The following is a 56299-nucleotide window of genomic DNA, read 5'->3' on the forward strand; positions in this document are numbered from 1 at the left end:
CAAGGTCGACACCGAGATCCCGTCGCCGGTTGCCGGTGTGGTTCAGGAGATCGTGGCCGGCGAGGACGAGACGGTCGCAGTCGGCGCCGTGCTCGCACGCGTCGGCTCCGGCGCTGCCCCCGCCGCTGAGACCCCGGCTCCCGCGCCCGCAGCCGAGGCACCCGCTGCGCCTGCGGCTCCCGCGCCCGCCCCCGCAGCCGAAGCGCCCGCTGCTCCGGCTCCTTCCGCCGCTGCGGCTGCTGCGGCTGCTCCGGCTCCTGCGGCTGCTCCGGCTCCCGCCGCTGCGACGCCAGCCGAGGCGAAGCTCGCGCTCCCGACCGAGAGCGACAACCTCTACGTCACACCGCTCGTGCGTCGTCTGGCCTCCCAGCAGGGAGTGGACCTGGCTTCCGTCACCGGAACCGGTGTCGGCGGTCGCATCCGCAAGGAAGATGTCCTGAAGGCTGCGGAGACGGCGACGGCAGCGCCCGCCGCCGCGGCTCCTGCTGCTCCCGCGCCGCTCGAGGTCTCGCCGTTGCGCGGCACGACACAGCCGATGTCGCGGCTTCGCAAGGTCCTCGCGAAGCGTGCCGTCGAGTCGATGCAGCAGACGGCCCAGCTGACCACGGTCGTCGAGGTCGATGTCACCGCACTCGCCGACTACCGCGACAGCGTGAAGGCTTCTTTCCTCGAGAAGACGGGTGACAAGCTCTCCTTCCTGCCGTTCTTCGCGCTCGCAACCGCAGAAGCGCTGCAGGCGTTCCCGATCGTGAACGCGACGGTCGACGGCGAGAACATCGTCTACCCGGCCAGCGAGAACGTCTCGATCGCCGTCGACACCGAGCGTGGACTGCTCACGCCGGTGCTGCGCGACGCCGCCTCGAAGAACATCGCGCAGATCGCGCACGAGATCGCCGATCTGGCTGCTCGCACCCGCGACAACAAGCTGAAGCCCGACGAGCTGGCCGGCGGAACTTTCACGCTGACCAACACGGGCTCCCGCGGCGCGCTGTTCGACACGCCTGTGGTCTTCCTCCCGCAGTCGGCGATCCTGGGCACCGGTACCGTCGTCAAGCGCCCCGGACTCGTCAAGGTGGGCGGCGCGGATGCGATCGCCGTCCGGTCCTACGTGTACCTCGCGCTGTCCTACGACCACCGGATCATCGACGGCGCAGACGCGGCACGCTTCCTCGGTGCCGTGAAGGCCCGCCTCGAGGCTGCGCAGTTCGCCGCTCAGCTCGGAGCCTGACCGACACGAGTCACCCTGGCTGATCCGCGACGTCATAGACGTCGCGGATCAGCCATTTCTCGTCTGTGCGGAAAAGGACGACGATGGTCTCGTCCGAGGACGCGGCGTCGGCCATCCCCGCATCGCTCTCGGGGATCGCACGCAATCGCATGACCGCCACGTCGCCATAGGCATCGACCAGCTCGGGTGCCGTCGGAACGCGGGTCTTCGCGCTGAGCGCATCGACGATCCCCTCCGCATTCCCGGCCACGGCGCTCTGACACGCGCCGTCTCCATCGGCGCTGCACTGCGCGATGATCCGCAGGAGCGCTGACAGCGCCGCGACGGGATCGTCGGCCGCAGCAGACCTCGGCTGCGTGGTCTCGCTCTCCGCGACATCCGTCGCACGGGGCGTCGGAACGTCGGACGCCTCCCCGGAGGATGCCGGCGCCGGTGTGTCCGTGTTGCCGGGCGCGCCACGGGCGCTTGTCTCCGACTCACCACCGGGAAGGAGCAGTCCTCCCACCAGCACAGCCGCCGCGGCGCCCCCCGCGATGGCAAGGGAACGCAGACGGACCTTCGAACGAGCCGTCGATCGCTCGCATCCCCTCCTCGGCCGTGTGGATCGTCCGTGAGAATGTTGCGCCCCTTTCTCCGAGCGCGCGCGCAGCTCGATGATCGCCTTCTGCACCACGTCGACGATCGCGCTGATGGCGCGGGTGCGACCCGCGTCCCGATGGCGGACCCGGTCCGCGCGCAGGAGCGGCGCTCTCTCCCGAGCCACGGCGACGCGGGGACCGACCGCCCGAGCGACATCCCGAGCCCGCTCCGGGGTGTGGAACTCGCGCCGGAGAGGCTGCGGCGCAGCGACGTCGAGCACCATGGTCTCCCATGCCTCCGTGAGCTTGCGAGGCAGACGCGGCTGAGCGAGAGTCTTGTGCAGCCCCTCTCCGATGCCCGACAGGGCGCGACGGACCACCTTGTCCGCGGTCTGATCGCCGAGAAGCTCGACGAGCTCCACCACACCGGCCCTGGCATCGGGGCCCTCCCCGATGACGAAGACAGGCCGCCCGCCGTCGGTGAGCCACCACGTGCCCGTGTGCACCCCATCGATCCCTTCTCCCAACTCGTCGAGTCCACGAAGGAGGCTGACGACGAGAGTGCTGATCTCCCCCGCAGCGATGCCCGATCCCGCTGACTCTCGACGGCCCAGGTAGCCGCGCACCCGATCCGTGCACCACGGGAGCAACGCGTCGTGACCATCCCGGCGCCGGCTGACGTCGATGGGAGCGGCGATGTGTTCCGTCCCCGAGTAGCGCCATCCCGCCCATCCGCCGAGGCGCGCGACATCCACTCTGACGACCACCTCATCGCCGTGGGTCACGAGCGTGCCCGAGAATGGCCCCTCCGCGGGATCGAGGGTGCGCACCACACGGTGCGCCCGCGGAACGAGCGGCGTTCCTCGACCGTCGTCGATCGCGATGTCTTCCATTCCTCCATCTCACCGCGGAGATCCTCCCGGAAGCCGCCAGGGCGGAGCGTCGGGACGGATCCCCTCTGATGCCTCTGCAGTGCAGGAGGAGTGGAATCCGGCCGCTCCGCTCCACGCGAACGCCGACATCACGAGGTCGTCAGACTCGGTAGGCTGGTGCTCATGGCAAAGCGTGCTCCTGAACCCGAAAAGCGTCCTGGGTTCTTCTCCCAGATCAAGTCCCTCTTCCGGTTCACACGTGAGGCCTACTCCTGGCTGCCGTGGGCACAGGCTGCGATCCTCATCGGCGGCGTCCTGCTCGGGCTCGTCGCGGGTTATCTGATCCCTCCCTTCCAGGTATGGACGCTCGTCCTGTGGGGCATCACGGGTCTGATGCTCGGCATCCTCGGCGCCCTGTTCCTGATGACGCGGCTCTCGACCTCTGCCATGTACAGCAAGATCGACGGCATGCCCGGTGCGACCGGCCACGTGCTGAGCACCAGCCTTGGTCGCAGTTGGCAGGCCTCAGAGACTCCCGTCGGCATCAACCCGAAGACGCAGGAAGCGGTCTACCGCACCATCGGCCGCGGCGGCATCGTCATCGTCGGCGAAGGCGCACGCGGGCGACTGACCCGTCTCGTGAACGAGGAGCGCAGCAAGGCCCAGCGCGTCGCGCACGGCGTCCCGGTCACCGTTCTGTACGTCGGACACGGTGACGACGAGGTCGCGATCGCCGACCTCTCGAAGACGATCAAGAAGCTCCCCAAGGCGATCGACAAGGCGACGATGGCCGCGGTCATCCGTCGCGTCGACTCGGTGTCGCAGTCGCTTTCCTCGCTGCCGATCCCGAAGGGCATCGACCCGACGAAGGTCCGTTCGCAGCGCCCCCGCTGAGTTCCGACCCGCGGAGGCCCGAGCGCGGCCGTCCCTCCTCCGAGGGGCGGCCGCGCTCTCGCGTCCACCCGGAGCGCCCGACTCGGTATGTCTCACCGGCTATGTTCAGCGCGGCAATCGGCATTAGACGAGCATGACCTGTCGACCGTAGCTTCGGTGACATGGCAACGACGCGCACTCCGGAGATCACCCACTTCATCGCAGGACGGGCGATCGAGTCGGGGACGACGTACGACAACGTCAGCCCCGTCGACGGGACCGTCGTCTCGACGGTGCATGAGGCCGACGAGGAGACGGTCGGTCGCGCCGTCGGCGCAGCTCGGGCGGCGCTCGGTGGCCCCTGGGGCGAATGGACGAGCACCCAGCGCGTCACCGCGCTCCGGCGCGTAGCCGACCTGATCGACGAACGCGCAGAAGCGTTCGCACGTGCGGAGTCGGCCGACACCGGGAAGCCGCTGGCGCTCGTCCGCGAACTCGATGTCGCCCGGGCGGCCATGAACTTCCGATCCTTCGCCGACACGCAGGCGGCGACGGGGCTCGATTCCTATCTCACCGAGTTCGCCGACGGACGCACAGCGCTCAACTACGCCGTGCGCCGCCCCCTGGGGGTCGTCGCGATCATCGTGCCGTGGAACCTCCCGCTGCTGCTGCTGACCTGGAAGGTCGCTCCGGCGCTGGCTGCCGGCAACACCGTCGTCGTCAAGCCGTCGGAAGAGACGCCGACGACGGCAGCGCTCCTCGCCGAGGTCATCCAGGATGCGGGCATCCCCCGGGGCGTCTTCAACGTCGTCCACGGACACGGGGCCGTCGGTGCCGCACTGGTCCGCCATCCGCTCGTCGACGGAGTGACGTTCACGGGATCGACCGCGACGGGCTCGGCGATCATGGCCGCCGTCGCGCCCCGCGTCAAGCCGGTGTCGTTCGAGCTGGGCGGCAAGAACGCGGCGATCGTGTTCGCGGATGCCGATCTCGATCGCACCCTGGACGGGCTGGAGAGGTCGATCTTCCTCAACACCGGCCAGGTCTGCCTGTGCACGGAACGCGTCTACATCGAGAAGTCGATCTTCGACGACTTCACGAGGGAGCTCGCGAAGAGGGCTTCACAGCTCACGCTGGGTCGGCCGGAGGCGGTCGAGACGACGACGGGTCCGCTCATCTCGCGCGCGCACCGGGCGAAGGTCGAAGGATATCTCTCGCTCGCCCGCGACGAGGGCGCCGAAGTCATCGTGGGCGGCGAGATCCCGACGTTCGGAACCGAACTCGACAACGGAGCGTGGATCGCCCCGACGCTGTGGACAGGGCTCTCGAACGAGACGCGCACGATGCGCGAAGAGATCTTCGGGCCGGTCGCGGGACTTGTGCCGTTCTCCGGCGAAGCGGAGGCGATCGCGCTCGCGAACGACACCGACTACGGCCTCGCCTCCTCCGTGTGGACCTCCAACATCGACCGCGCGCACCGTGTGGCGGGACGCATGCGCGTCGGGATGTCGTGGGTCAACACCTGGTATCTGCGCGACCTGCGCTCACCCTTCGGCGGCGTCGGTCTCTCGGGGATCGGCCGCGAAGGCGGGGCTCATTCACTCGCCTTCTACACCGAGCCGACGAACGTGGCGATCCAATGGTGACTCCCGAGATCGCGCCGAATCATGGTGGGGCGGCGGCGGCGCTGCGTGCCGCTGAGGCCGACCGTGAGCCGGTGCCGCCGCTGCGCGAATGGCTGCCGTCCGGAGACCAGGTGGGCGCCTATGCGGTGCAGGCGTACAACGAAGCTCTGCGGGTCGCCGCGGGTGATCGGGTGGTCGGCCGCAAGATCGGGTTGACCTCGGATGTCGTGCAGAGACAGCTCGGCGTCAGCACGCCCGACTACGGCAGCATCTACGCAGACTCGCGCTTCGGCGATCGAGAGCCGGTTCCGCTCGGCCGGTTCATCGCCCCTCGGGTCGAAGCGGAGATCGCGTTCGTGCTCGGTGCGGATCTGACACAGGACCACCCCAGTTACGCCGACATCGTGCGGGCGACCGACTTCGTGCTGCCGGTCATAGAGATCGTCGATTCGCGGATCGTCGATTGGCGCATCTCGATCGCCGACACCATCGCCGACAACGCCTCGTACGGCGGCTTCGTCCTCGGCGGACGTCCGACGAGCCTCCGAGACATCGATCTCCCCGATGTGGCGATGACGATGCGGCAGGGCGATGAGGTCGTCTCGACGGGAGCAGGTGTGGCCTGTCTCGGCAATCCGATCGTGGCCGTGCAATGGCTCGCCCGCGCGTTGCGGCGCGAATCCGTGTCGCTTCGGGCAGGCGACATCGTGCTGTCGGGAGCGCTCGGGCCGATGGTCCCGGTCACTTCGCCGAGCACCTTCACCGCACGGTTCCGTGATCTCGGTTCGGTTTCAGCAGTCTTCGAAGGAGAAAAGGCATGACAAGACATCAGGTCGCGATCATCGGATCCGGCAACATCGGCACCGATCTGCTCGAGAAGATCCGGCAGCTCTCCGACTCCCTCGAAGTGGCCGTCATGGTGGGGATCGATCCGGACTCGGCGGGCTTGGCGCGAGCGCGCGGCGCCGGCATCGCGACCACGTCGGATGGCATCGACGGCCTTCTCGCTATGCCGCAGTTCGAACGGCTCTCCCTCGTCTTCGACGCGACATCGGCAGCGGCTCACGCGAGGAACAGCGCAGCGATCGAAGGTCGCGGCATCACGATGATCGACCTCACACCGGCGGCCATCGGGCCCTACGTGATCCCCTCCGTCAACCTCGACGAGCATCTCGAAGCCACGAACGTCAACATGGTCACGTGCGGCGGCCAGGCGACGGTCCCGGTCGTCGCAGCGATCTCCAGCGTCACCCCCGTGGCGTACGCCGAGATCGTCGCCTCGATCTCCTCGGCTTCGGCCGGACCGGGGACGAGAGCGAACATCGACGAGTTCACGGAGACGACATCGGCGGCGATCACCGCGGTCGGCCGAGCGCGGGCCGGCAAGGCGATCATCGTCCTCAATCCCGCCGACCCTCCCCTGCTGATGCGCGACACGGTCTTCGCCCTCGTCGAGCACGCCGACGAGGATGCGATCCGCGCGGCGGTCGAGACCGTGGTGGCGGAGGTCGCCGAGTACGTGCCGGGGTTCCGGCTCAAGCAGGCGGTGCAGTTCGACCTCGTGGAGCACGAGTACGTCCCCGCGCTCGACTCCCCGTTCGCAGGGACGAAGGTCTCGGTCTTCCTCGAGGTCGAGGGCGCAGGACATCATCTGCCGCCGTTCGCCGGCAACCTCGACATCATGACGTCGGCGGCGATGCGCACGGCGGAACGCATCGTCGCGAAGAGAGGGGTCGCAGCATGACCGCCGCGCTCGTTCCACGGGACATCTACGTGCAGGATGTCACCTTGCGTGACGGCATGCACGCGGTCCGACACGACTATTCCCTCGCGGAGGTCCGCTCGATCGCCGGTGCCCTCGACGCCGCCGGCGTCGAGGCGATCGAGATCGCGCACGGTGATGGGCTCGGCGGTTCGAGCGTCATCTACGGCCAGGGTCGACACAGTGATCTCGCCTGGATCAGTGCGGCTCGTGAGGTGGTCACCCGCGCGAAGCTCACGACGCTGCTCCTCCCTGGCATCGGGACCCTGCGCGATCTGCGAGCCGCGCGGGACGCCGGTGTCGAGAGCGTCCGCGTCGCGACTCACAGCACGGAGGCGGACGTCTCCCGTCAGCACATCGAGTGGGCCCGTGAGAACGGTATGGATGTCTCCGGGTTCCTGATGATGAGCCACATGAACACCCCGGCCGGGCTCGCACAGCAGGCCAGACTCATGGAATCGTACGGCGCCCACTGCGTCTACGTCACCGACTCCGGCGGCCATTTGACGACGTCGGGCGTGATCGAGCGCGTCGAAGCCTATGGGGATGCCCTGCACGACTCGACGCAGATCGGCATCCACGCCCACGAGAACCTGTCGCTGAGTGTCGCGAACTCGATCGCCGCGGTGGAAGCCGGCGCCTTCCGCGTCGACGCATCGCTCGCCGGACAGGGTGCCGGAGCCGGGAACACGCCGCTCGAGGCGTTCGTGGCCGTCGCGAACCTCACGGGTATCCGACACAGCACCGATCTCGACGCGGTCGAGGATGCGGCAGAAGACCTCGTGCGGCCGCTGCAGCGTCGGCCGGTTCGGGTCGATCGCGAGACGCTGTCCCTCGGCTACGCAGGCGTGTACTCGAGCTTCCTTCTGCACGCGGAGCGCGCGGCGGAGCGCTACGGCCTCGATGTGAGGGACATCCTGATCGAGCTCGGCGCACGGGGCATGGTCGGCGGTCAGGAGGACATGATCGTCGATGTGGCCCTCGACCTCACGAAGGTGCAAGGCGGGACGCGATGAGCATCGACGAACTCGCCGCCCGTATCGCCTCGGCGACCGCGGAGTCGGCCCCCATCCCGCAGCTGTCCTCGCAGATCGATGTCTCGCTCGACGACGCGTACCGGATCCAAGCCGCCGGCATCGCCGCACGTCTCGCGGCCGGCGAGCGGGTGATCGGTGCGAAGCTCGGATTCACCAGCAGGGAGAAGGCTCGGCAGATGGGGGTCGACGACGTGATCCTCGGCACCCTGACCGATCGGATGGCTGTGCCCGATGGCGGGGTGTTCCGCCGCGCCGCGCTCATCCACCCGCGAATCGAGCCGGAGATCGCCTTCCGGTTCCGCACCGCGCAGTCCGCCCGGGTGCTGTCCGAGGGCGATGCCGATGCCGCCGACATCGATGTCGCCGTCGCTCTCGAAGTGATCGACAGCCGCTTCGCCGACTTCCGATTCGACCTCGCCGACGTCGTGGCCGACAACACGTCCGCCGCGAGATTCGTCCTCGGTGCGTGGATGCCGCTCGCGGCGCTCGGCGGCGCTTCGGCCCTCGGACTCCGAGCCGTCCGGATGGAGATCGACGGCAGCGTCGTCGCCGCAGGCTCGACCGACGCGATCCTCGGCGACCCCTGGCGAGCGGTCCGCAGCGTCGGAGAGAAGCTCGCCGCGCTCGGCGGGAACCTCGACGCGGGTGCGGTCCTGCTCGCGGGAGCAGCGACAGAGGCCGTGCCGCTCCCGCCCGCGGGGGTCGTGACCGCCGCCATCGCGGGGATCGGCCGAGTGAGCGTGGAGGTGACGCCGTGAGCGCCGAATCGAGAGTGCTGGCCGACAAGGCGACCCCGCGCGGGGCGTTCCCGCACCTGAAGCGCGTCGGCGACCACGTGTACGTCTCCGGCACCAGCTCTCGTCGGCCGGACAACACCTTCGACGGTGCTTCCGCCGATGAGTTCGGGGTGACGACGCTCGACATCAGGGCTCAGACCCGAGCCGTCATCGAGACGATCAGCGACGTGCTGGAGAGCGTGGGCAGCGACAGGTCGGATCTGGTCCAGCTGACCGTCTATCTCGTCAACATGAACGACTTCGGTGGCTACAACGAGGTGTATACCGAGTACTTCGACCAGTCGGGCCCCACACGGACGACCGTCGCCGTGCATCAGCTCCCGCACCCGCACCTCCTCATCGAGATTCAAGCCGTCGCTGTGCTCGGCACAGGACAAGAAGGAAAGGAAAACACATGAGCACACCATTCCAGGCGATCAACTTCGCGAAGTGGATCGAGGAGAACGAGGCGTCCCTCAAGCCGCCCGTCAACAACAAGCAGATGTTCGACCCGATCAACGACTTCATCGTGCAGGTCGTCGGTGGACCGAACCAGCGCACCGACTTCCACTTTGACCCCTATGAGGAGTGGTTCTACCAGCTCAAGGGCAACATGCACGTCAACGTCATGACCGAGAACGGTCCCGAGCGCATCGACGTCAAGGAAGGCGAGATGTGGCTGCTTCCCGGCAACATCTACCACTCGCCGCAGCGCCCCGAGGCTGGCTCGATCGGCATCGTGATCGAACGCATCCGGGAAGCGGGACGACTCGAGAAGTTCGCGTGGTTCTGCCAGAACTGCAACCACAAGGTGTACGAAGTCGAGCTGAAGGTGGACGACATCGTCGAAGACCTGCCGCCCGTCTTCGAGCAGTTCTACGGCAGCCAGGACGCGCGTACCTGCGACAACTGCGGCAGCGTCCACCCGGGCAAGGGCTGACATTGCCCGGAACCATCGACATCCACACCCATGTCGTCCCGCAGCAGTGGGACGACATGGGGGCGGACTTCCCGACGATCCGCATCGACTCTGAGCATGCGGCCACCATCATGCTGCGGGGCAAGGAGTTCCGGTCGATCACCGATCAAGCCTGGAGCGTCGAGACGCGACTGGCCGACATGGATGCGGACGGTGTCGACGCCCAAGTGATCTCGCCGACGCCCGTGTTCTTCGGCTACGACCAGCCGATGCCTCGAGCCGCGGGGATCGCGAGCATCTTCAACGACCTGATGTTGGAGATGAGTTCCCAGGCACCGGAGCGGCTCATCCCGTTCGCCCAGGTTCCCCTCCAGGACACCGATGCGGCGTGTCGAGAGCTGGAGCGGGCCGTGGCCAACGGGCACCGCGGCGTCGAGATCGGCAATCACGTCGGCGATCGCGATCTCGACGACGCCGGGGTGATCACGTTCCTACAGCACGCCGCGTCCCTCGGCGTACCGGTGTTCGTGCACCCGTGGGACATGGCGTCGAGTCCGAGACTCGATCGCTGGATGGCGAGGTGGCTCGCCGGCATGCCGAGCGAGACGCACCTCTCCCTCCTGGCCATGGTGTTGGGCGGGACGTTCGATGCGGTCAGCACGGATCTGAGGATCACCTTCGCGCACGGTGGAGGATCGTTCGCGATGTGGCTCGGTCGGTTCGAGAACGCCTGGCACCGCCGCGGCGACATCGTCGCGACATCGGAGCGACCGCCGTCGGCCTACGTCGGCAGGTTCAGCGTCGACTCGGTCGTGTTCGATCCGAGCGCGCTGCGCTTGCTCGTCGACACGCTCGGTGCCGCGAACGTGATGGTCGGCAGCGACTACCCGTATCCGCTCGGCGAACGTCCGGTCGGTGCGGTCGTCGACGACTCGCACTTCTTGACGGACAGCGATCGCGACGCGATCCGCTTTGAAAACGCACGACGCTTCCTGGCATCACCGACGATGGTGATGGACCCGAAGCGCTCAACTGGAGGTATCTGATGACCGATGCATACACGTTCGTCCTCATCCACGGCGCCTGGCACACGGGCGAGCACTGGGCTCCCATCCGGGCGCATCTCGAAGCCGGTGGGCACACGGTCCACACCCCGACCATCGCCGGCCATGGCGACGGTCGGGCGCAGACCACGCACGCCGAAGGCGTGCAGTCGGTCCTCGACTATCTGGATCTCCACGGACTCGACGATTTCATCCTGGTGGGGCACAGCTTCGCAGGGACGGTGCTGACGAAGGTGGCGGAGGCGATCCCGGACAGGATCAGGAGGCTGGTGTTCTGGAACGCCTTCGTGCTCGCAGACGGCAGCTCGATCAACGACGAGTCCCCTCGCTCCTACGGCGAGTTGATGCAGGCGACAGCGGTGGACGGCATGTTCTCGATGCCGCTCGACCTCTGGCGGCAGGCCTTCATCCAGGACGCGGAGGAAGACCTCGTGCTCCGTTCCCACGCGACCCTGGTTCCCGAGCCGCTCACGATGCTCGAGACCAGGTTGGATCTCACACGATTCCATCAGCTCATCGCCGAGCAGAGGCTGCGTACGAGCTATCTCAACGCCACCGAGGACCTGGCCATGCCTCCGGGCGAGCACGCATGGCATCCCCGGTTCAGCGATCGGCTCGGCGCTCCCCGCATCGTGATGATGTCGGGCAGTCACGAGACAATGTTCTCGAACCCCGATCATGCGGCCGAGAAGATCCTGGAGGCCGGGCGCGACTGACCCCGAGGAGGCATGGTGATCAGCGGAGAGCGACTCGTCGATGGACGACTCAAGATTCGTCACCTGGTGCTGGTCACCACGATCCTGGACGCCGGTGGCGTCGCCGCAGCCGCGAACCACTTGCGAGTGACGCAGCCCGTCGTCACCCGCGGTCTGAAAGAGATCGAGGACGTGCTCGGCACGCAGCTCTTCGGCCGAGGGCCGCGCGGAGTGACGCCAACGCCCGCGGGCCTCGCCTTCGTCCAACACGCACGGTCCGTGCTCGCCGAGATCAGGGCGAGCGCGGACCACCTCAACTGGCTGGAAGAGGGCAGCGCGGGAGTCGTCCGAGTCGGCACCCACACCGCCGGCGCGAACCTCCTGCTCCCGCAGGCGATCGCACTGCTCAAGCGCGGGAGACCGCGGCTGCTCGTGAGCGTGCACGAGGCGACACCTGACCGATTGACGAACCTCCTGATCGCAGGAGAGGTCGATCTGACGGTCGGGCGTCTGCCCGCCCAGCCTGCGTCGGGGACGCGATCGATCCGGCTGCACCCGGAGCCGATCGTGATCGCGGTGCGTGCCGGGCACCCGCTGGCGGGGAAGCGGGTGCCGATCGGTGACCTCCTGGCCTCGCCATGGATCTTCCCGGGTGCGACGACAGGATTGCGCAGAGAGCTCGACGAGAGCTTCTCGAAGCTGGGGCTCGGTCTGCCCGCGGATCTGATCGAATCGAGCTCGATCGCGACGACCCGCGGACTGCTGCTCGAGTCCGACCTGGTGGCCGCGGTTCCGGCGCTGCACGTGTATCCCGACGATGCGCTGTCGACGATCGACGTCGATGTCCCCGGTATCCGACGAGTCGTCGGTGCGAGTCTGCGCGAGGGCAGGAGCACGCCCCCGGCGGTGACTCTCATGATCGACTCGCTGAAGGCGGCCGCCGGCCAGATCGTGGCCAGATATCCGCAGGTGGGCCTTCTGGACGAGTGATCTGACGGATGCGCAGCGCGGCCGTCCCTCCTCCGAGGGGCGGCTGCGCTCTCGCGTTCACTCCGAGAGCGGCTGCCGGGGCAGACGACGCACCTTCGCACGGCGGCGGCGCCGCTCGGGGATCATGGATCGCATCTCGTCGAGCTTGCCGAAGCAGAACAGCCGGTCGTCGGCTTCGAGCACGACGTGCTTGCGGGGATTCGGGATCACGCTGACGCCGCGGTGCAGCGTGAGGACCGTGATGTCCCGCTCCCACAGTCCCGCCTCGCCCAGCGTCTTCCCGACCAGGTCGACCGCACCGTGCACCATGAGCTCGGCGACACCGTAGCCCGTCGAGACCGTGAGACGCTGGCGCACGTCGATCTCCGGAAAAGCGACCTGCCCCGCGATGTAGTCGATGATGGCACCAGCGACATCGAGCTTCGTCGCGGTCTCGATGCCCTGGAGTCCGGGCGAGGAGTTGACCTCCATGACCAGCGGACCGTCTTCGCCCTCGAGCATGTCGACACCCGCGACCCGCAGGCCCATGATCTGCGCAGAGCGCACCGCCGCGCGCTCGTAGACGGGATCGAGTTCGACCGCCTCGACGGACCCTCCTCGGTGCACGTTCGATCGGAACTCGTCACCGGCAGCGGAACGTCGCATCGCGGCGACGACGCGGTCGCCGACGACCAGCGCTCTGATGTCGCGTCCGCGGCTCTCCGCGATGAACTTCTGGATCAGCACGTTCTGCTTGGTCGAGTGCAGGGTCTCGATGATCGCCTCGGCGACCTTCACCTGCGGAGCGAGGATCACCCCGATTCCCTGGGTGCCCTCGAGCAGCTTGATGACGACCGGGGCTCCGCCGACCCGTTCGATCGCCGGTCGCACATCCGCGCGGTTGCGCACGAAGGCCGTCGGCGGCATCGCGATGTTGTGGCGCGAGAGGATCTGATTCGCGCGGAGCTTGTCACGGGCGCTCGAGATGCCGTTGGCGGTGTTCGGCGTGTAGACGTCCATCTGCTCGAACTGACGCACGACGGCCGTGCCGAAGTAGGTGATCGAGTTCCCGATGCGAGGGAGGATCGCGTCGTAGTCGCTGAGCTGTCGTCCTCGGTAGTGCAGGTCCGGTTCATCGGCCGTGAGGTCGATGGCGAAGCGCAGCGTGTTGAGCACCTTGACGTTGTGCCCTCGCTGGAGCGCGGCTGCACGCAGACGCTGGGTGGAGTACGCCTGCGGCGCGCGGGAGAGCACTGCGATCTTCACGGGGGATTTTTCCTGCCAGGATGTATCAGGTGAGTAGGACTACCCCCCATTCAAACACCCTTACGGGGTGGCGAGAATGGGTGAGCCTGCCCGATCTCGGGGTGGATTGGCTGAAGGCCAAGATCGACACGGGTGCGCGCACCTCATCGCTGCACGCTTTCGACATCGTGGAGTTCGAGCAGGACGACGAGCCCTGGGTCCGTTTCAAGGTCAAACCCTGGCAGGACAGCCAGGAAGACGCGGTCGTGGTCGAGTGCCCGATCCACGACCGTCGTGCCGTGCGGAGCTCGTCAGGGCATGCCCAGGAGCGGCTCGTGGTCGAGCTTCTGATCCGGCTCGTGGATCGCGAAGTGCTCGCGGAGGTCACGCTGAGCAACCGTGACGAGATGGGCTTCCGGATGCTCATCGGGCGTGAAGCCCTGCGCCGCGGCTACATCGTCGACCCCGCCCGTTCCTTCCTCGGCGGACGAGCACCGCGCGAGGCGCGTCGGCGCAACCGCGGCCGCGACTGACTCCGTCGGGCGGAGCCGTCAGGTGCGGATGAGAACCGTGCCGACCGCCTTGTCGTGCAGACCGCGCTGGTCGGCGTCCCAGATCACGGCGGGTACGACGACCACGAGCAGGAGCGTGCGGACGATCGGGCGCCACAGCCCGACCCAGCTCCCGTCGAGACGGGCGAGACGCATGCCGAGGATGCGGTGCCCCGGGCTGCCGCCTGCGGTCGGGATGAAGACGATCTGCAGCACGGCGAACACCAGCATCGGGGCGAACTGGGTCAGACCCGCTTCCGTCGGCAGGGCGAACTGATTGAACCCGAGGAATCCGGTGGCGATGATCGTCGCCGCCGTGTAATCGATCAGAAGGGCGCCGATCCGGCGGCCGGGACGGGCGATGCTCCCCGAACCGGATTCGGGGAGTCCGAGTCGTTCACCGGGGTACGCGTTCACTGCATCCGTCACTCCCCCAGCCTACCGAGCGTGAAATGAGGTGCTGACGCCCTCACGCTCGTAACACGCCCGAAACAAAGCGGATACCGTAGAGAAATCCCCCGTCCGTACTCTGCAGAGTGGCCGTGAAGCCATCGATCCGCATTACAGGAGTCGTACATGTTCAAAGATTCGTCCGAGGTACTGACCTACATCAAGGAGAACGACGTCAAGTTCCTTGACATCCGTTTCACCGACCTCCCGGGTGTACAGCAGCACTTCAACATTCCTGCATCGACGGTCGACGAGGCTTTCTTCACCGACGGTCAGCTGTTCGACGGCTCCTCGATCCGCGGCTTCGCGAGCATCCATGAGTCCGACATGCAGCTCATCCCCGACGTCACGACGGCGTACGTCGACCCGTTCCGCGAGGCGAGCACGCTCGTCATGCTCTTCGACATCTACAACCCGCGCACCGGCGAGATCTACTCCAAGGACCCGCGTCAGGTCGCCAAGAAGGCCGAGAAGTACCTGGCCTCGACCGGCATCGCCGACACCGCGTTCTTCGCCCCCGAGGCCGAGTTCTACATCTTCGACGACGTCCGCTACAACGTCACCTCGAACTCCAGCTTCTACAGCGTCGACTCCGAAGAGGGCGCCTGGAACACCGGTCGCGAGGAGGAGGGCGGCAACCTCGGGAACAAGACCCCCTACAAGGGCGGGTACTTCCCGGTCAGCCCGGTCGACAAGACGGCCGACCTCCGTGACGACATCACCTTGAAGCTGATCGACGCCGGTTTCATCCTCGAGCGCTCGCACCACGAGGTCGGCACGGGCGGCCAGCAGGAGATCAACTACCGCTTCGACACCATGGTGCACGCGGCTGACGACATCCTGAAGTTCAAGTACATCGTCAAGAACACGGCCGAGGAGTGGGGCAAGGTCGCGACCTTCATGCCCAAGCCCCTCTACGGTGACAACGGCTCGGGAATGCACACGCACCAGTCGCTGTGGAACGACGGCAAGCCGCTGTTCTACGACGAGGCCGGCTACGGCCAGCTCAGCGACATCGCGCGCTGGTACATCGGCGGCATCCTGGCGCACGCGCCCGCCCTGCTCGCCTTCACCAACCCGACGCTGAACAGCTACCACCGTCTGGTCAAGGGCTTCGAGGCTCCCGTCAACCTGGTCTACTCGGCCGGCAACCGCTCCGCCGCGATCCGTATCCCGATCACGGGCTCGAACCCGAAGGCGAAGCGCATCGAGTTCCGCGCACCGGATGCTTCGGGCAACCCCTACCTCGCCTTCGCCGCGCAGCTCATGGCAGGCCTCGACGGAATCAAGAACCGCATCGAGCCGCACGAGCCGGTCGACAAGGACCTCTACGAGCTTCCCCCCGAGGAGGCCAAGGACATCCCGCAGGTCCCGAACTCGCTGCTCGACTCGCTGGACGCCCTGGCTGCCGACCACCAGTTCCTCCTCGAGGGCGGCGTGTTCACCAAGGAGCTCATCGAGACCTGGATCTCCTACAAGTACGAGAACGAGATCCTGCCGATGGCGCAGCGTCCGCACCCGTTCGAGTACGAGTTGTACTTCGGGGTCTGATCGCCCTTTCGAAGCGACGACGAACGCCCGCCAGGGTCCTCCTGGCGGGCGTTCGTCGTGATCCCGGACGACATCACGCGGTGCGGACGATCGCCGGGGGCTCGTAGGTCCCGTTCAGCACCGCCTCCCCCGGGATGTACATGCGGATGATCGGCCGGAACTCTCCGGACGGCGTCGGCAGCCAGTTGGCCCGCGCCAGGGAGTCCTCGGGTGCGGAATGGCTCATGGTGATGGTCAGCGAGCCGTCGTCTCCATAGACGATTCCCGGCGTCCGGTCCCCGAGCGAATATCGGTCGATCGGGTTGTCCACCAGGAAGAACTCCGGCAACGAGTACATCGTCACGGACCAGAACGCGCCGACCGGGGGCGGCGGCGCGAGGTGGAGGGTGTAGTTCCTCTCCCCGGTGAGCTGCTCCCCGCGATCGTCGACGTACGTCATGATGTACGCCGCCTCGTAGCCGTGATTGCCCCAGAGCCCCGCCTTGGCCGATCCTGCTCGCAGAGCCAGGCGCTGAAGCCCCTCGGGTGCTTTCCACTGAGGGTCGTCCAGTGCACCGATCTGGAAGAAGTCGAGGTTGTAGTCGAACACATGCAGAGTCATCTGCCAGCCGTTGATCACGGGAGCGGATCCGGACTGAAGGATCGCATCGAGCGCAGCGCTTCCCTCCGCGAACGCATCCTCGAGACGGGCCACGGCGGTCTCGCCGAGTCCGCCGACCGGAGCCTCGCCGGTGATCCCGAGTTCGACGAGCGTGGCCTCGAGCGCACGGTCTCGCGCCGCGCCGGGGAAGGCCCGCGACCACACGCGGAACTGCTCCCAGAAGTCCAGAGCCTCGGATCCCTGCGGCGCGGCGTCGGGAAGCCCCTGTCCGGCAACTCCGGTCAGCGACATCGCGTCCTGCAGCGCATGAACGGCCGGAAGATCAGCATCGCCGTCGACGGCCCAGCGACCGACGAGCGAGACGACATCTGTCGGCGCATCGATCTCGATGACGTCGGGGACGGCCTGCGTCTCGGACCGAGTCGACGGTCCCCGCAGGACCACGTCCTTCGCCCCTCCGCCTGTCGCACGGGTGCCCACGTACGCGAAGTTGTTCGTCCACGCATCGACGAACTGCATCACGTGATACCGATCCCCCGCGTCCGGCAGATGCAGCCGTACGGGACCAGCGCTCAGATCGATCTGCGCGAAGGAGTACACCGTGTCGTTGTTGATCGAGACGAAGTCGTCGTCTGCGCTCGCGAGCGTGCGGGCGTGGGCGATGGCGTTGAGAGGGGTCGCCGCCATGGTGCCGATGCCGTTCTGCACCGAACGTCGAACCTGTCCGAGATTGAACACCAGCGGGAAGGCATACAGGTAGGCGGTGACGGCGAGGGCGTCGCGGTGGGGAGCGTGTTCGGTCATGGCTCATCTTCTCGTCGAACGAGGGGGCGCGCCAGTGCCCGTTCCCGGCTTGACCCGGTGGACTCGCGAGTGATCAACTGGTGAGTCTGAGCATCGACCGGGGGAACCATGCGCCGTAGAAGAGTCATCGTGAACACCGACGCACACACGCCGGTCGCCGCCGCACCGTCTCAGCCCTCGAACGCGGTCGTTGCATATGCGAGGACCAACCCGTTCATGTTCGGCCTGCTGGGCGCCCTCGGGGTGCTGGTCGCCCTGGCCATCGGCGGAGTGATCGGCCAGCTCGCGACCGTCTTCGTCTACATCGGAGTGGCGGTCTTCCTGGCCCTCGGCCTCGACCCGATCGTCTCGTTCATCGAGAAGAAGCTCCCGCGCGCCGCCGCCGTAGCCATCGTCGTCGCTGCTGTGCTCCTCGCGTTCGCCGGCATCATCCTCGCCATCGTCCCGCTCCTCGTGGAACAGGTCGGCAACCTGATCAAGGACGGGCCGAAGATGGTCGAGGACTTCATGGCCAGCGCCTGGTACGAGGACGTCAGCAGCCAGTTCGGCACCATCGACGACGCCGTTCAGGGCGTCCTCGGGTTCTTCAAGGATCCCAACAACTTCTTCGACATCGGCGGCGGCGTCTTCGCGGTCGGCGCCGGTATCGCCGGCGGCTTCACCGGTGTCACCATCGTCCTGATCCTGACGCTGTACTTCATGGCATCGCTGCGCAGCATGAAGCACCTCGCGGCACGCTTCGTCCCGGCGTACCAGCGGGACACCTTCAGCGGCCTCCTCGAGGACGTCTCCGGGGCCGTGGGCCGCTATGTGATGGGCCAGGCCAGCCTTGCGCTGATCAACGGCATCCTGAGCCTGATCTTCCTCACCATCATCGGCGCGCCCGTTCCGGCGCTGCTCGCACTCATCGCCTTCATCGGGTCGATGATCCCGTTGGTGGGAACGCTGACGGCGTCGATCATCAACTCTCTGATCTGCCTCTTCGTCTCCCCCGTGACGGCGCTCGTCGCGATCATCTACTACCTGATCTACATGCAGATCGAGGCCTACATCCTCTCGCCGCGGATCATGAGCAAGGCCGTCGCGGTGCCGGGAGCGCTCGTCGTCATCGCCGCCGTCGCCGGCGGTGCACTCGGCGGTATCCTGGGAGCCCTCGTGGCGATCCCCGTCGCTGCGAGCATCATCATCATCGTGCAGAAGGTGACGTTCCCGGCCCAGGACAGGAAGATCGTCCCGCCGGCATCGGCGCGCTGATCACGGCTCCTGCCGGGGGCACCCTCAGCGGACGAGGAGAGCGCCGGCCTCGACGCGAACGTCGAACGCCGAGACCTCGCCCATCTCCTCGCCGTCGATCTCGAACACGAGAGGTGTCTTGAGCTCGACGGAGATGGTCTCCACCGGGAGGTGGCGTGCCGAGTCGGTGCTGACGGCCTCATCCGTCGCGCCGAACAGGCGACGGATGCCGTTGTCCCACACGAATGATCGCAGCGTATCGAGCCACTGCAGCGCGCCGTCGGCGCTGATCATCAGCACGTCGAGCTTGCCGTCGTCCAGCACGGCGTCCGGCAGCAGTCTGATGCCGCCCTGCACCATCCCGCAGTTGCCGATCAACATGGTGTGGCCCCGCACCGCGACGGCCTTCTCCCCGTCGATCGTGAGGGTGATGTCGGTCATCTCGGTACCGGCGAGAGCGCGTCCCATGGCCTCGACATAGGCGAGCCAGCCCGCCTTGGACTTGAGGTCGTCGTCGGTCTCCACCAGCATCTGGGCGTCGACCCCGAATCCGACCATCACGGCGAACGCGTGCTCGGTTCCGTCGTACGACACCCAGCCGAGGTCGATGCGACGGGGCTCGGCGTCGCGCACCCGCTCCAGTGCGGCCTTCACGTTGTTCAGCGGTACCTCGAGGTTCCGCGCGAGGAGGTTGCCGGTCCCCTGCGGGACGATCCCGAGCGCCGTCTCGGAACCCGCCAACGACTCGGCGACCGCGCGTACCGTGCCGTCTCCCCCGACGGCGACCACGATGTCGCGGCCGTCTTCACGCGCCTCGCGAGCCATGCCGCGACCCGGGTCCTCGGGGGTCGTCTCCCACCAGCGGATGTCGTACCCGTCGTCGAACACTTCGCTCACCGCGGCTTGCAGGACCTCCTGCTCGACCTTCGAAGGGTTCCAGACGATGCCGATTCGCGCGTTGGTCATATCGTCAGCTTGGGACACGACACGCGATACCGCAAACCGACGCTCTCGACTCACCCGTAGAAGAGCTGCTCGAAGGTCTTCCTGGCGCGCCGGGTCACCCCGAGGTAGTCTTCCTCGAGTTCTGTGGCGGAGCGATCGGGATAGCCGAGCAGACGACCGATCGCATCGAGCTGACGGCGATCGGCGGGGAGCACGTCGCTGGTCTGCCCGGTCAGCAGAGTGATCGCTGACCTGAGACGACTGGACAGCAGCCACGCCGCGCGAAGACGCGCGGCGTCCTCCTCTGCGACCAGATCGGCCGCGACGGCGGCTTCGAGCGCACCGAGCGTCGAGGTCGTGCGCAGCCCGGGAACACCGTGCGCATGCTGCAGCTGGAGGAGTTGGACCAGCCACTCCACATCGCTCAGCGAGCCGGGGCCGAGCTTCAGGTGGCGACGGGGATCAGCACCCTGCGGCAGCCGTTCCCCCTCGACCCGCGCTTTGATGCGCTTGATCTCGCGGGTGCCCTGGAGGTCGATGGACTCCGGGTAGCGGATCGTGTCGGCAAGCGCCGTGAACCGGGCGATCAGCTTCGCGCTTCCCGCCAATCCGCGCGCCCGGAGCAGCGCCTGGGCCTCCCACGACAGCGACCAGCGGCGGTAGTACTCCGCGTACGCCTCGATGGAGCGGACGATCGGACCGTTCCGCCCCTCCGGCCTCAGATCGGCATCGAGGTCGAGCGGCAGCCGGTGATCGGTCAGGTGCTCGCGGAGGCCGGCCACGATCTGCGTCGCGAGCTTCTGCGCGCGCTGGGGATCGACACCGTTCGCGTCGTAGACGTACAGGATGTCGGCGTCGGATCCGAACCCCAGCTCGGCACCGCCGAAGCGCCCCATCGCGATGACGGCGAAGTCGAGCGCCTCGTCATCGACCGGGACGACTTCGCGCATCACCGCGCGGAGAGCGGCCTGGATCGTCGCCTCGGTGATCTCCGTGAGTGCGGTGGCGACCTCTTCGATCGTGAGGACATCGAGCACCGCCCCCATGGCCGTGCGCAGGAGCTCTCTCCTCCGCAGCGCCCTGACGGCCCGCAGCGCATCGCCGATCGTCTCATGGCGCGTCTGGATCGCTCTGGCCTCTTCGTCGAGGGCTGCGGCCCCGCGCGGGCGCAGCCGCCCAGCGTTGTCCAGCCAGGCCACGGATTCCGGGATCCACTCCAGGAGCTCGCCGATGTACCGGGAGGATGACAGCAGGCGGGTGAGGCTCTCCGCCGCCCCCGACGAATCGCGCAGCATCCTGAGGAACCACGGGGTGTCTCCGAGACGCTCGCTGATGCGGCGGAAGGCGAGGAGCGCGTAGTCAGGATCGCTTCCGTCGGCGAACCACCGCACCATGATGGGCATCAGGTGTCGCTGGATGGTCGCCTTGCGGCTGAGCCCGCTCGTGAGCGCACCGATGTGGCGGAGTGCGCCCGCCGGATCCCGGAAGCCGATGGCTGCCAGGCGGTCGTGCGCCTGAGCGGCGGAGAGGGTCCGCTCCTCTTCCGGCAGACCGGCGACAGCGCTCAGCAGTGGACGGTAGAACAGGCGCGTATGGATCTCGCGCACCTCACGCCGAACGCTCTCCCAGCGGGCCCACACACTGTCACCGCTCTCCGCGAGGCGTGTGCCCCTCGCCAGGATCCGCAAGCCTGCCGGAGTCCGAGGCATCAGATGCGTGCGGCTGAGCTCTCTCAGCTGGAGGCGATGCTCCATGAGCCGGAGCAGGCGGTAGTCCTCGGCGAACGCCGCCGCATCGACCCGCCCGATGTAACCGCCCTCGACGAGCGCATCGAGGCTCTCGAGGGTCCCGCGCGTGCGCAGCGACTCGTCGGTGAGTCCGTGGACGAGCTGCAGCAGCTGCACGGTGAACTCGATGTCGCGAAGCCCACCCGCCCCGAGCTTCAGCTGATACGGAGCGTCGTCCGGGTCGATGTGCTCCATCACGCGCTCCCGCATGCGCTGCACGCTCTCGACGAAGTCCTGCCGCGCGGCACTGGACCAGATCTTCGGCTGCACCGCGGCGATGTACTCCGCCCCGAGTTCCGCATCTCCGGCGAGGGGACGCGCCTTGAGCAGAGCCTGGAACTCCCAGCTCTTGGCCCAGCGGTCGTAGTACGCGAGATGGGATGCGAGCGAGCGGACCAGAGCACCTTGCTTGCCCTCGGGACGCAGCGCGGCATCGACCTCCCAGAGCGGCGGTTCCACCTCGATCGCGTCGAGGTTCCGCATGGTCTCGCGCCCGAGCCTGGTCGCGATATCGATGGCACGCGCCTCCGTGACGACCTCTTCGTCGCTGCTGCCGCCCACGAAGATCACGTCGACGTCGCTGACGTAGTTCAACTCCCGAGCACCGGCTTTTCCCATTCCGATGATGGCGAGACGGGTCGCCGCCACCTCATCCCGCCCCATCGACTCCTGCACCCGGGTCCGCGCCACCGCGAGCGACGCCTCCAGGGCAGCACCCGCGAGGTCGGCCAGCGCTGCCGACACGGGGCCTACTGCCATCTCCGGTGCCGTGCGCGAGAGGTCGAACGCGGCGATGGCAGCGAGATTTCGTCGGTAGGCGACTCTGAGCGCGACGACCGCGTCGTCCCCACCCGACTGCGCGAACCCGTCGCACGCACCGACTGAGGCCAGCAGCCGCTCCTGGAGCTCCTCGGCCGATGGCAGAGCATCGCGGGGTGCTTCCAGGACGCTCAGCTGGTCCGGGTGACGGAGGAAGAACTCGGCGAGTCCCTCCGAGGCGCCGAAGACCCGCCAGACACCGCGGCGGGTCTCCTCGTCGACGAGGAGCCCGCGCAATGACGACTCATCCCGACGCGCCACGCGGAGCAGCCCGCGGACGGCGGCATCGGGATCCGCGGCATCGGCAGCCTCGAGCAGCACCGTCCGCGGCTGATCGAGAATCTCCGCCAGCTCAGCGAGGCCTGCCGCGGCCTCGCTCAGCTCGGAGAAGCCGAGCCTGGCGAGGGCGGAGAGGGAGACCGAATCGTCAGGACGCGCCATCGGGCGGGTCAGAGCAGCTCGAGGTTGCTCTTCAGCTCGAACGGGGTGACCTGACCGCGGTAGGCCTCCCATTCCTTGCGCTTGTTGAGCAGCACGTAGTTGAAGACCTGTTCGCCCAGAGTCTCCGCGACGAGCTCGGACGCCTCCATGTACTCCAGGGCGTGGTCGAGACTCGCCGGCAGCGCCTCGTAACCGAGAGCTCGCCGCTCGGCGTCGCTCAGCGACCACACGTTGTTCTCGGCCTCCGGCGGCAGATCGTATCCCTCCTCGATGCCCTTGAGCCCGGCTGCGAGCAGGAGCGCGTAGGCGAGGTAGGGGTTCGACGCGGAATCGATGCCGCGGTACTCCACGCGGGACGACTGGCTCTTGTTCGGCTTGTACATCGGCACGCGGACGAGTGCGGAACGGTTCGCGTGACCCCAGGTGACGAAGCTCGGTGCCTCGTCGCCGCCCCAGAGCCGCTTGTACGAGTTGACGAACTGGTTGGTAACCGCGGAGATCTCGTTCGCGTGACGCAGGAGGCCCGCGATGAAGTGCCGGCCCGTCTTCGACAGCTGATACTTCGCGCCCTCTTCGTAGAAGGCGTTCTGGTCGCCCTCGAACAGTGACATGTGCGTGTGCATCCCGCTTCCGGGCTGGTCGCTGAGCGGCTTCGGCATGAACGTCGCATAGACGCCCTGCTCGATCGCCACCTCCTTGATCACCGTCCGGAAGGTCATGATGTTGTCGGCCGTGGTGAGGGCGTCCGCGTAGCGGAGGTCGATCTCGTTCTGACCGGGTCCGCCCTCGTGGTGACTGAACTCGACCGAGATGCCGAGGTCTTCCAGCATCCGGACCGAACGGCGACGGAAATCGTGCGCGGTGCCGCCGGGCACGTTGTCGAAGTAGCCCGCCGAGTCGACGGGCACGGGCCCCTCCGGCCCGAACGACGAGGACTTGAGCAGGTAGAACTCGATCTCGGGGTGCGTGTAGAACGTGAACCCGGCGTCAGCGGCCTTCGCGAGCGTGCGCTTGAGCACGTGACGGGGATCGGCGACGGCGGGCTGGCCGTCGGGAGTCGTCAGGTCGCAGAACATGCGCGCGGTCGGGTCGATCTCGCCGCGCCAGGGCAGCGTCTGGAACGTCGTCGGATCGGGCTGGGCGAGCAGGTCGGACTCGTAGGTGCGTGTCAGCCCCTCGATCGCCGAACCGTCGAACCCGATTCCCTCCGCGAAAGCACCCTCGACCTCGGCCGGCGCGATGGCCACCGATTTGAGAGTGCCGATCACGTCGGTGAACCACAGTCGCACGAACTTGACGCCGCGCTCCTCGATGGTCCGGAGGACGAAGTCCCTCTGCTTGTCCATGGCTACTCTGCGCCCTGGCCCTTTGCGTCGCCCGTGTTCTGGGAGCCCTTGACGTCCCAGCCCTGCTCGACGGCCTCTTCCTCGGCCCAGGCGCGCGAACGCTCCTTGACGACCTCGGGAGCACGACGGGCCTCGGCCTCGGTGTCGAACGGACCGATGCGGTCGATGGAGGGCGAGATCATCCCGAACTCGATCTCGCCGGTCGTGGAGTTGTACCAGTACTTGTGGTCGCCGTCAGACATGTCTGCCCCTTCTTCACGTGATGTCATCGATCCTACTGGCGTGCACCGCGGTCGCTAAGCTATCGCCCATGGCAAAAGCGATCGGCGTCGACATCGGCGGCACGGGTATCAAAGCAGGAATCGTCGACCTCGAGCACGGAATCATGGCGTCCGACCGGGTACGGGTACCGACCCCCGAGGGCGCATCGCCCCAGGACGTGCTCAATGCCGTGCAGACAGTGCTGAAGACCCTCGACGTGCACGACTCGACCCTGCCGCTCGGCGTCGCATTCCCGGCGATCGTCAAGCGCGGCAAGACCCTCTCCGCCGCCAATGTCTCCAAGGAGTGGATCGACTTCGACGCCGAGCGGTTCTTCCGGGACGGTCTCGGTCGCAACATCGTGTTCGTGAACGACGCCGACGCCGCCGGTGTCGCCGAAGCCCGCCACGGAGCGGCCAGGGACGTGCGCGGCTTCACGCTCCTCACGACGCTCGGCACCGGCATCGGATCGGCCTTCCTCTACGACGGCGTGCTCCTTCCGAACACCGAGCTCGGTCACCTCAACTTCGGCGAATACGAGTCGGTCGAGACCTACGCTGCGACGTCGGCACGGGAGCGCGAGAACCTCTCGTGGGCCGAGTGGGCCGAGCGTCTGCAGGCGTTCTACTCGCACATCGAGTTCCTGTTCAGCCCCGACCTGTTCGTCGTCGGCGGCGGCGTGTCGAAGAACGCCGGAGACTTCCTCCCGCTGCTCGACCTGAAGACCCCGATCGTCCCGGCGATCCACCGCAACAACTCCGGCATCATCGGCGCGGCGTCGCTCGCCGGGGACTGACCTTCGACAGGCTCAGCCACCCGGATCCGCACGAAGGCCCCGACGACTCTCCAGTCATCGGGGCCTTCGTGCGTGTGAGGCGAATGGGCCGACCTGTACGCCGGGTTCTGTTCCGGGGTTCTTCGCCCCTTCGACGGCCATCTCTCTCGGCGACACGTTGCCGTGGCACTCTAGCGGTCTACCCGAGGACTCGGCGAGCCGCGTCAACATCCTCTGTCTGACCTTGCTCCGGACGAGGTTTACCTGGCGGGCCATGTCACCATGACCCCCGGTGGTCTCTTACACCACCCTTTCACCCTTACCCCTTGCGGGGCGGTCTGCTCTCTGTGGCACTTTCTCGCGGATTGCTCCGGGTGGGCGTTACCCACCGTCCTGCCCTGAGGAGCCCGGACGTTCCTCGGTACGGTTGCCCGTAACGCGGCCGTCCAGTCGACCCATTCGCCTTTCCAGTCTACGTTCTCCTGGGCACACGACCGGCGGCTACTTCTCCGCGGACTCCGCGATGCGCAGGTCGAGGGGCACGTCGATGGGAAACGAGCCGAAGAGCCTCGTCGTGGCCGTGGCCGCGGCCTCGCGCACCGCCTCGGCAGCCTCCTCCGCGTGTTCCAGGGGAACGTGGAGGATCACCTCGTCGTGCAGGAAGAACGCCAGGTGCGCAGAGCGCGCGAACGGACCGGACGCCGCCGCCTCGGCGAACACCTCAGGGATCTGCTGCAGGCGATGCCGGATCTCCGCGAGCCAGATCAACGACCACTCGGCAGCAGTGCCCTGCACCACGAAGTTCCTGGTGAACCGGCCCCAATCGCGTCCACGCCGCCGTGCGAGCGCGACGACCGCGGGGTCGGCATCCGCACCGGTCGCGTCCGCCTGCAGCCGCATCCACTCCGTCGACGGACGAGGCGATGACCGCCCGAGCCAGGTCGAGACGATTCCCCCGTCCTCCCCCGTGCGCGCCGCGGCATCCACGAGCGCCATCGCCTTCGGGTACACCTTGCGCAGCCGCGGGACCAGCCGGCCGCTGTCTCCGGTCGTGGCGCCGTACATCGCTCCGAGAACCGCGTACTTCGCCTCCTCGCGGGTGGAGACGGCTCCGGACGCCACGACGCCTGCATAGAGGTCGCTCCCCCGCGCCGCGCGGGCCATCGCTTCGTCGGAGGCCATCGCGGCGAGCATCCGCGGCTCGAGCTGCGCGACGTCTGCCACGACCAGGGTCCACCCCGGGTCGGCGCGGACAGCGGGGCGCAGGCTCCGCGGAAGCTGAAGAGCCCCTCCACCGGCCGACGCCCAGCGACCGGTTACGACACCGCCCGGGATGTAGACCGGACGGAACCGACCCTCATGCACCCACTCCGCCAACCATGCCCATCCGTTGGCGCTGAGCAAGCGGGAGAGCTTCTTGTAGGCGAGGAGGGGCTCCACGACCGGATGCTCGTGCTGGGCGAGCTCCCATCGACTCGTCGACTCCACCTGGACCCCGACGCGATGCAGCGCCCTGAGCAGCTTCTGCTGGCTGTCGAGGTGGAGCGAGGGATCGCCGAGGAGCGCGCGCACCCGATCGCCCAGCTCGACCATGCGACTCGGTGCTCCCCCGGCGGCAGGACGGGTGCCGAGGGTGTCGGTCAGGATGGCATCGTGCACGCCTTCATCCCAGGGCAACCCCGCGACCCGCATCTCCTCTGCGATGAGTCCGCCTGCCGACTCCGCAGCGCACAGGAGGGTGAGGCGTCCGTCCTGTGCAGCGGCCATCACCCTCCGCTGTGCGCGGTACTGATCGAGTGCGGTCGTGATCGCATCGTCACCGCTCACGTCGTCGAACACGTCGAACAGCGAGGGCACCGCTGCCGTCGGCTCTCGCCGCTCCCACTCCGGCGAGGCCGGGAGCGGGCTCCGCACCGACGACGTGTCGCGCAGGATGGCGTGGCACAGCACCAGATCGTGACTGCGGGTGATCCGAACGCCGTGCTCGAGCAGGAACGCGTAGGTCTCGGCGGCGCTGCGCATGACCCACCGCGGGGCATCGGAGTCCTCGACGGAGCGCACCCATTCCGGGAGCTCAGCAACACGCAAGGACGTGCGATCCAGCTCCTCGTCGTTCCGATCGAGCTCGATCGCGACGTACTCCTGCGCTCCGACGGAGACGAGTGCGATGCGGCGTTCGACCCCCGCCGCCGGCGCCGTCATCGCCGACGCGCGCAGGCGCGACTCATGCGAGCCCGGACTCCTCGGTGCGCACCAGGATGCACCCACATTCGGGGCAGGACACCACGAGGTCATCCGCCGCTCGCCTGATGTCGTTCAGATCCGTGCTGGGGAGCAGGATGCGGCACCCCTCGCAGGTACCGCGGGTCAACAGGGCGGCACCTGCGCTGTTCTTCGCGCGGCGGTCGTACTCCGCCAGCAAGGCAGGCGACACGGTCTCCGCGACGGCCGCACGATCGCGGGCGAGCTGTGCGCCGAGGTCGGTGGCTGCTGCGACGTCCGCCTTCGCCTGCGCGGTGAGCGCCGACCCCTCGGCGGTCGTCGTGTCGAGGAGCGCCTGCTGCGCGGCGACGGCGGCCTCTGCCTCTTCGAGACGGCCCATCACGTCGAGCTCGGCATCTTCGAGGTCACTCTGTCGGCGGGCGAGGCTGCCGAGCTCGTGCTCGAGTGCCTGCGCGTCCTTCGGATTCGTCGATGCGGCCAGGCGTTCGGCGTCGCGGTTCCGGCGTGCCTCGACGACGGCGACATCCGACTCCAGCCGCTTCAGCTCGGTGCGCACGTCGTCTCTGGTACCCGCGAGTGCTGTCAGCTCGCGGAGCTGGTCCTGACGGATCGCCACGAGCTCGGTGATCCGCTCCGCCTGGCTCGGCTTGGTCTTGGCACGCTCGGCCTGCGCGATGCGCCGGTCGAGGTCGGCGATGTCGAGCAGGGTGCGCTGGTTCTCGGGGCTGGCGTTCACGCTCTCAAATCTAGCCGCTGTCGCGACATCCGCCCATCAGTGCACGTCGCCGTCGACGTAGTACCAGTGCCGGTCCTCGCGCACGAAGCGGCTGCGCTCATGGAGCGAGCCTCTCGTGGCGCGCTGCTGCCAGAACGCCTCGAACTCCACGATGCCCTCGCGGTCGAACGGGCCCCCGGCCTCGCGATCGATCACGAGCAGCCGCCGCCACCGCAGATCCGGTTCGAACTCGATCGTCCCCGGTCTCGTCGTCGGATGCCACGTGCGCAGGAGATGCGCCTCGTCTCGCAGAGAGAACGCGGTGTAGCGCGAACGCATCAGGCGTTCGGCCGTCGGCGCCGTGGCTCCGTCGAGGAGCGGACGGCAGCAACGGCCGTACACGTCGCCGGATGAGCAGGGGCACCGCTCGAGCTCGTCGATCATGACGTCATCCGACGCCATCTCCGCCTCCGATGTCATCCCCTCAGCGTACGCTCGGGGGAAAGGCCAGAAGGAGCACCGTGACCACTCAGCCCGTCGTCCCCTCGTTCACCGCTCACAACGGGTTCGCCCTCCCCGCGATCGGCTTGGGCACGTATGCCCTGAACGGCGATGCCGGGGCCGAATCGGTCAGCGCCGGCATCGGTGCCGGCTACCGGCTCGTCGACACCGCGTTCAACTACGAGAACGAGGGCTCGGTGGGCCGTGGGGTCGCAGCTTCCGGGGTGGCACGTTCGGACGTGATCGTCACCACGAAGCTCCCCGGACGGCACCACCCCTCGGCGAAGGCGCGCACCAGCATCGAGGAGAGCCGCTCCCGCCTCGGACTCGACGTGACCGACCTGCACCTCATCCACTGGCCCAACCCCGACCAGGACGAGTACGTCCAGGCGTGGGCCGCGCTCGTCGACGCGCAGGCCAGAGGCGTCGTCCGCCAGATCGGCGTCTCCAACTTCCTCCCGGAGCACCTGGAGCGCATCGAGCGGGAGACCGGGGTCAGGCCCGTGGTCAACCAGATCGAAGTGCATCCGTACTTCCCGCAGGACGAGCAGCTGGCCTACCACCGCGAACGCGGCATCCTCACCGAAGCGTGGAGCCCGTTGGGGCGTGCGAAGGAGCTCTTCGACGAACCCGTGGTCAACGAGATCGCATCGTCCCGGGGTATCACCACCGCGCAGACGGTGCTCGCATGGCACGTGGCCCGTGGCACGGTCTCCATCCCGAAGGCCTCGTCACTCGAGCACCAGGTGACGAACCTCGCCGCCGCGGAGATCGTGTTGGACGACGCGGAGGTGGCCGCGATCACCGCGCTCGGTCGCCCGGACGGGCGCCTGTTCGACGCCGATCCCCGGACCCACGAGGAGTCCTGACGACCGCTGGTCAGACGTTCTGCGTGCCGAGGACTCGCAGGAACTCGAGCTTGCTCGCGGATTCGCTCCCCGGCGCTGCCGTGAGCACGATGAGCGCCTGCGACTCGTCCTCGGTGAACAGCGCCTGACAGTCGACCTCGATCTCACCCAGCTCGGGATGCACCATCACCTTGTGCTGCTCGAATCGTCGACTCACCTCGTGCGCGTCCCACAACTCCACGAACTCCGAGCTGCGCACCGTCAGCTCCGCGACGATGTCACCCGCCCTCGATCGAGCACCCATCACCCCGTATGCGGCACGCAGCGAGCCCACGAGCGCACGGGCCTGTCGCGGATGGTCGGTTTCCCGGTAGCGCAGCCGTTCGGTATCGGGGTAGGCGAACCAGCGGTAGATGCCGCTCCGGTCGAGTCCGGTGAGAGTGGTCGCGTCGCCGATCAGCGGACGGGATGCGTCGTTCTGCACGAGCACTTCGTCGAGCACCGAGACGACGAACGCGGGGGTGTCGTGCAGCCGGTCGAGCACGCGGAGGATGCCCGGGCGCACGTACTCCGCGAGCCGGGCACGATCGGGGGCGCTGTGTCCGCAGAGCCGGAAGAGATAATCCCGCTCGTCTTCGGTCAGCCGCAGGGCCCGGGCCAGGGCGGTGAGGATCTGGACACTCGGCTGAGGCCCTCGTCGTTGTTCCAGTCGCGTGTAGTAGTCCGTCGACATCGTCGCCAGCTGCGCGACCTCTTCTCGGCGCAGACCCGCGGTGCGACGCCGCGGTCCTGCCGCGAGTCCGACGTCGGCCGGGCTCAGCGCCCCGCGTCGACGGAGGAGGAATTCGGCCAGTGCATCGCGGTCCACCCCAGAAGTATCCCCCGCTGCCGGCTCGCGTTCCAGGGATCGCCCGTCCCTGGATGACCGCTCTCTGGAGCGGCTGCCATAGGAGGACGACGGTGGGGATATGAACATCAGCGGAAACACCATCTTCATCCCCGGCGCCACGAGCGGCATCGGTCTCGCTCTCGCGTTGCGGCTGCGGGAACGGGGAAACACAGTGATCGTCGGAGGGCGCCGCGAGGACCGTCTCGCGACGATCGCCGGCGAGCACCCCGACATCCACACCGTGCGGGTCGACACGACGGATGCGAGCAGCATCGAAGCAGCGGCGGCCGAGGTGCTCGCCGCGCACCCCGGTCTCAATGTGCTCATCACGATGGCGGGCGTCATGCGGGCCGAGGACTGGAGCACGCCCTCGGGATTCCTCTCCGCCGCGGAGGAGACGGTCGTCACCAACATCCTCGGCCCCATCCGACTCATCGCCGCTTTCGTCGAGCACCTCCGCGCCCAGGCCGACGCGACGATCATGACCGTCTCGTCCGGACTCGCGTTCGCCCCGCTCCGGGTGACACCCACCTACAACGCCAGCAAGGCCGCGATCCATATGCTCAGCGAGTCCCTGCGCCTGCAGTTCGAGGGGAGCAGCGTGTCGGTGCTCGAGCTCGAGCCTCCCGCTGTGCGCACGGCGCTCATGCCGGGCCACGAGGACAACGCGTCGGCGATGCCGCTCGACGAGTTCATCGACGAGGTCATGGCCTTGATCGAGGCCCAGCCCGACGCCGCCGAGATCCAGGTCGAGCGGGTGAAGTTCCTCCGCTACGGCGAGGCCCGAGGTGATTACGATCAGGTCGTCGCCACGCTGAACCGCACGGACCCGCACGGCCGGTGATGCGCAGCGGGGTGTCGGCTTCGCACCGACCCCCCGTTCACGGACGCAGGGATGCCGCCGCAGCCGTGAGGGCGTCGGCGGACTGGCGCAACAGGGCCAGCTCCCCGTCGGAGAACGATGTGTTCCGGATCGGCACCGCCCCCGTCGCGCTCACGATCGACGGCACCGAGAGTGCGACACCGTCGATACCGTGGAAATCACGCAGCACGGTACTCACCGGCATCACGGCGTGCTCGTCACTCAGGATCGCCTCGACGATGCGCGCACTCGACAGGCCGATCGCGTAGTTGGTCGCGCCCTTGCCCAGGATCACCTTGTACGCGGCGTCACGCACGTCCACGGCGATCTCCTGCAGCTCATCGAGGGTGAATCGCGGGTGCCCCGGAGTCTCCCACTCCAGGATCGGCACCGTGCCGATCGTCGCACGGGACCAGAGCGGGAACTCGGTGTCGCCGTGCTCGCCGATGATGTGCGCATGGACGCTCGCCGTCGAGACACCGGCGCGCTGTCCGAGCTTCCAGCGCAGCCTCGAGGTGTCGAGCACGGTTCCCGAGGCGAAGATGCGCTCGGGCGGAAGCCCGGTCTCCTCCTGCGCGATGACCGTCAGCACGTCGCAGGGATTCGTGACGATCACGTAGATCGCGTTCGGGGCGACCTCCAGCAGATCCGGCATCATGCCGCGGATGATGCCTGCGTTGACCTCGGCGAGCTCGATGCGGGTCTGGCCTGGCTTCTGCTTCGCGCCGGCCGTGATCACGACGACGTGCGAACCTGCGGCGACGGAGATGTCGCTGCCGCCGATGATGTCGCTCGAGCCGGTGAACTGCGTGCCGTGAGCGAGGTCGAGCACCTCGGCCTCGACCTTCTCGGTCGCGATGTCGTAGAGCGCGACATGCCGCGCGGAACCCCTGATCAGTGCCGCATAGGCGACACTAGACCCCACACTTCCCGCGCCGACGACCGTGAGCTTCGAGTTCTCGATGATCTCCATGCGCTCAGTCTCGCAGTGGAACGTGTCGATGCGGGAGGGCTGTCGCCGGAAGAATGCCCCAGAACGGTCAGAGCGCGGCGGCCACAGCGTCGGCGGCGGTCGGATGTGTGAATCGGAAGCCGGACAGCTCCAGCACCTGCGGACGCACATCCGCATCCGGAAGCAGGAGAGAGTCGGCGGCATCGCCGAGTGCGATCCGGAGCGCCCAGGCGGGGGCGGGGAGCCAGAACGGCCGGTGCATCCGCTCGGCGAGAGCGCGCCCGATGTCGTTCGCAGACGCGGGAGTGGGCCCCGTGAGGTTGACCGGCCCCGAGATCTTCGCGTCGAGGATGTGACGGATCGCACGCACCTCGTCGTCGAGTGAGATCCAGGGCCAGATCTGCGTGCCCTGACCGAGCGGGCCCGAGACACCGAACCGGGTCAGCTGGATGAGCGGTTTGAGCACTCCTCGCCGATGGATGACGGGAGCGGTACGCAGTAGCGCGACCCTGGTGTGGTCCTCCGCGCGTCGGGCTTCGGCCTCCCACCGCACCGTCAGATCCGCCAGGAACGTCTGCCCTGCAGCGGAGTCCTCCGTGAGGATCTCGCCGGGGGCGGAACCGTAGTAGCCGACCGCGGACGCCGAGACGAGAACCGGAGCATCGGACCGCAGCGCACGGAGGGCGGTCGTCAGGGTGCGCGTGGCCTGCAGACGCGAGTCGACCAGCTGACGACGATAGCCGCGCGTCCACGGAAGTCGTCCGACGCTGGCACCCCCGAGCGCGACCACGGCGTCGGCGCCTGCCACGACATCAGGGTCGAGCGCGCTCTCGCCCGGCGCCCACTGCGCCTCATCCTCGGATCGCGGCGCACGACGCACCAGGGTGGTGACCTCGATACCGTCGGTGCGCAGCGAAGCGGCCAACGCGGAACCGATCAGGCCAGAGGCCCCGCTGATGACGATGCGTCCCGCCATGTGTGAAAGCTCCCCGCTGTCGATTCTGGAGTCCTGCCGTGCGGTACAGCGTACGCGCCGCGCTGCGCCCGCCCCTCGGGCCTTGCCTCGGCGACCGCGACGCGGTATGCACCGGGCCGGATCACTCGGCGCGCCTGTAGTGCGTCACGATCGCTCCGTTGCGCAGCGGCTCCGCCGAGACCAGTTCGAGCTTCCGCGTGTCGGACGATCGATCCCGGAACAGGGTCGGACCGTGCCCCGCGATCCGGGGGTGGATGAGGAACCGGTACTCGTCGATCAGATCGAGCCTGTCGAGTTCGGCGGCGAGGGCGCCGCTTCCGAGGAGAACACCCTCCGGCGTGTCGTCTTTGAGACGCTGCACGCCCTCTCGCAGGTCCCCGGCTATCCGATGGGTGTTCGTCCAGGGGAACTCATCCCGCGTGGAGGACACCACGTACTTGGGTTTGACCTCGAGAGCGAGCGCCCACTCGCGCAGCGCCGGCGGGGCCTCCACCTCGCCGCGAGCGACCGCGGGCCAGGCGTCCTCCATCATCTCGTAGGTCGTGCGACCCCAGAGCACGGCGCCGGAATCCTCCAGTAATCGCGTGAAGTAGGCGTGGGTCTCGTCATCGGCGATCCCCTCCTCATGGTCGACGCAGCCGTCCAGGGTGATGTTGAGGCTGAAGGTCAGAAGTCCCATGTCGGGAGCCTAGATCCGCAGCGAGGCGACCGCCAGGGAGTCGGCGGGAAGCCGAAGGGCAACGGACCCCGCATCCGCCCGATAAGGTCGCGATCATGGGTTTCTCGGTGCTCGGGCTCGCGTTGAGTCTCGCCGTGTTCGCCCCCAACCTGCTGCTGGTGTGGTTCCCTCCTCGACCGGCGATGGAGCGCGTCGCCGTGCCGAAGGTCGCCGAGGTCCTCGAACGTTCAGGGCAGGCACTCTGCGTGACGGTGCCGGTGATCACGGTGGGCCATCGCCCGCTCTGGTGGTGGGCGATCCCCGCGGCGATCCTCGTCGTGGCGTACTGGGCCCTCTGGGTGCGTTACCTCGTGTCGGGCAGACGGCTGTCGTCGCTGTTCGCCCCGGTCGTCGGAGTTCCCGTTCCGATGGCGCTGCTACCGGTCGGCGTGTTCCTCGCCGGTGCCGCGTGGCTCCAGAACCCTTGGATCGCGATTGCGGCGGCGGTGCTCGCCGCCGGGCACATCCCGAAATCGGTGATCGCTGCGAAGCCTCGTTAGTGCTCGCGGCGGGGTGAGCCGTCTCGGTGGAGGTGGGCCCTGCCGGGATCGAACCGACGACATCCACGGTGTAAACGTGGCGCTCTACCAGCTGAGCTAAAGGCCCTGGTGTGCCCAGTCTATCGGGCGGACGATGCGCACCCGTGTCGTGGAAGAGGGATAGGCTGAACCCGGCGCGCGTTGTGCACAGCTGACAAGGCTGCCCGTGTCGCTTCCCGTTTCCTTGGCATGACCTGCCAGCTTGACGAAAGGTTCCCCCGTGACCGTGCACGACCAGGATCCGTACTCCCAGGGTCCCCAGGACAGCGACCCGGAAGAGACGGGCGAATGGCAGCAGTCGCTCGATGAGCTGGTTGACGCCAAGGGCCACGGACGTGGCCGCGAGATCATGCTCAGCCTCCTCAAGCGCTCCAAGGAGCTGCACCTGGGCGTGCCGATGGTCCCGACCACCGACTACATCAACACCATCGCGCCGGAGAACGAGCCCGAGTTCCCTGGCGACGAGGAGGTCGAGCGCCGGTACCGCGCCTGGATCCGCTGGAACGCGGCCATCACGGTGCACCGCGCCCAGCGCCCCGGCATCGGGGTCGGTGGTCACATCTCGACGTACGCGTCCTCCGCGGCGCTGTATGAAGTGGGCTTCAACCACTTCTTCAAGGGCGCCGACCACCCCGGTGGCGCCGACCAGATCTTCATCCAGGGCCACGCCTCACCCGGCACCTACGCCCGATCCTTCCTCGAGGGGCGCCTCACCGAGGACCAGCTCGACGGCTTCCGCCAGGAGAAGTCGCACGCGCCGAACGGCATCCCGTCCTACCCGCACCCGCGCCTGATGCCGGAGTACTGGCAGTTCCCGACGGTGTCGATGGGCCTCGGTCCGATCAACGCCATCTACCAGGCGATGTCGAACAAGTACCTCGAGAACCGCGGCATCAAGGACACGTCCCAGTCGCACGTCTGGGCGTTCCTGGGCGACGGCGAGATGGACGAGGTCGAGAGCCGCGGACAGCTGCAGGTCGCAGCCAACGAGGGACTGGACAACCTCACCTTCATCGTCAACTGCAACCTGCAGCGCCTCGACGGCCCCGTGCGCGGCAACGGCAAGATCGTGCAGGAGCTCGAGTCGTTCTTCCGCGGCGCGGGCTGGAACGTCATCAAGGTGGTCTGGGGCCGCGAGTGGGACGACCTGCTCGCCCGCGACACCGAGGGTGCGCTGCTCAACCTCATGAACGTCACCCCCGACGGCGACTACCAGACGTACAAGGCCGAGTCCGGCGCATACATCCGTGAGCACTTCTTCGGCCGCGACGAGCGGGCCGCGGCCCTCGTCAAGGACTACTCCGACGACGACATCTGGAACCTCAAGCGCGGTGGCCACGACTACCGCAAGGTCTACGCCGCGTTCAAGGCCGCGACCGAGCACAAGGGCAAGCCCACCGTCATCCTCGCGAAGACCGTCAAGGGCTACGGCCTCGGACCGCACTTCGAGGGCCGCAACGCGACCCACCAGATGAAGAAGATGACGCTGGACAACCTCAAGACGTTCCGCGACGCCATGCACATCCCGATCACGGATGCGCAGCTGGAAGAGAACCCGTACCTGCCCCCGTACTACAACCCGGGGCCTCAGGACGAGACGATCCAGTACATGCTCGAGCGCCGCAACGCGCTCGGCGGGTTCCTCCCGGAGCGCCGCTCGACCCACGTCGGGCTCTCCCTCCCGGACGACTCGGCATATGCCTTGCCCAAGAAGGGCTCCGGCACGCAGGAGATCGCCACGACCATGGCGTTCGTCCGCCTGCTGAAGGACCTGCTGCGCTCCAAGGAGTTCGGTCACCGCATCGTGCCGATCATCCCCGACGAAGCGCGCACGTTCGGCATGGACGCCTACTTCCCGTCGGCGAAGATCTACAACCCGAACGGCCAGCACTACACCTCGGTCGACCGTGAGCTCCTCCTCGCCTACAAGGAGAGCCCGCAGGGCCAGATCGTGCACGTCGGCATCAACGAGGCCGGCGCCCTCGCCGCCTTCACCGCGGCGGGCACGTCCTATGCCACGCACGGCGAGCCGCTGATCCCGGTCTACATCTTCTACTCGATGTTCGGATTCCAGCGCACGGGCGACGCCCAGTGGGCAGCCGGCGACCAGATGGCCCGCGGGTTCATCATGGGCGCCACGGCCGGTCGCACCACCCTCACGGGTGAGGGACTCCAGCACGCCGACGGCCACTCGCACCTGCTCGCCGCCACCAACCCGGCGACGATCTCGTACGACCCGGCCTACGGCTACGAGATCGCGCACATCGTGCGCTCCGGTCTCGAGCGGATGTACGGCGGCCAGCACGAGGACCCGAACGTGATGTACTACATCACGCTCTACAACGAGCCTCTCGTGATGCCGGCCGAGCCGGAGGATGTCGACGTCGACGGCATCGTCCGCGGTATCCACCGCGTCTCCGTCGGCGAGGGCGAGGGACACCGCGCACAGCTGTTCGCATCCGGCGTCGGACTCCCCTGGGCCCTCGAAGCGCAGGAGCTGCTGAAGAAGGATTGGGGCGTGATCGCCGATGTCTGGTCGGTCACCTCGTGGACCGAGCTGCGCCGCGACGGCCTCGCCGCCGACGAGCACAACTTCCTGCACCCCGAGGCCGAGCCGCGCACCGCGTACCTCACTCAGAAGCTCCAGGGTGCCGAGGGACCGGTCGTCGCGGTCAGCGACTTCATGCACGCCGTGCAGGACCAGATCCGTCCGTGGGTCCCGAACCGCTTCGCCACTCTCGGTGCCGACGGCTTCGGCTTCTCCGACACCCGTGCCGCCGCACGGCGCTTCTTCAAGATCGACGGCCCGTCCATCGTGGTCCGCACGCTGCAGTCGCTCGCCGAGGACGGCAAGGTCGACCGTTCGCTCGCGGCCCAGGCGATCGAGAAGTACCGCCTGCACGATGTGAACGCCGGGACCAGCGGCAACGCGGGCGGCGAAAGCTGAGCCCTCGGTGACAGGTTCTTCTCCCTCCGGCATGGACAAGGCCGCGACACTCACCTGGCTGCGCCGGATCTCCGGTGACATCGCTTCGGTGACGATCAAACGCCTGGAGGACACCCTCCCGTGGTACGCCGACATGCCACCAGCCCGCCGCTCCGCGGTCGGGCTGGTGGCCCAGGCGGGCATCACCTCGTTCATCCAGTGGTATGAAGACCCCACCTCCACGCCGTGGATCGCCGCCGACATCTTCGCGGCAGCCCCGCGCGAGCTGTTGCGCAGCGTGAGCCTCCAGCAGACTCTGCAGCTCATCCGCGTGACGGTCGAGGTCACGGAGGAACGCGTCGCCGGACGAGGCGACGATCTGCGGGAGGCGATCCTCCTCTACTCCCGCGATGTGGCCTTCGCCGCCGCTGATGTGTATGCCAGAGCCGCCGAGGCCCGCGGACTCTGGGATGCCCGGCTGGAGGCCCTCGTCGTCGATTCGATCCTCACCGGCGAAGCCGACGAAGAGCTGCCGAGCCGGATCGCCGCACTCGGATGGCATGGTCATGGCGAGGTGGCCGTGCTCGTGGGCACCACGCCCGCGCAGTTCGACGTCGACCTGGTTCGTCGCACCGCACGCAAGCTCGCGGTCGACGTGCTCATCGGTGTGCAGGGTTCCCGGCTCGTGCTGGTCCTGGGGCGCGCCCGCGTCGAGGGGCAGGACGGCGAAGAGGAAGAGCTCGGGTTCCGGGAGATCGCCTCCCGCCTCGAGCCCTCGTTCGGTCCTGGCTATGTCGTGCTCGGACCGGAGGTCGCCGCACTCGTCGATGCGAGCCAGAGCGCCCGTGCCGCTCTCGCCGGTTTCGCGGTCGCCCGTGCATGGCGCGGTGCTCCCCGCCCGGTCGAAGCCGACGACCTGCTGCCCGAGCGCGCCCTCGCCGGCGACCCGCTCGCCAAGCAGACCCTCATCGAACGCATCTTCCGCCCGTTGCAGGCCCACTCGACCGACCTGGTCACCACGCTGTGGAGCTACCTCGACAACGGGCGCTCCCTCGAGGCCACGGCACGCGAGCTCTTCGTGCATCCCAACACCGTGCGATACCGCCTCAAGCGCGTCAGCGAGGTGATCGGCTGGGATGCCACCGGTCCCCGCGAGGCCCTCATCCTGCAGACCGCGCTGATCCTCGGCTCGATCGGCGCCGCAGACCAGGTCCGTCGACGCGCACCGCTTCGCCGCCCTCCGCGCTGAGTCGGCTTTCTGTACGCCACACACAAGGGTTTTTCGGAATCTTGTGATGGATCATCCACCGCTTCGCCCCGATCGTTGGCAGACTGGGTGGGTGATTGTCGTCGTATGCCCTGGACAGGGCTCGCAGACCCCCGGTTTCCTCGCCCCCTGGCTCGAGCTCGACGGAGTGGCAGACCGCCTCGCCGTGTACTCGGACGCCGCGGGGGTCGACCTGATCGAGCACGGGACGGTGTCGGACGCCGACACGATCCGGGACACGCGCGTCGCGCAGCCCCTGATCGTCGCCGCGTCGCTGATCGCCGGTGACGCACTGACGCAGCGAGCCGGACGCCGCGCCGACGGGATCGCCGGTCACTCGGTCGGTGAGATCGCCGCGCTCGTCGGCAGCAACGTGATCGATGCCGACACCGGTATGCGCCTCGTGGGCATCCGCGGGCGGGCGATGGCTGATGCCGCGGCGCAGGAGCAGACGGGTATGAGCGCCGTGCTCGGAGGCGACGAAGACGCTCTCCTCGCGCGCCTCACCGAACTCGACCTCTCGCCCGCCAACTACAACGGCGGCGGCCAGATCGTCGTCGCCGGCGCCCTTCCCGCACTCGCCGCACTCGCGGAGGAGCCGCTCAAGGGCACCCGCGTGGTCCCGCTGCAGGTCGCCGGAGCATTCCACACGCGGTACATGGCTTCCGCCGTCACAGCCCTCCGTGACGCCGTCGCCGACGTCACGCCGGCAGATCCCGACATCACCCTGTGGACCAACCGCGACGGCTCTGCCGTCACGGACGGCCCGCAGGCGCTGAGCTTCCTCGTCGACCAGGTGTCGTCGCCGGTGCGATGGGACCTCTGCATGCAGTCGTTCGCCGAAGCCGGCGTCACCGGTGTGATCGAACTGGCACCGGCCGGCGCTCTGGTGGGTCTCGCCAAGCGCGGCCTCCGTGGTGTCCCCACCGTCGCCGTGAAGACCCCTGAAGACCTCGATGCAGCAGTCGCGCTGCTGAACGGAGAAGCCGCATGAGCGTCACCCTCGCCCAGCTCACGGGTCCCGCGTACACGCGCATCTACTCGTACGGCGCCGCCCGCGGTGAGAACGCCGTGCCCAACGAGGACCTGATCGGCCCGATCGACTCCAGCGACGAGTGGATCCGTCAGCGCACCGGCATCGTGACGCGCGCTCGCGCCGACAAGGGCACGGACGCGATCGACCTGGCCACCGCCGCGGCTGCCGAGGCGATCGAGAGGTCGGGTGTTCCGGCAGATCAGGTCGACCTGGTGATCGTGGCGACGATCAGCAACCCGAAGCAGACCCCCTCGGTCTCGGCGATCGTCGCCGACCGCGTCGGAGCGAATCCCGCTGCCGCGTACGACATCAACGCCGCCTGCGCTGGATACGCCTACGCGATCGCCCAGGCCGATGCGCTGATCAAGGCCGGGGCCGCCCGCTACGCGCTGGTCATCGGTACAGAGAAGCTCTCCGACGTCGTCGACCCGACCGACCGCAGCATCTCGTTCCTCCTCGGCGACGGGGCGGGCGCCGCACTGATCGGTCCGAGCGACACGCCCGGCATCGCCCCCGCCGTCTGGGGATCCGACGGTTCCAAGGCCGACGCCGTGGGAATGAACGGCACCCTCACCGACTTCCGCGACGGCGTGGTTCCATGGCCGACCCTGCGCCAGGAAGGTCCCACCGTCTTCCGCTGGGCGGTCTGGGAGATGGCGAAGGTCGCGCGCGAGGCACTGGACAAGGCGGGTGTGGAGCCGGCCGACATCGCCGCCTTCATCCCCCACCAGGCCAACATGCGGATCATCGACGAGTTCGCCAAGCAGCTGAAGCTGCCGGAGACCACGGTCATCGCGCGCGACATCGAGACCACGGGCAACACCTCGGCTGCGTCCATCCCCCTGGCCAGCCACCGTCTGATGGCCGAGCACCCCGAGCTTTCCGGTGGACTCGCGCTGCAGATCGGATTCGGTGCGGGACTCGTGTTCGCCGCACAGGTCGTCGTCCTTCCCTGAGAATGCGCTGACTTTCCCTAGACTGTTCCACGGTTCCGAAAACAACCCGCAAGAAAGAGGAAGACCACATGGCTTTCACCAACGACGAGGTCCTCGCTGGCCTCGCAGAGCTCATCACCGACGAGACCGGCATCAACGCTTCCGAGGTCGCCCTCGAGAAGTCGTTCACGGACGACCTCGACATCGACTCCATCTCGATGATGACGATCGTCGTCAACGCCGAGGAGAAGTTCGGCGTCACCATCCCCGACGACGAGGTCAAGAACCTCAAGACCGTCGGCGACGCCGTCAACTTCATCGTCGCGGGCCAGGAGTAATCCCGGCAGGATGCCACCCCCGCACCTCGCGGGGAGTGGCATCCTCCGACCTGCCCTCTCACCCGTTCGACTTCGTTTCGACAAGGAACCACACCCCATGACCAAGCGCATCGTCGTCACCGGCATCGGCGCCACCTCCGCCATCGGCGGCACGGCCCCGGAGAACTGGACGAACCTGCTTGCCGGCATGTCCGGCACCCGCACGCTCGAACACGACTGGGTGCAGCAGTACGAGCTGCCCGTCACGTTCGCCGCCGAGGCGATCGTCCGCCCGGAAGAGGTCCTCCCCCGGCATGAGGCCAAGCGCCTCGACCCCTCGTCGCAGTTCGCGTTGATCGCGGCGCGCGAAGCCTGGGAGGACGCAGGTTCCCCCGAGGTGGCTCCCGAACGGCTCGGCGTCGACTTCGCCACCGGGATCGGCGGCCTCTGGACGCTTCTCGACGCATGGGACACCCTGCGCGAGAAGGGTCCCCGTCGGGTGATGCCGCTCACGGTCCCGATGCTCATGCCGAACGCCGCTGCGGGCAACCTGTCGCTGCAGTTCCATGCACGTGCCTACGCGCAGACCGTGGTCAGCGCCTGCGCCTCCAGCACCGAGTCGATCATCCACGCTCTCCACCACCTGCAGGATGGCCTCGCGGACGTCGTGATCGCCGGTGGCACCGAGTCGGCGATCCACCCCATCACGATGGCCTCCTTCGCCTCCGCGCAGGCGCTGTCCCGCCGGAACGACGATCCGGCCCATGCCTCCCGCCCCGGCGCGATCGACCGCGACGGGTTCGTCATGGGTGAGGGCGCCGCCGCACTCATCCTCGAGACCGAGGAACACGCGAAGGCACGCGGGGCCAAGATCTACGGGTATGTGCTCGGCGGCGGAGTCACAGCCGACGCCTACCACATCACCGGGAACGACCCCGAGGGGAACGGTGCGGCACGAGCCGTGACCCAGGCCCTCGACGAGGCCGGCGTCACCGCCGACCAGGTCACGCACATCAACGCGCACGCGACGTCGACGCCGGTGGGCGACCCGAACGAGTACGTCGCGCTCAAGAAGGTCTTCGGCGAGCGGATCGACGAGATCCCGGTCTCCGCGACGAAGGCTTCGACCGGACATCTGCTGGGCGGCACCGGCGCGCTCGAGGCGATCTTCTCGCTCCTCGCCCTGCGCGACCGCGTCGCACCTCCGACGATCAACATGACGGAGCCGGACCCCGCGGTCCCGTTCCGTCTCTCGGGCGAAGCCACGCCTCTCGGCGACGGCCCGCAGATCGCGATCAGCAACTCCTTCGGCTTCGGCGGACACAACGCGGTCCTCGTTCTCGCCAGCGCCGACTGATACGCCACGCACGCGAAGAGCGGCCCTCGGGATTCCGAGGGCCGCTCTTCGCGTATGCATGAGGATCACACGGATGCATGAGTATCCACCCGTACTCGGTCATGCCCGTGTGCACAGGTCATGCAGATGCGCACGGAGCCGTCAGGCGGAGCGGAGGCTCCCGAGCTTTCGCGAACGGGTCTCGCGCATCCGGGTGATGCGCGGGAGGAACCAACCGATCAACGGACCGACGCCGAAGGCGAAGAGGACGGTTCCTACTCCGACGGGGCCTCCGAGGAGGAAGCCGACGAGCAGCACGCTCCCCTCGATCAACGTGCGCACCAGCCATACCGCCCAGCCTGTTCGCCGAACGAGTCCCGTCATCAGGCCGTCACGAGGGCCCGGGCCGAAGTCGGCAGCGATGTAGAGGCCGGTCGCGAAGGCCAGCAGCAGCAGCCCGAAGACGAACATCGGAGCGCCGATCCATACCGAGGACGGCTGCGGGATCAGGGCGAGCGCGAGGTCCGCACTCGGACCGACGAGCAGGGCATTCAACACGGTGCCCAGCCCCACGCGTTGGCGCAACGGGATCCAGAGCAGGAGGACGACGATCGAGACCAGCACGGTCATGACGCCGTATCCGAGCCCGGTCTGCTCCGCGAGACCGAGTGCCAGCACGTCCCACGGTGCCACTCCGATGCCACCGCGCACCATGAACCCGAGCGCGACGCCGTAGAGGAACAGACCGACGAGCAGCTGCACGAACCGCTCGATGAGGTCACGCCGACTGGTGGCGGTCACGGGGAGGAGCACGGAACGGAGGATCATCCCTCCACTCTGGCCCCTGTCCCCCCATCCGAAGCGATACCACTCACCGCAAAGTGGCCTGCGTAGATCAGTCCACTTTGCGTCATGCTGGACATATGGGATCACGTCTCGTCGAACAGCTCGGGGTGCACAACGTCGCCGGCGCCACGGCATCGGCGCTCGCAGACCAGATCAGGGCGCTGATCCTCGACGGCCGCCTCACCGTCGGCGAGCGTCTCCCGAGTGAGCGCGCCCTTGCGCTCGAGCTGCGCCGTTCTCGCTCCACGATCACTCGCGCGTACGGCATCTTGGAATCGGACGGCTACGTCTCGCGCCTGCACGGGGGAAGCACGCGCGTCACCCTCCCGAATGGACATACTGCTCCTGGAGCCGAGGCCGACGACGAGTCGATCGACCTCTCCATCGCGTCGATGGACTCGACGCCGGGGTTGTACGACGCGACCGTGCGGTCGCTGCCGCGTCTCGCGGCGCTGCGCGGCACCAGCGGGTACTCGCTCCGCGGACTCCCCGAGCTGCGCGAGGCGGTCGCTCAGCGCTTCCGCGATCGGGGCGCGCCGACGTCGGCCGACGAGATCATCATCACCTCCGGAGCGCTCAATGCGATCAATCTGATCCTCGCGGCGATCGGGCGTCGCGGAGAGAAGGCGCTGGTGGAGCAGCCGACTTTCCCTCACGCACTGGAGGCCCTGCACCGCCACGGGTACCGGCTTGTTCCGACGCCCGTGGATGCCGACGGGTGGGATGCCAGGCACCTGAACGAGACGCTGCTCAGCGCCCGGCCGCATGTCGCATACCTCATCCCCGACTTCCACAACCCGACCGGAGCGACGCTTCCCGATGACGAGCGGTCGCGGATCACGACCACAGCCCGCAACGTGGGTACCCACCTCATCGTCGACGAGACGACCACCGAACTCGACATCGACCGGGGATGGTCACCGACTCCGATGGCCGCGGGCGGGCCCAATGTGATCACCGTCGGATCGATGTCGAAGATCGCCTGGGGCGGGATGCGCATCGGCTGGATCCGTGCGGAGTGCTCCGTCATCGCGCGGCTGCTCGCCGTGCGCCCCTCCTTCGAACTCGGCACGGCCCTGCTCGAACAGTGCATCGCCGTCGAACTCCTCGCCGACATGTCGGCGCTCACAGCGCATGTCCGTCGACGTCTGCACGCCGGACGCAGCGCCGTCGAGGAAGGGGTGGCCGCCATCCCCGGGTTCCGGATGCCACATACGCCCGGCGGACTCTCAGCCTGGGTCGACATCGGCGCACCGCTGTCGACCGCGCTCTCTCTCGCCGCCCGCGAAAGGCAGCTCGTCCTTCCTCCCGGCCCCCGCTTCACGACGGGCGGAGTGCTCGAACGCCGACTGCGCATCCCCATCACGCTGCCCCCCGAGCGCATGTCGGAGGCGATGCGGCGGTTGTCCCTGGCCTGGGACGACGTGCGCGGCGGGAGCCCGTCCGCGTCCGGTGCGTTGCAGCACGCGGCCGTCATCTGACACGGACGACGAGGACCCCGCCTCGTTTCCGGGGCGGGGTCCTCGTCGTGCGGAGCGGGGATACGTCTTCTCAGCGTCCGGGATCACTCACCGGCATCCGATACTCACGCCTCCCCCGTTCCGGTCTGTGGCGCCGGGCTAGCCGACCTTATGGAGCCAGACGACTCTGGCGTCGTCGCTGGCATGACGGAAGGGCTCCAGTTCCTCATCCCACGCCGACCCCAGGGCGATGTCGAGTTCGCGCTGCAACTCGACGGCACTCCCTGCCGCGATCTCCATCGCGTAGCGGATGCGGTCCTCGCCGACCACGATGTTGCCGGCTGCGTCGGTCTGGGCATAGTGGATACCGAGGTCGGGCGTATGCAGCCACCGGCCGCCGTCGCTGCGCGGCGTGGGGTCCTCGGTCACCTCGAAGCGAAGGTGCTCCCACCCACGGATGGAGGTCGCGAGAGCCGCGCCGGTACCGACGGGGCCGTCCCAGTAGAACTCCGCCCGTCGGGCACCCTCGAGCACGGGCTGCTCGGTCCAGTCGAAGTTCACCGCACGCCCGATAGCGCGACCCACCGCCCATTCGAGGTGCGGGCAGAGCGCGCGAGGCGCAGAGTGGATGAACACCACTCCGCGTGCGTAAGCCGTCGCCATGATCTCTCCGTTTCATCAGGTGCGTCTTCCCCAACGACCTGAACCACGAAGTGGCGAGAATATGCGGTTGTGCGCCCATTCTCGCCGAGATCCCCGCAAATCACAAGCATGTGGTTCCACGACGAGGGCCCCGGTCCGTAGACCGGGGCCCTCGGGCGCTTCGACGGGCTCAGCGACCCACCGTGGAGATGCTCACGCCTCGCTCATGGCCTGCTTGACCTGCTGGCCCTTCGCGGCGTAGTAGGCCGCGCGAGCAGCATCCTTGCGGGCCTGCTCGGCATACCCGAACTCGAGCGTCTCCTGGTCGACCTCGTAGTTGGGCACGTCGTCGGTGCCGTGGTACTTCTCGATGTAGGCGTCGAGCTCGGGGCCCGAGGTCCACGACGTGATGAGGCAGTAGCGGGGCTCGGTGCCGTTGTGGGTGGCCGCGTGCCACAGGCGCTGCGTGTCCACGATGAGCTGAGCGCCGGCCGGGAGGGCGATACGGTACTCGATGCTCGGGTCGGTGCGGTTCTCACGCAGGACGAAGTAGCTGTCCTTGTCGTCCGTGAGGTTGAAGAAGCCACGGACGACCCAGCCGGTGCCATCGGGGTTGAGGCGGTTGTTGTCGTCCTGGTGGAGGTTGTAGAGGCAGTCACCGTAGGGCGTCGGCTGCAGCTCGATGACGCGGCACCGACCAACGTTCGCACCCGGCTCCTGAGCGCGACGCGTCAGGTTCGGGGCCTTCTCGGTCTGGGAGTCGATCCAGACGCCGTCCTTGTCGGTGCGCGGCGGCTTGTGGTTCCAGAACCCGTTGCACTCGATGTCGCCGAAGGCGCTGGCGAGAGGTGCGAAGCGGGTGTCGCCCGACGACTTCCAGTCGTTGTACTTGATGTCGAGCCACTCCTTGGGGTCGAGCTCCTGGTTGTAGCTGTCGAGGACGACGAATCCCTTTTCCTCGAGCGCAGCGGACTTGATGTATCCCATGATCGAGTCATGTTCCTTTCATCGGGGGCCAGCACGTTTTAACAGGCCCTGATAAGGCAAGCCTAACAGCGTCCCCCGCGAGCCCCTCGGAGGTCGACCGTGCATAACCGAATAGACTGATCGGGGCGCCCGGCCAGGCCTCGGCACCCGTCGCAACGGGAGGACGAGACACCAGGATGAGCACCGCGACCAACGTCGAGGCGACAGCAGTCAACACGATCGAGTGGCTCGCGGCGGGCGGCACCACCATCGTGGTCCCCGTGTATCAGCGGCAGTACCGATGGGACATCGGCGGCTGCGAGCGGCTGCTCTCCGACATCCGCGCTGTGGCAGGCGAAGACGACGCCCACCGTCACTTCATCGGTTCGATCCTCTCCGCGCAGGACAACGTCTCCTCCGATGCCGACCTCATCCTCATCGACGGCCAGCAGCGCATCACCACGCTGATGCTGCTCGTCGCTGCGCTGCATCACTCCATCCGCGACACCGACCCCTCACTGGCGGCCGATCTCGAACGCGTGCTCGTCCGCTCCGACTCCCCCGGTCGCACGAAGCTGCGCCCGCACGACGCCTGGGCTGACCTGTACGAATCGGTCGTGTTGGATCGACGCGGCGATGCCGATCGCGAGTCCCGCTTCGACGACAACTACGCCTTCTTCCGCAGTCAGATCCATGTCGACGAGGTACCCACCATCTGGCGAGGGCTGCAGAAGCTCGAGCATGTGTCGATCACCCTCGGCGCTCGCGCCAACGCCCAGCAGATCTTCGAGAGCCTGAACTCGACAGGCGAACCGCTGCGTGACCACGAGCTCATCCACAACTACATCCTCATGGGACTCAGTCACGCCGAGCAGATCGACGTCGAGACACGTTTCTGGCTGCCGATCGAACGGCACACCGGTGAGGCGATCGGCGCCTTCTGGCGGCACTACCTCGTGTTCATCACCGGCCGCGAGGTCGCCGCGAACGGGGAGCACGGGGTCTACAGCGCCTTCCGGCACTCGTTCCCCCGCGTCGACGTCGCCCACCTGCAGGCCCACGCGGCGCAGTGGCGACACTACGCGGAGATCTACGGCATCCTGCTCGACCCGTCGCAGGAGCAGGACCCCGAGATCGCGCAGCAGCTGCGTCACGTCAACACCTTCGGTCGTTCCTCGTACCCTCTCGTGATGAGCGCGTACAGCGACCACGTCCGCGGGGTCATCGACCGCGACGAGTTCATCGAGACCCTGGAGTGGCTGCAAGCCCTGTACCTGCGCCGTGCGCTGGTGAACCTGCCGGCCGAACGACTCGTCGCGAGACTGTGCCGGGCCCGCCGTGACGGTAGGGATGCGCTCGCGCGGGCGTTCGCTCGCATCACCCCGTCGGACGAGCGGGTGAGCGCGGTGCTGAAGTACAGCGAACTCCCCCACCCTGCCTACGTGCTCGGACGGTTGGAAGGCGTGGAAGACCTCGACGCCTACGACATCGAGCACATCGTCCCGACCGTGCCGGGCGACGCGTGGTCCGGCGACGGTACGCGCCAGTGGAGCGAGTACTCCGAGGACGAGCAGAACAGCCATCGCGCGCTCGCCCCGACCCTCGGCAACCTCACCCTGCTCGAGGAGCACCTCGCTGAGCGCGTGTTCGGCGCCTCGTTCCCTGTCAAGCGCTCGGACGCGTACGCACGCAGCGCGGTGCCGGCGACGCGAGAGCTGGCCGACGTCGACTCGTGGAACACCGCAGCGATCACACGCCGCACCGTCGCGCTCACCTCCGACCTGATCCGCATCTGGGCGCGACCCGCCCTCCCCGAGATCGACGACGACGGACTGACCCCGATCCTGGATGCCGTGCGCCGCCGCGGGTGGCCGACCGGATGGGAGCGGGAATTCGACTACGTCGAGTATCGAGGCGAGCGCTGGGAGGTGCCGGACGTGAAGTACCTCTTCAACCGGGTCTTCCGCCGCGCCTGGACCGACACGAGAGACGCAGCCCTCGCCTACTGTGCCGCACACGGAGGGCCCATCTATCAGGACATGGCCTGGAAGGGTCAGTGGGATGAGCTCGGCGAGGGGCACTTCCTCTACATGGGCTGGGATTCCAACTACATGATGACCGCTGTGCAGGGTGTGCTCGAGGAGTCGGGCATCGCCTCGGAGGTCTTCGTCAAGTACTCCTACATCGGGAATGTGATGTGAACATGAGCACCATCGTGCGCAAGCTGCAGGACCTCACCGTCGAAGAGCACACTCTCACGGTCCCGCTGGTGTGGGGCGACCCCACGGACCATCGAACCATCGACGTCTTTGCGCGCGTGGTCGCTCGCGAGGGCGGTGAGGCCCTTCCCTACCTGGTGTTCCTGCAGGGCGGACCCGGCCACGAAGCGCCGCGCCCCTTCCACTCCTCGACGTCGCCTGCCTGGCTCGACGAAGCGCTCGCCCACTACCGTCTGGTGCTTCTCGACCAGAGAGGCACCGGACGTTCGACCCCGGTCGGCGATCTCGACCTCGAACGCGGTTCGGCAGCGGTCGCCGAGCATCTGACCCATCTGCGAGCCGACGCGATCGTGCGCGACTGCGAGGCTCTGCGCGAGCACCTGGGAGCCACCACCTGGAGCGTGCTCGGACAGTCCTTCGGTGGCTTCACGACCCTCGCGTATCTCTCCACCGATGCCGGATCCCTCGACGACGTCTTCATCACCGGCGGGCTCAGCGCGGTGGGGCGTCACCCCGACGATGTCTACGCTCTCTGCTACGACAAGATGCGGGATGCCTCCGAACGCTACTACCGCCGTTTCCCCGAGCACCGCGACGCGATGCGAAGGCTCGTCGATCTCGCGGACGCGGGCGACATCGTCCTCCCCGACGGAGAGGTCGTCTCACGCTCGCGCCTGCGGTCGATGGGATCCGCACTCGGCACCGACGACGGATGGCAGACCGTCTGGTCGCTCCTGGAGCGCGATCCCGCCTCCAACGCCTTCCGATACGACCTGATGCACGCGATGCCCTATGACGGCCGCAACCCGCTGTACTTCACCTTCCACGAGTCGAGCTACGCCGACGGTCACGCCACTCGGTGGTCGGCCGAGCGCACCGAGCCTACGGACTTCCGCGACGACCCGACGCTGTTCACCGGCGAGCACATCCGCCGCGAGTGGACCGAGTCGGTGCCGGCCTTCCAGCCGTGGCGTGATGTCGCCCTCGAGCTCGCAGAATTCGAGTGGCCGCAGATCTACGACGCCTCAGCGATCGTCGCGTCGGGCGCCACCGGCGCGGCCGCGGTCTACGTCAACGATGTCTACGTGCCGTACGAGTTCTCCATCGAGACGGCGAAGCTCCTGCCCGGGGTACAGCTCTGGCAGACGAGCGAGCATGAGCACAACGGCCTGCGTTCCGGGCCCGTGCTCTCCCGCCTGATCGACCTCGCCCACGGCCGACGCATCCGCTGACGGCATCCGCCGAGAGGAGGATGTCCTTTCTCGCCGACCTGCCTATCCTGTCCTCGTGAAGGATGCGATGGCGTGGACGACGGTGGTCTTCATCCTCGCCGTGGGTCCTGCCCTGCTGATCTTCGGAATGATGCACACGTTCTCGCGCAAGCCGGTGGAGAAGAAGTACGAGCGTGTCGCGAACGGCGGCCTCGTCGGCGTGTTCGACAGCGTTTGGTCTCCCACCGCGCACGAGGCGGCACAGGAGCGCGATCGCCAGACACAGCGCACAGCCCCCGCGCCCTCTCCGGGCGAACCTCCGAGCTCTATCGACGACGGCCTTATCGTCATCGACTTCTGAGCACGAGCATCTGAGTACGAAGAAGGCCCCACGCTCCGAGGAGCATGGGGCCTTCCGTGCGGCAGTCGTTACTTGGACGAGCCGCCGAAGCCCTTGAAGCGCTGGTTGAACTTCTCGACGCGGCCGGCCGAGTCCATGATGCGCTGCTTTCCCGTGTAGAACGGGTGCGAAGCCGAGGAGATCTCGACGTCGATGACGGGGTACTCCACGCCGTCGAGCTCGATGGTCTTGTCGCTCGAGACGGTCGAACGGGTGAGGAACGTCTCGCCCGAACCCAGGTCGCGGAACACGACAGCCTTGTACTCGGGGTGAATGTCAGTCTTCATGGGATTCCTTAGTTGCTGCCCTGGATTGTGCCAGGGACGAGGGAAGTCTGCGGTGCAGAGAGCACCAAGGATCGATTCTATCAGACCCTGATCAGGACGCCGCGCGCGCGGCGTAGCGTCCGTCGTCGCTGCTGAGCACGATCGGCATCCCGAACGTGTCGGTGAGCGTCTCCGCTGTGAGCGTGTCGGCGATCGGGCCCGCCGCGACGACGGAGCCGTCACGGATCAGCATCACGTGGGTGAACCCTACCGGGATCTCCTCGACGTGGTGCGTCACCATAAGCATGGCTGGCGTGGTCGGAGACGACGCGTATCCGCTGAGGAGCGCGAGGAGCTCCTCACGGGAGCCGAGGTCGAGGGAAGCCGTCGGCTCGTCGAGCAGCAGGAGCTCGGGGTCGGTCATCACGGCACGCGCGATCTGGACCCGCTTCTGCTCGCCGTCGCTGAGCGTACCGAACGTCCGGTCGGCGAGGTGGTCGAGACGCCAGTCACCGAGGACGCGGAGCGCGCGACGCTCGTCGATGTCCTCGTAGTTCTCGTTCCAGCGACCGAGCACGGAGTATGCGGCGGTGAGCACGGTGTTGAGCACGGTCTCGTCTCGCGGCACGCGCTTGGCCATCGCCGACGACGCGAAGCCGATGCGCGGTCGCACCTCGAACACGTCGGTCCTGCCGAGGGTCTCCCCCAGCACGGTCACCGTTCCGGCCGTCGGATGCATGAGCGTGTCGGCCAGCTGGAGCAGGGTCGTCTTGCCCGCACCGTTCGGGCCCAGGATCACCCATCGCTGGTCGTCGTCGACCCGCCAGTCCACGTGATCGATGATGTTGCGCCCCTCACGGCGCACGACGACGTCGGTGAATTCCAGAGCGCTCGGCATGCCCCCCAGCCTATCGGCTCAGGCGGTCAGCTCCGCGTAGAGCGCGCGCGTCGTCTCGGCGATCGCCGCCCAGCTGAACTCGTTGCGCGCCCTCTCGCGCCCGGCCTCGCCGTACGTACGTGCGCGGTCCGGGTCCATCGCGACCTCGGTGAGCACGGCTGCGAGGTCGGCCACATAGCGCTCCGGGTCGACCGGCGTGCCCGTTCCGTCCTGCGCCTGCTCGATCGGCACGAGGCGACCGGTCACGCCGTCGGCAACGACCTCGGGGATACCGCCGGTCGCCGTCCCGACGACCGCCGCACCACAGGCCATCGCCTCGAGGTTCACGATCCCCAGCGGCTCGTAGATGGAAGGGCAGACGAACGTCGTCGCGGCCGTGAGGATCGCCGAGAGCTCGTCGCGGGGAAGCATGCGCTCCACCCAGATGACGCCGTCCCGCTCCTGCTGGAGCAGGCGCACACCCTCCTGGACCTCGGCCATGATCTCCGGAGTGTCCGGAGCACCCGCGCAGAGGACGAGCTGCACCTCGGGAGGGAGGAGCCGCGCCGCCTGCAGCAGATACGGCAGCCCCTTCTGCCTCGTGATGCGGCCGACGAAGACGACGGACGGACGAGCGGCGTCCATCCCGATCGATCGCAGGAAGGCTTCGTCGTGCACCGGACGCCACCGGTCGACGTCGATCCCGTTGTGGATCACCCGCACCCTCGCCGGGTCCACCTGCGGGTAGCTGCGCAGGATGTCGGCGCGCATCCCGGCGCTCACCGCGATCACGGCGGACGCGTTCTCGTACGCCAGTCGCTCGATCCCGCTCGACACCGCATAGCCACCGCCCAGCTGCTCGGCCTTCCACGGCCGAAGGGGCTCGAGGCTGTGCGCCGTCAGGACGTGAGGGATGCCGTGCAGCTGTGAGGCGAGGTGACCGGCGAAGTTCGCGTACCAGGTGTGACTGTGCACGATGTCGGCGTCGGCGATGGCCGACACGATCTCCAGATCCGTGCCGAGCGTCTGCAACGCGGCGTTGGCTCCGGCGAGTTCCGTCGGCGTGCGATAGGCGAAGGTACCCGCCTCATCGCGCGGTGACCCGAACGCGCGGACCTGGACGTCGAGGTGCCGTCGGAGCGCTGTCACGAGCTCGGCGACGTGCACGCCGGCACCACCGTAGACCTCCGGCGGGTACTCCTTCGTGATCATTTCAACTCGCATGTCTGAACGCTAGTACAGCGAGGAGGATGGCATCTATGGTGGAGCCATGTCCGCTCCAAAGAAGGTCTTCGGGATCATCCTCGCCGGCGGCGAGGGCAAGCGCCTCATGCCCCTCACGGGCGATAGAGCGAAACCCGCAGTGCCGTTCGGCGGACAGTACCGGCTCATCGACTTCGCCATCTCCAACCTCATCAACTCGGGCCTCCGACAGATCGTCGTGCTGACGCAGTACAAGTCGCACAGCCTCGACCGGCACATCTCCCAGACCTGGCGCATGTCGGCTCTCCTCGACTCGTACGTCGCCTCGGTGCCCGCTCAGCAGCGCCTCGGCAAGCGATGGTTCTCCGGCTCCGCCGACGCGATCCTGCAGAGCATGAACCTCATCAACGACGAGAAGCCCGACATCGTCGTCGTGATCGGTGCGGATCACGTCTACCGGATGGACTTCCGGCAGATGCTCGAGGCGCACATCGAGTCGGGCGCCAAGGCCACGGTCGCGGGGATCCGCCAGCCGCTCGCGCTCGCGTCGCAGTTCGGCGTGATCGATGCCGACGCGGAGTCGGGCCGGATCAAGCAGTTCCTGGAGAAGCCGACCGACATCGCAGGGCTCGAGGATTCGCCGAACGAGGTGCTCGCCTCGATGGGCAACTACATCTTCGACGCTGATGCACTGATCGCCGCCGTCGAAGCCGACGGGGAGTCGCCCGTGTCAGGTCACGACATGGGCGGCGACATCGTCCCGTACTTCGTCGAGCGCGGCGAAGCGGGCTACTACGACATGAAGCAGAACGAGGTTCCGGGGTCCTCGCCGCGCGACCGCTCGTACTGGCGAGACGTGGGAACCATCGACTCCTTCTTCGATGCGCACAGGGACCTCATCTCGACGCTACCGATCTTCAACCTGTACAACATGGAATGGCCGATCCACTCGCAGGCGGTGAACTCTCCGCCGGCGAAGTTCGTCAGGGACTCCGTCGGTCGCATCGGCAACGCGATCGACTCGATCGTCTCCCTCGGATCGGTGCTGTCGGGCACGCACCTGGAACGCAGCGTGGTCGGTCCATGGACTCTGGCGGGGGGCGGATCGACCATCACGGACTCGGTCGTGTTCGATCACGTGCAGGTCGGGCAGGGTGCGCGCATCCACCGCGCCATCCTCGACAAGAACGTCGTCCTGGCCGATGGCGCGACGGTCGGGGTCGACCGTGAGCGCGACCTGGCCCGTGGCTTCACCGTCACCGAGTCCGGCATCACCGTCGTGGGCAAGGGCGTCTTCATCGAACGCTGACGCGTCATGCGGCGCTCAGGCGGTCCGGGCGGTCGCTAGGCTCGACGGGTGACCGCTGCGCGATTCCTCGTCGTCCTCGATGCTGATTCCACCCTCATCCGCAACGAGGTGATCGAACTCCTCGCCGACGAAGCAGGCCGTCGCGCCGAGGTTCAGGCGGCGACCGAGGCGGCGATGCGCGGCGAAGTGGACTTCGCGACGAGCCTGCGCTCCCGGGTCGCGGCACTGCAGGGAGTGCCCGTATCGGCGTTCGAGCGCGTCCGCGCGCGGATAGAGCCCACCCCCGGAGTCCGCGAGCTCACGGCAGCAGTCCACGATCGCGGCGGTGTCGTCGGGGTCGTCTCCGGCGGCTTCCACGAAATCCTCGACGCAGTGGCGCCGGAACTCGGCGTCGATCGCTGGCGAGCGAACCGCCTGGATGTCGTGGACGGCGTCCTCTCCGGCCTTGTCGAGGGCGACATCGTCGACGGAGCCGCGAAGGCGGCGTCCCTTCAGGAGTGGGCTGCAGAACTCGGCGTAGGTCCGCGCGCCACGATCGCCATCGGGGACGGCGCCAACGACCTGCCCATGATGGCGGTGGCGGGGCTCGGCATCGCCTTCAATGCGAAGCCCACCGTACGGCAGACCGCCGCGCTCGTGATCGGCCCGCAGGACCTCTCCGAAGTCATCGCTCTGCTTCCGTAGACGGATCCCTCTGGAGGTTGTCCGACGCCGCCGCTAGCGTCGACGCATGGACATCATCCTCATCCCCGGGCTCTGGCTCGATGCGTCCAGTTGGGAAGACGTCATCCCCTCTCTGGAAGCGGCGGGGCACCGCGCTCATCCCCTCACCATGCCCGGCCTCGGCGAACCGGCGTCGGCGTCGTCCGAGGTCGGCATCTCGGACTGGATCGATGCCGCGGTCGCGGCGGTCGATGCGCTTCCCGGTGACGTCGTCGTCGTCGGTCACAGCGGCGGAGGAAACGTCGCATGGGGTGTCGTCGATGCGCGCCCCGAGCGCGTCGGCCGCGTCATCTTCGTCGACACGGCACCCCCGCCGACGGGAAGCGGCATCAGCGAGTTCGAGCTCGTCGACGGCGTGGTCCCCTTCCCAGGGTGGGACTTCTTCCCCGAGGAGGACGTGCACGATCTCGACGAGGCGACCCGTGTGCGCACGACACCGCTCACCCGGAGCGTGCCCGCGAGGGTGCCGACCGACGGCATCACCCTGCGTGACCCGGCGCGGTATCGCGTGCCGGCGACCCTGCTCATGGGTGGCGTGGATCAGTCCGCGTTCGAGAAGATGATCGCCCAGTGGGCCGAGTATGCCGACGAGTTCCGTGCGATCGACGATGCCGAGGTCGTTCGCATCGGCTCCGGGCACTGGCCGCAGTTCTCCATGCCGGAACGGCTCGGAGAACTGCTCACCGCCTCGGTCGCGAGGTGAACACCCCGGTCCGGATCAGTGGCCCATCCCGAGTCCACCGTCGACCGGGATGACCGCGCCCGAGATGTAACCGGCATCGTCACCGGCGAGCCATGTCACCACGCCCGCCACCTCGTCGGGGGTCGCGAACCGCGCGGCGGGGATGCTCGCCTTGTACTGCTTCTGCGTCTCCTCGGGGAGCTCCGCGGTCATGTCGGTCTCGATGAACCCCGGAGCGACGACGTTGGCGGTGATACCGCGCGCACCGAGTTCACGCGTGATCGAGCGGGCGAAGCCGACGAGCGCGCTCTTCGACGCCGAGTAGTTCGCCTGGCCGGCGGAACCGTACAGACCGACGACGCTCGAGATCAGGATGATACGACCGAATCGTGCGCGCAGCATGCCCTTCGAGGCGCGCTTCACCACGCGGAACGTGCCGCCGAGGTTCGTCGCCACCACGCTGTCGAAGTCGTCTTCGCTCATGCGCATGAGGAGGGTGTCCTTGGTGATCCCGGCGTTCGCGACGACGATCTCCACCGGGCCGAGCTGCTGCTCCACCTCCGTGAACGCGGCGTCGAGCGCGGTGGCATCCGTGACATCCGCCCGCACGGTGAGGGTTCCCTCTGGTCCTTCGCCGCTGCGCGCGGTGACCGCGACACGGTATCCGTCCCGCACGAAGCGCTCCGCGATGGCACGGCCGATACCGCGGTTTCCGCCGGTGACGAGGACGACGCGCTCAGCGCTCATGAGGACACTCCTGCTCTGGACCTGCGGTCCGAGGTCTCGGACCGTCATCGATCCTACCGACGATGCTCCGAGCGACGACGCCGCGCGCACCCTCATCGCGGCGTTGACACAGGCGGGCGCTGCTGGAACCCTGATCGAGACGAAAGGGCAACATCGTGAGCGACAATCCTCCTCCCCCGGCAGGCGACGCGCCGTTCGCGCCGGTACCACCGGCCCCGCCGAGCGCCCCGCAGGCCGCCCCCGCTCTGCCTGCGTATCCGACCGCGCCGTACCCGCCCCAACTCCCGCAGACCGTCCAGCCCCCTCAGCCCGGCCAGGCGTACCCCGGTTCCGCTGCTGCGTATGCTGCCCCGGCCCCGCAGGCATGGCCGGTGCAGCCGAATCACTGGACCGCGACCCCTTACGGAGCCTATGGGGCACCGACCTACCCGGTTGCTCCACCGCGTCCCACGAGCGGACTCGCCGTCACCTCCCTGGTGTGCGGCATCGCCGGTGCCATCC

The 56299-nt window shown here is 67.7% G+C and carries 55 protein-coding genes, 1 tRNA gene and 1 other RNA gene (1 of these 57 cut by a window edge); 33 read left to right on the plus strand and 24 right to left on the minus strand.

The genetic code is table 11. The features are described 5' to 3' along the window. On the plus strand, positions 1-1228 hold a 1228-nt coding region (sucB, locus tag AAY78_RS14845; RefSeq protein ID WP_046749089.1), incomplete at its 5' end, for a 2-oxoglutarate dehydrogenase, E2 component, dihydrolipoamide succinyltransferase. A 10-nt stretch (positions 1229-1238) separates the two neighbouring features. Here sucB and AAY78_RS14850 read toward each other — a convergent pair. Beyond that, positions 1239-2699, minus strand: coding sequence for a hypothetical protein (locus AAY78_RS14850; RefSeq protein WP_046749090.1), 1461 nt, complete (start codon positions 2697-2699; stop codon positions 1239-1241). Positions 2700-2861: 162 nt separating this feature from the next. Here AAY78_RS14850 and AAY78_RS14855 point away from each other — a divergent pair, with 162 nt between their 5' ends. From AAY78_RS14855 to AAY78_RS14905, 11 genes are all read left to right on the plus strand, one after another. Further along, a complete protein-coding gene (locus tag AAY78_RS14855) occupies positions 2862-3572 on the plus strand; it encodes a DUF4191 domain-containing protein (protein ID WP_046749091.1) in 711 nt (236 codons plus the stop codon). A gap of 161 nt (positions 3573-3733) precedes the next feature. Then, complete coding sequence (locus AAY78_RS14860; RefSeq protein ID WP_046749092.1) at positions 3734-5197, plus strand: 2-hydroxymuconic semialdehyde dehydrogenase; 1464 nt, start codon at positions 3734-3736, stop codon at positions 5195-5197. Continuing rightward, complete coding sequence (locus AAY78_RS14865; RefSeq protein WP_046749093.1) at positions 5191-5997, plus strand: 2-keto-4-pentenoate hydratase; 807 nt, start codon at positions 5191-5193, stop codon at positions 5995-5997. The genes AAY78_RS14860 and AAY78_RS14865 overlap by 7 nt, the downstream gene beginning before the upstream one ends. Further along, complete coding sequence (locus AAY78_RS14870; RefSeq protein WP_046749094.1) at positions 5994-6920, plus strand: acetaldehyde dehydrogenase (acetylating); 927 nt, start codon at positions 5994-5996, stop codon at positions 6918-6920. The genes AAY78_RS14865 and AAY78_RS14870 overlap by 4 nt, the downstream gene beginning before the upstream one ends. After that, positions 6917-7954, plus strand: coding sequence for a 4-hydroxy-2-oxovalerate aldolase (dmpG, locus tag AAY78_RS14875; RefSeq protein WP_046749095.1), 1038 nt, complete (start codon positions 6917-6919; stop codon positions 7952-7954). The genes AAY78_RS14870 and dmpG overlap by 4 nt, the downstream gene beginning before the upstream one ends. Then, positions 7951-8733, plus strand: coding sequence for a 2-keto-4-pentenoate hydratase (locus tag AAY78_RS19755; RefSeq protein ID WP_046749096.1), 783 nt, complete (start codon positions 7951-7953; stop codon positions 8731-8733). Before dmpG ends, AAY78_RS19755 begins: the two co-directional genes overlap by 4 nt. Continuing rightward, positions 8730-9170 carry a RidA family protein gene (locus AAY78_RS19760; protein ID WP_046749097.1) on the plus strand — a complete coding sequence of 147 codons (441 nt, stop codon included), beginning with the start codon at positions 8730-8732 and terminating at the stop codon, positions 9168-9170. Before AAY78_RS19755 ends, AAY78_RS19760 begins: the two co-directional genes overlap by 4 nt. After that, complete coding sequence (locus tag AAY78_RS14890) at positions 9167-9691, plus strand: 3-hydroxyanthranilate 3,4-dioxygenase (RefSeq protein ID WP_046749098.1); 525 nt, start codon at positions 9167-9169, stop codon at positions 9689-9691. The genes AAY78_RS19760 and AAY78_RS14890 overlap by 4 nt, the downstream gene beginning before the upstream one ends. A 2-nt stretch (positions 9692-9693) precedes the next feature. Beyond that, on the plus strand, positions 9694-10716 hold the full coding sequence (locus AAY78_RS14895; protein ID WP_046749099.1) for an amidohydrolase family protein: 1023 nt from the start codon (positions 9694-9696) through the stop codon (positions 10714-10716). Continuing rightward, positions 10716-11450 (plus strand): alpha/beta fold hydrolase, encoded by a 735-nt coding sequence (locus AAY78_RS14900; RefSeq protein ID WP_046749100.1) that lies wholly within the window; start codon positions 10716-10718, stop codon positions 11448-11450. The genes AAY78_RS14895 and AAY78_RS14900 overlap by 1 nt, the downstream gene beginning before the upstream one ends. A 12-nt stretch (positions 11451-11462) precedes the next feature. Further along, positions 11463-12419 carry a LysR substrate-binding domain-containing protein gene (locus AAY78_RS14905; RefSeq protein ID WP_046749101.1) on the plus strand — a complete coding sequence of 319 codons (957 nt, stop codon included), beginning with the start codon at positions 11463-11465 and terminating at the stop codon, positions 12417-12419. A gap of 57 nt (positions 12420-12476) precedes the next feature. Here the strand turns inward: AAY78_RS14905 and AAY78_RS14910 are convergent, their stop codons facing one another. Beyond that, the gene (locus tag AAY78_RS14910) at positions 12477-13664 is read right to left on the minus strand and encodes a RimK family alpha-L-glutamate ligase (RefSeq protein WP_046749102.1); all 1188 of its coding nucleotides are present in this window, start codon (positions 13662-13664) and stop codon (positions 12477-12479) included. Between the two features lie 20 nt (positions 13665-13684). Between AAY78_RS14910 and AAY78_RS14915 the strand changes: the two genes are divergently transcribed. Beyond that, the gene (locus tag AAY78_RS14915; RefSeq protein ID WP_171010949.1) at positions 13685-14176 is read left to right on the plus strand and encodes an ATP-dependent zinc protease family protein; all 492 of its coding nucleotides are present in this window, start codon (positions 13685-13687) and stop codon (positions 14174-14176) included. An 18-nt stretch (positions 14177-14194) separates the two neighbouring features. On the opposite strand, the gene AAY78_RS14920 is transcribed toward AAY78_RS14915, so the two are convergent. Beyond that, positions 14195-14623 carry an RDD family protein gene (locus AAY78_RS14920; RefSeq protein WP_046749103.1) on the minus strand — a complete coding sequence of 143 codons (429 nt, stop codon included), beginning with the start codon at positions 14621-14623 and terminating at the stop codon, positions 14195-14197. 147 nt (positions 14624-14770) lie between these two features. On the opposite strand from AAY78_RS14920, the gene glnA (AAY78_RS14925) reads away from it, so the two are divergent. Beyond that, a complete protein-coding gene (glnA, locus tag AAY78_RS14925) occupies positions 14771-16195 on the plus strand; it encodes a type I glutamate--ammonia ligase (protein WP_046749104.1) in 1425 nt (474 codons plus the stop codon). A 73-nt stretch (positions 16196-16268) separates the two neighbouring features. On the opposite strand, the gene AAY78_RS14930 is transcribed toward glnA (AAY78_RS14925), so the two are convergent. Further along, positions 16269-17600, minus strand: coding sequence for a DUF1254 domain-containing protein (locus tag AAY78_RS14930; protein ID WP_046749105.1), 1332 nt, complete (start codon positions 17598-17600; stop codon positions 16269-16271). 129 nt (positions 17601-17729) lie between these two features. Between AAY78_RS14930 and AAY78_RS14935 the strand changes: the two genes are divergently transcribed. After that, a complete protein-coding gene (locus AAY78_RS14935) occupies positions 17730-18854 on the plus strand; it encodes an AI-2E family transporter (RefSeq protein WP_231589727.1) in 1125 nt (374 codons plus the stop codon). A 24-nt stretch (positions 18855-18878) separates the two neighbouring features. Here AAY78_RS14935 and AAY78_RS14940 read toward each other — a convergent pair whose 3' ends face one another. Genes AAY78_RS14940 through AAY78_RS14955 form a run of 4 tightly spaced genes read right to left on the minus strand, consistent with a single transcriptional unit; the run spans position 18879 to position 24413 of the window. After that, positions 18879-19799 carry a diacylglycerol/lipid kinase family protein gene (locus tag AAY78_RS14940; RefSeq protein ID WP_046749107.1) on the minus strand — a complete coding sequence of 307 codons (921 nt, stop codon included), beginning with the start codon at positions 19797-19799 and terminating at the stop codon, positions 18879-18881. A 50-nt stretch (positions 19800-19849) separates the two neighbouring features. Next, positions 19850-22825, minus strand: a complete 2976-nt coding sequence (locus AAY78_RS14945; RefSeq protein WP_046749108.1) for a bifunctional [glutamine synthetase] adenylyltransferase/[glutamine synthetase]-adenylyl-L-tyrosine phosphorylase — start codon at positions 22823-22825, stop codon at positions 19850-19852. A gap of 8 nt (positions 22826-22833) precedes the next feature. Beyond that, positions 22834-24171 (minus strand): type I glutamate--ammonia ligase, encoded by a 1338-nt coding sequence (gene glnA, locus AAY78_RS14950; RefSeq protein ID WP_046749109.1) that lies wholly within the window; start codon positions 24169-24171, stop codon positions 22834-22836. 2 nt (positions 24172-24173) lie between these two features. Next, positions 24174-24413 (minus strand): hypothetical protein, encoded by a 240-nt coding sequence (locus tag AAY78_RS14955; RefSeq protein ID WP_046749110.1) that lies wholly within the window; start codon positions 24411-24413, stop codon positions 24174-24176. Between the two features lie 68 nt (positions 24414-24481). On the opposite strand from AAY78_RS14955, the gene ppgK reads away from it, so the two are divergent. Continuing rightward, positions 24482-25228, plus strand: coding sequence for a polyphosphate--glucose phosphotransferase (gene ppgK / locus AAY78_RS14960; RefSeq protein ID WP_046749111.1), 747 nt, complete (start codon positions 24482-24484; stop codon positions 25226-25228). Positions 25229-25308: 80 nt separating this feature from the next. On the opposite strand, the gene rnpB is transcribed toward ppgK, so the two are convergent. The 4 genes from rnpB to AAY78_RS14975 all read right to left on the minus strand — a co-directional run bounded on the left by rnpB (position 25309) and on the right by AAY78_RS14975 (position 28625). Next, positions 25309-25665: RNase P RNA component class A (gene rnpB, locus AAY78_RS19340), an RNA gene on the minus strand. Between the two features lie 43 nt (positions 25666-25708). After that, positions 25709-27409, minus strand: coding sequence for a bifunctional 3'-5' exonuclease/DNA polymerase (locus tag AAY78_RS14965; protein WP_046749112.1), 1701 nt, complete (start codon positions 27407-27409; stop codon positions 25709-25711). 22 nt (positions 27410-27431) lie between these two features. Next, the gene (locus AAY78_RS14970) at positions 27432-28166 is read right to left on the minus strand and encodes a zinc ribbon domain-containing protein (protein ID WP_046749113.1); all 735 of its coding nucleotides are present in this window, start codon (positions 28164-28166) and stop codon (positions 27432-27434) included. 36 nt (positions 28167-28202) lie between these two features. Continuing rightward, a complete protein-coding gene (locus AAY78_RS14975; RefSeq protein WP_082108714.1) occupies positions 28203-28625 on the minus strand; it encodes a YchJ family protein in 423 nt (140 codons plus the stop codon). Between the two features lie 41 nt (positions 28626-28666). On the opposite strand from AAY78_RS14975, the gene AAY78_RS14980 reads away from it, so the two are divergent. Further along, entirely contained in the window at positions 28667-29515 is an 849-nt protein-coding gene (locus AAY78_RS14980) for an aldo/keto reductase (protein WP_046749114.1), read from the plus strand. A 10-nt stretch (positions 29516-29525) separates the two neighbouring features. On the opposite strand, the gene AAY78_RS14985 is transcribed toward AAY78_RS14980, so the two are convergent. Beyond that, positions 29526-30362, minus strand: coding sequence for a helix-turn-helix transcriptional regulator (locus AAY78_RS14985; protein ID WP_046749115.1), 837 nt, complete (start codon positions 30360-30362; stop codon positions 29526-29528). 100 nt (positions 30363-30462) lie between these two features. Between AAY78_RS14985 and AAY78_RS14990 the strand changes: the two genes are divergently transcribed. Continuing rightward, complete coding sequence (locus AAY78_RS14990) at positions 30463-31227, plus strand: SDR family oxidoreductase (RefSeq protein ID WP_046749116.1); 765 nt, start codon at positions 30463-30465, stop codon at positions 31225-31227. A 37-nt stretch (positions 31228-31264) separates the two neighbouring features. On the opposite strand, the gene AAY78_RS14995 is transcribed toward AAY78_RS14990, so the two are convergent. The 3 genes from AAY78_RS14995 to AAY78_RS15005 form a co-directional block, all read right to left on the minus strand. Next, entirely contained in the window at positions 31265-32218 is a 954-nt protein-coding gene (locus AAY78_RS14995) for an L-lactate dehydrogenase (protein ID WP_046749117.1), read from the minus strand. Between the two features lie 67 nt (positions 32219-32285). Beyond that, positions 32286-33173 carry a TIGR01777 family oxidoreductase gene (locus tag AAY78_RS15000; RefSeq protein ID WP_046749118.1) on the minus strand — a complete coding sequence of 296 codons (888 nt, stop codon included), beginning with the start codon at positions 33171-33173 and terminating at the stop codon, positions 32286-32288. A 121-nt stretch (positions 33174-33294) separates the two neighbouring features. Next, positions 33295-33852 (minus strand): dihydrofolate reductase family protein, encoded by a 558-nt coding sequence (locus tag AAY78_RS15005; protein ID WP_046749119.1) that lies wholly within the window; start codon positions 33850-33852, stop codon positions 33295-33297. Positions 33853-33947: 95 nt separating this feature from the next. On the opposite strand from AAY78_RS15005, the gene AAY78_RS15010 reads away from it, so the two are divergent. After that, positions 33948-34391, plus strand: coding sequence for a hypothetical protein (locus AAY78_RS15010; protein ID WP_046749120.1), 444 nt, complete (start codon positions 33948-33950; stop codon positions 34389-34391). Positions 34392-34424: 33 nt separating this feature from the next. Here AAY78_RS15010 and AAY78_RS15015 read toward each other — a convergent pair. Then, positions 34425-34497: transfer RNA gene (locus AAY78_RS15015), tRNA-Val, on the minus strand. A 153-nt stretch (positions 34498-34650) separates the two neighbouring features. Between AAY78_RS15015 and aceE the strand changes: the two genes are divergently transcribed. The 6 genes from aceE to AAY78_RS15045 all read left to right on the plus strand — a co-directional run bounded on the left by aceE (position 34651) and on the right by AAY78_RS15045 (position 42268). Then, complete coding sequence (gene aceE / locus AAY78_RS15020) at positions 34651-37377, plus strand: pyruvate dehydrogenase (acetyl-transferring), homodimeric type (RefSeq protein WP_046749121.1); 2727 nt, start codon at positions 34651-34653, stop codon at positions 37375-37377. Between the two features lie 31 nt (positions 37378-37408). Beyond that, positions 37409-38605: a PucR family transcriptional regulator gene (locus tag AAY78_RS15025; RefSeq protein ID WP_045264837.1), complete on the plus strand. Its 1197-nt coding sequence runs from the start codon at positions 37409-37411 to the stop codon at positions 38603-38605. A 91-nt stretch (positions 38606-38696) separates the two neighbouring features. Further along, the gene (locus AAY78_RS15030; protein WP_046749397.1) at positions 38697-39617 is read left to right on the plus strand and encodes an ACP S-malonyltransferase; all 921 of its coding nucleotides are present in this window, start codon (positions 38697-38699) and stop codon (positions 39615-39617) included. Further along, positions 39614-40615 (plus strand): beta-ketoacyl-ACP synthase III, encoded by a 1002-nt coding sequence (locus AAY78_RS15035; protein ID WP_046749122.1) that lies wholly within the window; start codon positions 39614-39616, stop codon positions 40613-40615. The genes AAY78_RS15030 and AAY78_RS15035 overlap by 4 nt, the downstream gene beginning before the upstream one ends. A gap of 68 nt (positions 40616-40683) precedes the next feature. Further along, positions 40684-40932 carry an acyl carrier protein gene (locus AAY78_RS15040; RefSeq protein ID WP_017202249.1) on the plus strand — a complete coding sequence of 83 codons (249 nt, stop codon included), beginning with the start codon at positions 40684-40686 and terminating at the stop codon, positions 40930-40932. 97 nt (positions 40933-41029) lie between these two features. After that, on the plus strand, positions 41030-42268 hold the full coding sequence (locus tag AAY78_RS15045; protein ID WP_046749123.1) for a beta-ketoacyl-[acyl-carrier-protein] synthase family protein: 1239 nt from the start codon (positions 41030-41032) through the stop codon (positions 42266-42268). Positions 42269-42409: 141 nt separating this feature from the next. Here the strand turns inward: AAY78_RS15045 and yczE are convergent, their stop codons facing one another. After that, positions 42410-43075 carry a membrane protein YczE gene (gene yczE / locus AAY78_RS15050; RefSeq protein WP_046749124.1) on the minus strand — a complete coding sequence of 222 codons (666 nt, stop codon included), beginning with the start codon at positions 43073-43075 and terminating at the stop codon, positions 42410-42412. Between the two features lie 95 nt (positions 43076-43170). On the opposite strand from yczE, the gene yczR reads away from it, so the two are divergent. Continuing rightward, the gene (yczR, locus tag AAY78_RS15055) at positions 43171-44574 is read left to right on the plus strand and encodes a MocR-like transcription factor YczR (RefSeq protein ID WP_046749125.1); all 1404 of its coding nucleotides are present in this window, start codon (positions 43171-43173) and stop codon (positions 44572-44574) included. Positions 44575-44712: 138 nt separating this feature from the next. Here yczR and AAY78_RS15060 read toward each other — a convergent pair whose 3' ends face one another. Together AAY78_RS15060 and AAY78_RS15065 are read right to left on the minus strand one after the other, a co-directional pair. Then, positions 44713-45216, minus strand: a complete 504-nt coding sequence (locus AAY78_RS15060; RefSeq protein WP_046749126.1) for a DUF3145 domain-containing protein — start codon at positions 45214-45216, stop codon at positions 44713-44715. 192 nt (positions 45217-45408) lie between these two features. Then, positions 45409-46182, minus strand: a complete 774-nt coding sequence (locus AAY78_RS15065; protein ID WP_046749127.1) for a hypothetical protein — start codon at positions 46180-46182, stop codon at positions 45409-45411. A gap of 176 nt (positions 46183-46358) precedes the next feature. On the opposite strand from AAY78_RS15065, the gene AAY78_RS15070 reads away from it, so the two are divergent. From AAY78_RS15070 to AAY78_RS15080, 3 genes are read left to right on the plus strand one after another with little or no spacing between them, the layout of a single operon-like run. Next, positions 46359-48362 (plus strand): DUF262 domain-containing protein, encoded by a 2004-nt coding sequence (locus tag AAY78_RS15070; protein ID WP_046749128.1) that lies wholly within the window; start codon positions 46359-46361, stop codon positions 48360-48362. A 2-nt stretch (positions 48363-48364) separates the two neighbouring features. Beyond that, complete coding sequence (locus tag AAY78_RS15075; protein WP_046749129.1) at positions 48365-49612, plus strand: alpha/beta fold hydrolase; 1248 nt, start codon at positions 48365-48367, stop codon at positions 49610-49612. A gap of 55 nt (positions 49613-49667) precedes the next feature. Then, the gene (locus tag AAY78_RS15080; RefSeq protein WP_231589728.1) at positions 49668-49952 is read left to right on the plus strand and encodes a hypothetical protein; all 285 of its coding nucleotides are present in this window, start codon (positions 49668-49670) and stop codon (positions 49950-49952) included. 68 nt (positions 49953-50020) lie between these two features. Here the strand turns inward: AAY78_RS15080 and AAY78_RS15085 are convergent, their stop codons facing one another. The 3 genes from AAY78_RS15085 to glgA form a co-directional block, all read right to left on the minus strand. Continuing rightward, positions 50021-50278, minus strand: a complete 258-nt coding sequence (locus tag AAY78_RS15085; RefSeq protein WP_021200734.1) for a type B 50S ribosomal protein L31 — start codon at positions 50276-50278, stop codon at positions 50021-50023. A gap of 91 nt (positions 50279-50369) precedes the next feature. Continuing rightward, positions 50370-51155 carry an ABC transporter ATP-binding protein gene (locus AAY78_RS15090; RefSeq protein ID WP_046749130.1) on the minus strand — a complete coding sequence of 262 codons (786 nt, stop codon included), beginning with the start codon at positions 51153-51155 and terminating at the stop codon, positions 50370-50372. 18 nt (positions 51156-51173) lie between these two features. Further along, positions 51174-52358 (minus strand): glycogen synthase, encoded by a 1185-nt coding sequence (gene glgA, locus AAY78_RS15095; RefSeq protein ID WP_046749131.1) that lies wholly within the window; start codon positions 52356-52358, stop codon positions 51174-51176. Between the two features lie 46 nt (positions 52359-52404). Between glgA and AAY78_RS15100 the strand changes: the two genes are divergently transcribed. Genes AAY78_RS15100 through AAY78_RS15110 form a run of 3 tightly spaced genes read left to right on the plus strand, consistent with a single transcriptional unit; the run spans position 52405 to position 55072 of the window. Continuing rightward, positions 52405-53646, plus strand: a complete 1242-nt coding sequence (locus tag AAY78_RS15100) for a glucose-1-phosphate adenylyltransferase (RefSeq protein WP_046749132.1) — start codon at positions 52405-52407, stop codon at positions 53644-53646. Between the two features lie 48 nt (positions 53647-53694). Then, positions 53695-54330, plus strand: a complete 636-nt coding sequence (serB, locus tag AAY78_RS15105) for a phosphoserine phosphatase SerB (protein ID WP_046749133.1) — start codon at positions 53695-53697, stop codon at positions 54328-54330. Between the two features lie 46 nt (positions 54331-54376). Beyond that, entirely contained in the window at positions 54377-55072 is a 696-nt protein-coding gene (locus AAY78_RS15110; protein ID WP_046749134.1) for an alpha/beta fold hydrolase, read from the plus strand. 15 nt (positions 55073-55087) lie between these two features. Here AAY78_RS15110 and AAY78_RS15115 read toward each other — a convergent pair whose 3' ends face one another. After that, positions 55088-55798 carry a beta-ketoacyl-ACP reductase gene (locus AAY78_RS15115; protein WP_046749399.1) on the minus strand — a complete coding sequence of 237 codons (711 nt, stop codon included), beginning with the start codon at positions 55796-55798 and terminating at the stop codon, positions 55088-55090. 155 nt (positions 55799-55953) lie between these two features. Between AAY78_RS15115 and AAY78_RS19585 the strand changes: the two genes are divergently transcribed. Next, on the plus strand, positions 55954-56299 hold the 5' portion of the coding sequence (locus AAY78_RS19585) for a DUF4190 domain-containing protein (RefSeq protein ID WP_231589729.1). 230 nt of this gene lie beyond the right edge of the window; the window shows 346 of its 576 coding nt (coding positions 1-346); its start codon is at positions 55954-55956; the stop codon falls past the right edge of the window.

The sequence above is a fragment of the Microbacterium sp. Ag1 genome, from assembly GCF_001005635.1.
Lineage (GTDB): Bacteria > Actinomycetota > Actinomycetes > Actinomycetales > Microbacteriaceae > Microbacterium > Microbacterium oxydans.

Coding starts and splice junctions, on each gene's coding strand:
- AAY78_RS14940 (WP_046749107.1), bottom strand. CDS start 19,799: ATGACCAACGCGCGAATCGGCATCGTCTGGAACCCTTCGAAGGTCGAG.
- ppgK (WP_046749111.1), top strand. CDS start 24,482: ATGGCAAAAGCGATCGGCGTCGACATCGGCGGCACGGGTATCAAAGCA.
- AAY78_RS15040 (WP_017202249.1), top strand. CDS start 40,684: ATGGCTTTCACCAACGACGAGGTCCTCGCTGGCCTCGCAGAGCTCATC.
- AAY78_RS15090 (WP_046749130.1), bottom strand. CDS start 51,155: ATGCCGAGCGCTCTGGAATTCACCGACGTCGTCGTGCGCCGTGAGGGG.
- AAY78_RS15045 (WP_046749123.1), top strand. CDS start 41,030: ATGACCAAGCGCATCGTCGTCACCGGCATCGGCGCCACCTCCGCCATC.
- glgA (WP_046749131.1), bottom strand. CDS start 52,358: ATGCGAGTTGAAATGATCACGAAGGAGTACCCGCCGGAGGTCTACGGT.
- AAY78_RS14905 (WP_046749101.1), top strand. CDS start 11,463: ATGGTGATCAGCGGAGAGCGACTCGTCGATGGACGACTCAAGATTCGT.
- AAY78_RS15115 (WP_046749399.1), bottom strand. CDS start 55,798: ATGAGCGCTGAGCGCGTCGTCCTCGTCACCGGCGGAAACCGCGGTATC.
- AAY78_RS14900 (WP_046749100.1), top strand. CDS start 10,716: ATGACCGATGCATACACGTTCGTCCTCATCCACGGCGCCTGGCACACG.
- AAY78_RS15005 (WP_046749119.1), bottom strand. CDS start 33,852: ATGGGACTTCTGACCTTCAGCCTCAACATCACCCTGGACGGCTGCGTC.
- AAY78_RS15010 (WP_046749120.1), top strand. CDS start 33,948: ATGGGTTTCTCGGTGCTCGGGCTCGCGTTGAGTCTCGCCGTGTTCGCC.
- dmpG (WP_046749095.1), top strand. CDS start 6,917: ATGACCGCCGCGCTCGTTCCACGGGACATCTACGTGCAGGATGTCACC.
- yczR (WP_046749125.1), top strand. CDS start 43,171: ATGGGATCACGTCTCGTCGAACAGCTCGGGGTGCACAACGTCGCCGGC.
- AAY78_RS14945 (WP_046749108.1), bottom strand. CDS start 22,825: ATGGCGCGTCCTGACGATTCGGTCTCCCTCTCCGCCCTCGCCAGGCTC.
- AAY78_RS15060 (WP_046749126.1), bottom strand. CDS start 45,216: ATGGCGACGGCTTACGCACGCGGAGTGGTGTTCATCCACTCTGCGCCT.
- AAY78_RS15075 (WP_046749129.1), top strand. CDS start 48,365: ATGAGCACCATCGTGCGCAAGCTGCAGGACCTCACCGTCGAAGAGCAC.
- yczE (WP_046749124.1), bottom strand. CDS start 43,075: ATGATCCTCCGTTCCGTGCTCCTCCCCGTGACCGCCACCAGTCGGCGT.
- glnA (WP_046749109.1), bottom strand. CDS start 24,171: ATGGACAAGCAGAGGGACTTCGTCCTCCGGACCATCGAGGAGCGCGGC.
- AAY78_RS15000 (WP_046749118.1), bottom strand. CDS start 33,173: ATGGCGGGACGCATCGTCATCAGCGGGGCCTCTGGCCTGATCGGTTCC.
- AAY78_RS15025 (WP_045264837.1), top strand. CDS start 37,409: ATGGACAAGGCCGCGACACTCACCTGGCTGCGCCGGATCTCCGGTGAC.
- AAY78_RS15110 (WP_046749134.1), top strand. CDS start 54,377: ATGGACATCATCCTCATCCCCGGGCTCTGGCTCGATGCGTCCAGTTGG.
- AAY78_RS14975 (WP_082108714.1), bottom strand. CDS start 28,625: ATGACATCGGAGGCGGAGATGGCGTCGGATGACGTCATGATCGACGAG.
- AAY78_RS19755 (WP_046749096.1), top strand. CDS start 7,951: ATGAGCATCGACGAACTCGCCGCCCGTATCGCCTCGGCGACCGCGGAG.
- glnA (WP_046749104.1), top strand. CDS start 14,771: ATGTTCAAAGATTCGTCCGAGGTACTGACCTACATCAAGGAGAACGAC.
- AAY78_RS14930 (WP_046749105.1), bottom strand. CDS start 17,600: ATGACCGAACACGCTCCCCACCGCGACGCCCTCGCCGTCACCGCCTAC.
- AAY78_RS14990 (WP_046749116.1), top strand. CDS start 30,463: ATGAACATCAGCGGAAACACCATCTTCATCCCCGGCGCCACGAGCGGC.
- AAY78_RS15085 (WP_021200734.1), bottom strand. CDS start 50,278: ATGAAGACTGACATTCACCCCGAGTACAAGGCTGTCGTGTTCCGCGAC.
- AAY78_RS14860 (WP_046749092.1), top strand. CDS start 3,734: ATGGCAACGACGCGCACTCCGGAGATCACCCACTTCATCGCAGGACGG.
- AAY78_RS14915 (WP_171010949.1), top strand. CDS start 13,685: ATGTATCAGGTGAGTAGGACTACCCCCCATTCAAACACCCTTACGGGG.
- AAY78_RS14855 (WP_046749091.1), top strand. CDS start 2,862: ATGGCAAAGCGTGCTCCTGAACCCGAAAAGCGTCCTGGGTTCTTCTCC.
- AAY78_RS14890 (WP_046749098.1), top strand. CDS start 9,167: ATGAGCACACCATTCCAGGCGATCAACTTCGCGAAGTGGATCGAGGAG.
- AAY78_RS15035 (WP_046749122.1), top strand. CDS start 39,614: ATGAGCGTCACCCTCGCCCAGCTCACGGGTCCCGCGTACACGCGCATC.
- AAY78_RS15100 (WP_046749132.1), top strand. CDS start 52,405: ATGTCCGCTCCAAAGAAGGTCTTCGGGATCATCCTCGCCGGCGGCGAG.
- AAY78_RS14850 (WP_046749090.1), bottom strand. CDS start 2,699: ATGGAAGACATCGCGATCGACGACGGTCGAGGAACGCCGCTCGTTCCG.
- AAY78_RS14955 (WP_046749110.1), bottom strand. CDS start 24,413: ATGTCTGACGGCGACCACAAGTACTGGTACAACTCCACGACCGGCGAG.
- AAY78_RS14865 (WP_046749093.1), top strand. CDS start 5,191: ATGGTGACTCCCGAGATCGCGCCGAATCATGGTGGGGCGGCGGCGGCG.
- AAY78_RS15065 (WP_046749127.1), bottom strand. CDS start 46,182: ATGGGATACATCAAGTCCGCTGCGCTCGAGGAAAAGGGATTCGTCGTC.
- AAY78_RS15070 (WP_046749128.1), top strand. CDS start 46,359: ATGAGCACCGCGACCAACGTCGAGGCGACAGCAGTCAACACGATCGAG.
- AAY78_RS14995 (WP_046749117.1), bottom strand. CDS start 32,218: ATGGAGATCATCGAGAACTCGAAGCTCACGGTCGTCGGCGCGGGAAGT.
- AAY78_RS14965 (WP_046749112.1), bottom strand. CDS start 27,409: ATGACGGCGCCGGCGGCGGGGGTCGAACGCCGCATCGCACTCGTCTCC.
- AAY78_RS14870 (WP_046749094.1), top strand. CDS start 5,994: ATGACAAGACATCAGGTCGCGATCATCGGATCCGGCAACATCGGCACC.